This window comes from Actinomadura sp. 21ATH, assembly GCF_041951345.1.
In the GTDB taxonomy this organism is placed as follows: Bacteria; Actinomycetota; Actinomycetes; order Streptosporangiales; family Streptosporangiaceae; genus Spirillospora.
This window is the reverse complement of record NZ_JBGNUR010000005.1, coordinates 333202-389472: the sequence shown is the minus strand read 5'-3', so window position 1 is coordinate 389472 and position 56271 is coordinate 333202. Positions and strand designations below refer to the sequence as shown.

Genomic DNA, 56271 nt, shown 5'->3' with positions numbered 1-56271 from the left:
GTGTTCGACGACTTCATTGATTCTTTCTGGCCGTACACCATCGACGGCCTGGCGCTGGGCGCGATCTACGCGCTGGTGGCGCTGGGGTACACGATGGTCTACGGCGTGCTGAGGCTCATCAACTTCGCCCATGCCGAGATCTGGATGGTCGGGACGTTCGTGGCGCTGGGCAGCGTGCAGCTGCTGGGCGTGTCCAGTGCCGGCGGGGTGGCCCTGATCGGCCTGGTGGCGGTCATGGCGCTGGCGGCGGCGGTGGTGTCGGGCGGTACGGCGATGCTCCTGGAGGTGGCGGCGTACCGGCCGTTGCGCAAGAAGGGCGCGTCGCGGCTGGCCGCTCTGATCTCGGCGATCGGTGCTTCGATCTTCTTGCAGCAGCTGTTCGCGACCGTGGTGATCCCGGTGGTGTTCGGCAAGTCGGAGGCGCAGGGCAAGCTTCCGGTGAACGAGCATTTCGTGGAGCGCACGAATGTGATCGACGTCGGCCCGATCGTGATCAGTAACGACAAGCTGATCGTGTTCCTGGGCGCGGTGCTGATGATGATCGCGCTGGACCAGTTCGTGAACCGCACGAAGCTGGGGCGGGGCATCCGGGCGACGGCGCAGGATCCGCAGGCGGCGGTGCTGATGGGGGTGAACATCGACCGGGTGGTGTCGGCGACGTTCCTGGTCGGTGGCGCGATGGCGGGTGTCGCGGCGGTGCTGTACTTCGTCCGGTTCGAGCAGGCGTGGTATTTCGCCGGGTTCCTGCTGGGCATCAAGGCGTTCACGGCGGCGGTGCTCGGCGGTATCGGCAACATCCGCGGGGCGCTGGTCGGCGGGTTCGCGCTGGGGTTGTTCGAGATGTACGGCTCCAGCATCTTCGGGGCGGAGTGGCGTGACGTGGTGGCGTTCTCGGTCCTGATCCTGGTTCTCATGTTCCGTCCCACCGGCATTCTCGGTGAGTCTCTGCAGCAGGCGCGCGCATGAACGTGACGAAGAATTCCAAGAACGGCCGGGGCGGCTTCGGCGGCGGGCTGGACGCGGTCCGTGACCGCTGGGCGGTGGCGCCGGGCTGGCAGCGCTGGATCGTGTACGTGCTGCTGATCGTCGGTGCGCTGCTGCTGCCGCACGAGTCGATCGGCTCGTTCATGGCGCCGTCGGGGTCGGACTGGCCGACGATGCTGAGCGACCAGATCGGGATCTACGTCCTGCTGGCGCTGGGGCTGAACGTGGTGGTCGGTCTGGCGGGCCTGCTCGACCTGGGGTATGTGGCGTTCTATGCCGTGGGCGGGTACACGATCGGCATCTTCGGCACCAAGTACGGGTGGAGTTTCTGGGAGCTGCTGGTCCTGGCGATCCTGCTGTCGGCGCTGTCGGGGGTGATCCTGGGCGGGCCGACGCTGCGGTTGCGCGGGGACTACTTGGCGATCGTGACGCTGGGGTTCGGTGAGATCGTCCGGCAGGTCGCGCGGAACAGCGACTATGTGAACGGGCCTCGCGGGATCCAGGGCATTCCGCGGCCGCCGGACCTGTCGGACTTCGAGATCTTCGGGGTTCAGCCGTTCACGTACGGGTTCCTGGACGCGCGGCCGTACTACTACCTGCTGGTGCTCTTCATCGTGCTGACGATCATTTTCGTCAAGCGGCTGGAGAGCAGCCGGGTGGGGCGTTCGTGGGCGGCGATCCGGGAGGACGAGGACGCGGCGGAGCTGATGGGCGTGCCGACGTTCCGGTTCAAGCTGGCGGCGTTCGCGATCGGTGCGGCGATCGGCGGCAGCGGCGGTGTGGTGTTCGCGGCGAAGCAGACGTCGATCAATCCGGAGAACTTCGTGTTCCTGGTGTCGGCGCTGATCCTGGCGTCGGTGGTGCTGGGCGGTTCGGGGAACATGCCCGGTGTGATGCTGGGGGCGTTCCTGCTGGCCTGGCTGCCGGAGCGGCTGCGGGTGTCGGAGGACTTCCGGATGCTGCTGTTCGGTGCCGCGCTGGTGATCATGATGGCGTTCCGTCCGGAGGGCCTGTGGCCGTCCCGGCAGCGCAAGGCCGAGCTGGCCGAGGGCACCGGGGGCATGGGCAGTATGGGCGCGGAGGTCGCCGGTCCGGGTACGGCCGGTCCCGGCGCGTCCGGGCACGCCGCTCCCACGGAGGTGAAGAAGTGAGCGAGGGCAAGAGCCCGGCGCCCGTGCTGGAGCTGCGGAACGTGACGATGCGTTTCGGCGGTGTGGTCGCGCTGAACGACGTTCAGCTGACGATCGGCGAGGGTGAGATCTTCGCGCTGATCGGGCCGAACGGCGCGGGGAAGACCACGGTGTTCAACGTGACCACCGGGGTGTACCGGCCGACCGAGGGGCAGGTGCTGTTCCGCGGGAGGCGCATCGATGGGAAGAAGCGGTTCGCGGTCACGAAGCTGGGGGTGGCGCGGACGTTCCAGAACGTGCGGCTCTTCCACAACATGACGGCGCTGGAGAACGTGATGGTGGGCGCGGACGCGCATCACCGGACGGGTTTCGTCGGGGCGAGCCTGGGGTTGCCGTGGCATCGCCGTGAGGAGCGCGACGGCCGTCTGAAGGCGCGGGAGCTGTTGGAGTTCGTGGGGATCCCGCACCGGCTGGAGGAGGCGGCGAAGAACCTGCCGTACGGCGACCAGCGGCGGCTGGAGATCGCGCGGGCGCTGGCGACGGATCCGAAGCTGCTGCTGCTGGACGAGCCGGCGGCGGGGATGAACCCGGCGGAGAAGATCGCGTTGCAGGATCTGATCCGCAAGATCCGTGATTCGGGCCGGACCGTGCTGCTGATCGAGCACGACATGAGCCTGGTGATGGGGATCAGCGACCGGATCGCGGTGCTGGACTTCGGGCAGAAGATCGCCGAGGGCCTGCCCGCGGACATCCAGAACGACCCGCGGGTCATCGAGGCGTACCTGGGGGCTCCCGCCGATGCTTCTTGAGATCAAGGACATCCACGTCCACTACGGCAAGATCGCGGCTCTGAAGGGGGTCACGGTCGAGGTCGGCGAGGGTGAGATCGTCACGCTGATCGGTGCCAACGGCGCCGGGAAGACGACGACGCTCGGCACGATCTCCGGGCTGCGGCCGCTGTCGTCGGGGTCGATCGTGTTCAACGGTGCCGACATCAGCCGGATGCCGGGGCACAAGCGGGTGCTGGCCGGGATCGGGCAGTCGCCGGAGGGCCGCCGGATCTTTCCGGGGATGACGGTGGAGGAGAACCTCCTCATGGGCGCGTACACCCGGAAGGGCGACTTCTCGGGGGAGCTCAAGGAGGTGTACGAGCTGTTCCCGCGGCTGGCCGAGCGCAAGGGCCAGGCGGGCGGGACGATGTCGGGCGGCGAGCAGCAGATGCTGGCGATCGGCCGGGCGCTGATGGCCAAGCCGAAGGTGCTGCTGCTGGACGAGCCGTCGATGGGGCTGGCGCCGATGCTGGTGCAGCAGATCTTCACGATCATCGAGGAGATCAACCGGCGCGGGACGACGGTGCTGCTGGTGGAGCAGAACGCGCAGCAGGCGCTGCAGATCGCGCATCGGGCGTACGTGCTGGAGACGGGCCGGGTGGTGAAGGCGGCGCCGGCCGCCGAGCTGCTGGACGATCCGCAGGTGCGGGCGGCGTATCTGGGCGGCGACCTGGGCGCGGAGCCCGCGGGCGGCGCTTCCGGCGATGCCGCGGGCGGCGCTTCGGGCGGCGCTGCGGAGGACGTCCCGGGCGGCTCCGCGGAGGATGCGCCGGAGCCGTCGGCGGATGCGGCCGCGGACGCGCCGGAGAAGGAAGTGGGCAAGGGCGAGGGCGGCAAGGGCGAGGGCAAGTCGTCCTAGCCGTCCGCCGTCGCGTTCCGCCCCCGGTCCGGCCGCCCGCCGGGCCGGGGGCGGTTTTCGCTCGCGCCCGCGGTCAGGGGAGTTCGATCTCGGCGGGGCGGGGGTCGGAGACGGCGCCGACGGTGGGGGAGCCGACGAGGCGCAGGGCGCGGACGGCGGTCTCGCCGGGCAGGTCGTACCAGAGGTCGAACTCGGCGCGCATGGCGGCGCCGACCGACAGGCGCTCGGGCTGCCGCTTGACCATGGTGGCGTTGACGTCGGGGACGTGGGTGCGGCCGTCGGCGGTGAGGAGCAGCTGCTTCCAGGTGTCGAAGACCTGGATGTCGCGGCCGCGGTTGGCGACCAGCAGCCGGACGCGGACGTAGCGGCCCTTGGGGCGCATTCCGGCGTGGGTGCCGAGGATCTCGCGCATGCCGTCCCGGTAGCCGAGCACGGTGAACTCCAGGTCGCTGCTGCGTCCCGTCCGGCCGCGCAGGACCTGCTCGCCGTCGCGGGGGCGTTCGGCGGGGATCTCGTACGCGGCGGGCCGGTCGTCGCCGCCGTCGCCGGAGCAGGCGGGGGTCAGGGCGGCCAGGCAGAGTGCGAGCGCGGGGGCCGCGAGAGATCGGCGCATGGCATGGAATTATCCGGATCTTCCGGGCAGGAGAAAGCCCAGGACCACCTTTGGGGCCGTGCTGGCCGTCCCCGGACACGCACGTTGTCTACTCGGTGATCCCGGGCCGTTCCGATCCACGCTACCGACCGTTCCCCGTCCATCGCAAAGGAAGTCCGGATCAGGTCGGTGCAAAACCGTACAAAAGTGTGGAACGTTCCTGGTCAGTCGGCGGGCCTGTCGCGCAGCACGCAGGTGAGGCGCGCGGTGCAGACGCGGCGGTCCCGGTCGTCGGTGAGCACGACGTCGTAGGTGGCGAGGGTGCGCCCGGCGTGCGCGCGGGTGGCGGTCCCGGTGATCCAGCCCTCGGTGGCCGAGCGGTGGTGGGTGGCGTTGATCTCGATCCCGACCGCGATCCGGTCCGGGCCGGCGTGCAGCGCCGCCCCGACCGAGCCCAGCGACTCGGCCAGCACGCACGAGGCGCCGCCGTGCAGCAGCCCGTACGGCTGGGTGTTGCCCTTCACCGGCATCCGGCCGACGACCCGTTCCGGCGAGGCTTCCAGGTACTCGACCCCCATGGACCTCGCCAGATCCCCGTAGCCGTCGCCGGCGAACTCCGCCGGCACCACGGCGGGCTCCGGCCGCTCCTCGCTCATCAAGCCTCCCTCGAACTGTCGTACGCGCAGACTAGAGTCCTGGTGTGGCGACCACAGATCCGACCCCTGACAAGCGGCAAGGCACCCGAGAGCGGCTTCTCCTGCTCGACGGGCACTCACTGGCGTACCGGGCGTTCTTCGCGCTCCCGGTGGAGAACTTCTCCACCACCGACGGGCAGCCCACCAACGCGGTGTACGGCTTCACCTCGATGCTCATCAACGTGCTGCGCGACGAGGAGCCCACGCACATCGCGGTGGCCTTCGACCGCTCCGAGCCGACGTTCCGGCACGAGGCGTACGTCGAGTACAAGGCCGGCCGGCAGAAGACCCCCGACGAGTTCCGCAGCCAGGTCAGCCTGATCTTCGAGGTGCTGGACGCGCTGCGGATCCCGCGGCTGTCGGTGGCCGGCTTCGAGGCCGACGACATCATCGCCACGCTGTCGGTGCAGGCGTCCGAGGCCGGGATGCAGACCCTGATCGTGACCGGCGACCGGGACGCGTTCCAGCTGGTCGACGAGGACGTCACGATCCTCTACCCGATCCGCGGGGTGTCCGAGCTGGCCCGGATGGACCCGGCCGCGGTCGAGGCCAAGTACGGCGTGCCGCCCGAGCGCTACCGGGAGCTGGCCGCGCTGGTCGGCGAGACCAGCGACAACCTGCCCGGCGTGCCCGGCGTCGGCCCCAAGACCGCCGCCAAGTGGCTCACCAAGTACGGCGACCTCGACACGCTGGTCGCCCGGGTCGACGAGATCAAGGGCAAGGCGGGCGACAACCTGCGCGAGCACCTGGGCCAGGTGCTGCGCAACCAGCAGATCAACAAGCTGGACTGCAACGTGGGCCTGGACATGCGGCCGCCGCAGCTGTCGATGGGGCAGTGGGACCGCGAGGAGATCCACACGCTGTTCGACTCGCTGCAGTTCCGGGTGCTGCGCGAGCGGCTGTACGCCACGCTGAGCGCCGCCGAGCCCGAGGCCGACGAGGGCTTCGAGGTCGAGCTGGGCGCGCTGGAGCCGGGCGCTCTGGGCGACTGGCTGGAGGAGCACGCGGGCCCGTCCCGCCGCACGGGCGTGGCCGTCACCGGCTCCTGGGGGCGCGGCACCGGGGAGCTGACCGCGATCGCGCTGGCCTCCACCAGGGAACCGGAGGGGGGCGGGGCGACCCCGGCGGTGCACCTGGAGCCGGCGGAGCTGATCGAGGACGACGAGCGGGCGCTGGCGGCCTGGCTCGCCGACCCGTCCCGGCCCAAGGCGCTGCACGAGGCCAAGGGCCCGATGCTGGCCCTGGCCGCCCGCGGCATGGAGCTGGCGGGGCTCTCCAGCGACACCGCCCTGGCCGCCTACCTGGCGCTGCCCGGCCAGCGCACCTTCGACCTGGCCGACCTCGCGCTGCGCTACCTGCACCGCGAGCTGCGCGCCGAGGCCGACGACTCCGGCCAGCTCACCCTCGACGGGTCCGGCGAGCAGGAGGCCGCGCAGGACCTGGCCGTCCGCGCCCGCGCGGTCGCCGAGCTGGCCGACGTCCTGGACAAGGACCTGGAGAAGCGCGGCGCCACCCGGCTGCTGCACGAGGTGGAGCTGCCCCTGGTCGGCGTCCTCGCCGGGATGGAGCGGGCCGGGATCGCCGTGGACGCCGAGCGGCTGGCGTCCCTGGAGGCGACGCTGGGCGGGCAGGAGAAGGAGCAGGAGCAGCTCGCCCACAACGCGGTCGGGCACGAGTTCAAGCTCGGCTCGCCCAAGCAGGTGCAGCAGGTGCTGTTCGACGAGCTGGGGCTGCCCAAGACCAAGCGGACCAAGACCGGCTACACCACCGACTCCGACGCGCTCACCACGCTGCTGGAGAAGGACGGGCACCCGGTCCTGGAGCACATCCTGCGCTGGCGGGAGGTGTCCAAGCTCAAGAGCATCGTCGCCTCGCTGATCCCGATGGCCGACGACGCCGGCCGCATCCACACCACGTTCAACCAGATGGTCGCGGCCACCGGGCGGCTGTCGTCGACCGACCCCAACCTGCAGAACATCCCGATCCGCACCGCCGAGGGCCGGCAGATCCGCGAGGCGTTCGTCGTCGGCCGCGGCTACGAGACGCTGCTCACCGCCGACTACAGCCAGATCGAGCTGCGGATCATGGCGCACCTGTCCGAGGACGAGGCGCTGCTGGAGGCGTTCCGGGAGAAGGCCGACTTCCACACGATCACCGCGTCCCGGGTGTTCGGGCTGCCGCCCGAGCAGATCGACTCCGAGCTGCGCGCCCGCATCAAGGCGATGAACTACGGCCTGGCGTACGGGCTGTCGGCGTACGGGCTGTCGCAGCAGCTGCGGATCTCGCCGGACGAGGCGCGCGGCCTGATGGAGGAGTACTTCCAGCAGTTCGGCGGCGTCCGCGACTTCCTGCGCGACGTCGTCGCCAGGGCCCGCCAGGACGGCTACACCGAGACGATCCTGGGCCGCCGCCGCTACCTGCCCGACCTCACCTCCGACAACCGCCAGCGGCGCGAGATGGCCGAGCGGATGGCGCTGAACGCCCCCGTCCAGGGGTCGGCGGCCGACATCGTCAAGGTCGCGAGCCTGAACGTCGACCGCGCCCTGCGGGAGAACGGCCTGCGCTCCCGGATGCTGCTGCAGGTCCACGACGAGCTGGTCTTCGAGGTCGCCGAGGGCGAGCAGGAGGAGCTGCGGAGGCTCGTGCGCGAGCAGATGACGGCCGCCTACGACCTGCGCGCCCCGCTGGAGGTCAGCATGGGCACCGGCGACACCTGGCAGACCGCCGCCCACTGACCCCCGCGCCCCGGTACCGGCCCTTGCCGCCGGCCCGTACCACGGGCCCATTACACCGGACCGCCCCGCCGTGCGCCGCACGGCGGGGCGGTTTGGTCAACCGCGGGATTCTTCATGGTCATCGGGTGGTTCGGGTGGGCGGCATACGGGGTTGTACGAGATCATGTCCGGGTACGTGGAGGGCTGTCCGCTTAGGGGCGAGGCGCCCGCTGCGCTGACCGAGGAGAAGAGCCGTGCCACTCCTGCACAAGATCGCCGGTGTCGTCGTGGTCCTGGCCGTGGTGCTCGGTCTCTGGCTCCCCGGTGATCCGGGCGGCGGGCGCTCCGCCGATGTGGCCCGCACGGGAGGGAACCGGGCGGCGGGGGAGGAGGCGCCCGGCGACCGCACCGCCGCCGTCGCCGCCGGCAAGCCATCGGCCAAGCCCTCCGCTCCGCCGCCCGCCACCGTCGGCCCGGCCGCGCCGGCCGCGGCCGCCGCCAAGGCCAACGAGCTGGGCCAGATTCCGGTGATCATGTACCACCGGATCGTCGACAGGCCGGACCTGCCGCTGGACCGGACGCCCAAGGAGTTCCGCGAGGAACTGGTCCGGCTGGCCGGGGAGGGGTACGTCCCGATCACCGCCGGGGAGTTCGCGAGCGGGCACATCAACGTCCCGGCCGGCAGGTCCCCGGTGGTGCTGACCTTCGACGACAGCACGCCCAGCCACTTCGCGCTCGACCCCGCGGGCCGGCCGAAGCCGAACACCGCCGTGGCGATCATCCAGGAGGTGGCGCGGCAGCACCCCGGGTTCCGGGCGACCGCGACGTTCTACCTGAACAAGGACCTCTTCCAGCTGGCCGGGCAGGAGGCCGCCGGGCTGCGGTGGCTGATGCGGAACGGGTTCGAGCTCGGCAACCACACCCTTACCCACAAGGATCTCTCGACGCTGCCCAAGGAGGGCGTGCAGAAGGAGATCGGGGACATGGAGAGCAAGATCGTCCAGCTGACCGGGGCGCGCACCGCGACGCTGGCGTACCCGTTCGGGTCGGCGCCCGACAAGAAGGGCTGGGCCGAGAAGAAGGACGGCGTGTACGGCTTCAAGGGCGTCTTCCTGGCCGGGTGGCGGCCGGCGCCGTCCCCGTTCGACACCGACTTCGACCGGCTGGCGATCCCGCGGGTGCGATCCGAGGGCAAGGTCAAGGAGAACGACTGCGAGCAGTTCTGCTCCACGGCGTGGCTGGACCGGCTGAAGGCCGAGCCGGCGACGCGGTACGTCTCCGACGGGGACCCGGGCACGATCACCTTTCCCCGCGCCGAGGAAGATCGCCTGGCCAGGGAGCTGCGCGGCCGGGGCAGGGTGTACTGACCCTCCGATTGACCGCACGCGGATGGTCCCATATGCTGATCGCTGCGCTGTGGGCTTGCGCGGCTTCGGACGGAGCAGGCTCGCGCTCGGTCAGGTCGACATCGGTTTCACCGGCGAGGCATCACGCCACGTCCCTTTTCCGGTCAATCGGCAGGGCGGATAACGGCCCTCCGCGCAGTTCAGGCAACTACGCATGTCCGTATCCGGAGCCAGCCGACACATGACGAGCAGCACCGAGGCAACCTCGACCACCCCGCAGGTAGCGGTCAACGACATCGGGTCCGAGGAAGCCTTCCTCGCCGCGATCGATGAGACCATCAAGTACTTCAACGACGGCGACATTGTCGAAGGCACCGTCGTCAAGGTCGATCGTGACGAGGTCCTCCTCGACATCGGCTACAAGACCGAGGGCGTCATTCCCTCGCGTGAGCTCTCCATCAAGCACGACGTCGACCCCAACGAGGTCGTCGCCGTCGGTGACCACGTCGAGGCCCTCGTCCTCCAGAAGGAGGACAAGGAAGGCCGTCTGATCCTGTCCAAGAAGCGCGCCCAGTACGAGCGCGCCTGGGGCACGATCGAGAAGATCAAGGACGAGGACGGCATCGTCACCGGGACCGTCATCGAGGTCGTCAAGGGCGGCCTCATCCTCGACATCGGCCTGCGCGGCTTCCTGCCCGCATCGCTGGTGGAGATGCGCCGGGTGCGCGACCTGCAGCCGTACGTCGGCCGCGAGCTCGAGGCGAAGATCATCGAGCTGGACAAGAACCGCAACAACGTGGTCCTGTCCCGCCGCGCCTGGCTGGAGCAGACCCAGAGCGAGGTCCGCCAGACCTTCCTCAACACCCTCCAGAAGGGCCAGGTCCGCAAGGGCGTGGTCTCCTCGATCGTCAACTTCGGCGCGTTCGTGGACCTGGGCGGCGTGGACGGCCTGGTGCACGTCTCCGAGCTGTCCTGGAAGCACATCGACCACCCCTCCGAGGTCGTCGAGGTCGGCCAGGAGGTCACGGTCGAGGTCCTGGACGTCGACATGGAGCGCGAGCGCGTCTCCCTGTCGCTCAAGGCGACCCAGGAAGACCCGTGGCAGCAGTTCGCCCGCACCCACCAGATCGGCCAGGTCGTGCCGGGCCGCGTCACCAAGCTGGTGCCGTTCGGCGCGTTCGTCCGGGTCGAGGAGGGCATCGAGGGCCTGGTCCACATCTCCGAGCTGGCCGAGCGCCACGTGGAGATCCCCGAGCAGGTCGTCCAGGTCGGCGACGAGATCTTCGTGAAGATCATCGACATCGACCTCGACCGGCGCCGGATCAGCCTGTCGCTCAAGCAGGCCAACGAGTCCGCCGCGGGCATCGAGGAAGAGGACTTCGACCCGACGCTCTACGGCATGCCGGCCGAGTACGACGAGCAGGGCAACTACAAGTACCCCGAGGGCTTCGACGCCGACACCGGCGAGTGGCTCGAGGGCTACGACCAGCAGCGCGAGACCTGGGAGCGGCAGTACGCCGAGGCCCGGTCCCGCTTCGACGCCCACCGCAAGCAGATCGAGGAGGCCCGCAAGGCCGAGGCGGAGGCCGACACGGCCACCCCGTCCGGCGGCGGCGGCGAGACCTCGTACTCCGGCGGCGGCGACGAGGAGACCTCCGGTGGCGCGCTGGCCACCGACGAGGCGCTGGCCGCCCTGCGGGAGAAGCTGTCCGGCGGGCAGTGACCGGTCCCGGCCGGTGATCGCCACCGGCCCCCGGCCATGATCTTTTGGTGGCCGTGACCTTCCGGGCGAGTCCGCCGGAGTTGCGCGACTCACCGTCGCGGGCGTTCGTGCCACGGCCGGGCGCGCGCGATCATAGGGTTGGGAGGCGCGACCCGCGGCGGCCGCCGAGCCCGCCCCGCCGGTCCCGCCGGTACCCCCGACACCGCCCAGTTCGCTCATCCCCGGGAGCATTCGTTCAATTGGCCAGCACAGACCTTGGAACCAGGACCGGCGAGCCCCCGCAGCCGGCCGGCGCGCCGATCGTGCCGCAGGGGCCGGCGCGGCTGGCGCTGATCGCCGTCACCGTGGCGGTGCTCGCGCAGACCCTGCGCTTCTCGCTGCCGCAGTACGACCACTTCGCCGACTCGGCCGGGCTCCTGGTGACCGGCGCGGTGCTGCTGGCCGTCTACCTCGCCGGCTTCGCGAGCCCGCTGATCCGCCGCGCCGCCGGGCCGCGCGGCCTGCTGCTGGCCGGGGTCGGCGGGCTGCTGCTGGTGCGGCTGCTGGCCCAGATCCTCACCCCGCAGACCTGGCTGGCGTTCGTCGGCACCGCCGTCGGCATGATCGCCGTCGGGGCGCTGTACGAGGGCGCGCGCGGGCTGTCGGGCGTCGGGTTCGCGACCGCGACGGTGGCGGGCATCTCCGCCGACAGCGCCGTCCGGATGGCGCTGGCCACCTGGGACGCGTCCTGGCGGTCGGGGATCGGGCCGTGGATCGCCTGCCTGCTGTTCGTGGGCCTGGGCGCCGCCGCCCTCTACCGCGAGTTCGCGTCGGGCGCGGTCGCCGCGCCCGGGATCTCCTGGCGGGACGCATTCGGCGCCGCCGCGTTCGGGCCGTTCCTGGCGCTGCACGTGCTGGTGCTGTCGAGCCCGGCGTTCGTGGCGTCCTCCGGCTGGAAGTCGCTGACCACCGCGCACATCGTGATCGTCGCCGGGCAGGGGCTGGCGCTGGCGTTCCTGGCCTCCGGCCTGGCCGTGCGGGCGGTGCCCGGCGGCGTGTGCGTGCTCGGCGGGACGCTGCTCGGCGTGGCCGCCGGCGCGGTCGCCGGGACGTACGCGGTCGCCGGCATCGAGGTGATCCCGGTGATCATCCTCGGGCAGGTGCTGTCGGCGTGGCTGCTGGCGGTGGCCTGCCGGGCGCCGCTGCGCCGCGCGGGCGTCGGCGGCCCGGTGTGGCGGGTCGACGTCGGTGCCGCCACCGGCGGCCTGCTGATCGGGCTGATCCTGGTGTCGTACCAGGTCAGCGCGCTGGAGCCGATGCCGTTCCCGAACAACCTGCTGCCCGGCCTGGCCGGCATCCTGCTGGGCGCGCTGGCCGCGATCGCCGCCGCCCGCGGCGGCCCGCTGCCGGCCCGGGCGCCGCTGCGCGCGCTGACCGCCGGCGCCGCCGCGCTGGTGCTGCTGCTCGGCACGGCGATCTTCACGGTGGCGGCGCCGGACGGCACCGCCGGTGCCGCGGCCGCCGACGGCCGGATCCGGGTGCTGAGCTACAACATCCACGACGCCGTCAACCAGAGCGGCGAGCTCGACCCCGAGGGCGTCGCGAAGACGATCGAGGGGCAGCGCGCCGACGTGGTGCTGCTGCAGGAGGCCGGGCGCGGCTCGCTGCTGTCGGGCACCACGGACGTGGGCGTGTGGCTGTCGCGGCGGCTCGGGATGAAGCTGCTGTGGGGGCCGGCCGCCGACGGCCAGTTCGGCAACGCGATCCTGACCTCGCTGCCGGTGGTGCGGTCCGGCACCGGCCGGATGCCCAAGGGCGACTGGTCGCAGATCCGCGGGTACGTGTGGGCCCGGCTGAAGGTCGGCGAGCAGACCATGGACGTCTGGTCGACCCACCTGGAGGGCGGCGCCGACGAGTCCCGCGAGCGGAGCCGTGAGATCGCCGGGCTGCTGCGGGCCTGGGGCGGCGCGCCCCGCACGATCATCGGCGGCGACTTCAACGCCGAGCCCGGCAGCACCGAGATCGCCGCGATGCTGGCCGGCACCGAGCTGCGCAGCGCCGCGGTGGGCGGCGACGCGTCCCCGACGACGGCCGACGGCCGCCGCGTCGACTGGGTCTTCGGCACCGACGACCTGCTGTTCGGTGACTACGACGTGCCGCGGTCGCCGGCGTCCGACCACTATCCCGTCGCGGTGACCGTCCGGATCGCCGGCTGAACCGCCGTGCCGCCCCCGTCCCGCTAGGGTTCGCCCTATGAGCGAACAGGCGGTCGCGATCGAGAGGGCCGGGCCCGGCGACGCGGGCGAGATCCTGACCGTGCAGCGCGCGGCGTACGTCGCCGAGGCCCAGCTCTACGGCGATCCGTTCATCCCGCCGCTGGTCGAGTCGTACGACCAGCTGAGCAAGCTGATCGCCGGGGACGCCGTGGTGCTCGCGGCCCGCCGCGGGAGCCGCCTGGTGGGGGCCGTGCGGGCGCAGTTCAGCGACCACACCTGCCTGGTCGGCCGGCTCGTCGTCGCCCCGGACATGCAGGGCCGGGGCGTCGGGAGCGCGCTGATGGAGGCGCTGGAGGCGGCGGTGGCCGGGCGCGCGGACGCGTGCGTGCTGTTCACCGGCCACCTCAGCGAGGACAACCTGCGCCTGTACCGGCGGCTCGGCTACAGCGAGACGCACCGGGAGCGGATCGCGGCCCACCTGACGCTCGTCCACATGCGCAAGGCCCTCGTGACCGCGGCGACCGGCTGACGCTCTACTGTGGTCCCGTGCTGAAAGTGGGACTCACCGGTGGTATCGGGTCGGGCAAGAGCGCGGTGTCGGCGCTGCTCCGGGAGCGCGGCGCGGTGATCGTCGACGCGGACGGGATCGCGCGCGAGGTGGTCGAGCCGGGCACCCCCGGCCTGGCCGCGGTGGTCGCCGAGTTCGGGGACGGCGTGCTGCTCCCGGACGGGACCCTCGACCGCGAGCGGGTCGGCCGGATCGTGTTCGCCGACCGCGACCGCCTCGCCGCGCTCAACGCCATCGTGCACCCCCTGGTCGGGGCGCGGATGCGGGAGCTGGAGGAGGCCGCCGCGCCGGACGCCGTCGTCGTCCACGACGTCCCGCTGCTCACCGAGAACGGCCTGGCCGCGATGTACGACCTGGTCGTGGTCGTGGACGCCCCGGTCGAGACGCAGCTGGACCGCCTGACGTCCCGGCGCGGCATGACCGAGGAGGACGCCCGCGCCCGCATCGCCAACCAGGCGTCCCGCGAGGACCGCCGCGCCATCGCCGACCACGTGATCGACAACTCCGGCTCCCTGGACGACCTGAAGGCCCGGGTCGACGCGCTCTGGGAGGACCTGGCCCGCCGCGCCGCCTGAGACGCCGCTCCCCGCATCCGGCATGATGGCCCGATGCGGGTGGTGTGGGCGACGGATCAGGGCAGTCCGGACCGGCGGAACGAGGACTTCGTGGCGGCCGCCCCGGGCGCGGCCGTCGTCCTGGACGGCTGCGGCCTCCCGCTGGGCACCGATCTCGGCTGCGTGCACGGCACCGCCTGGTACGCCCGCTCGCTCGGCATGAGGCTGCTCTCACGGCTCGTGGACGGCCTGGGCGAGGCTCCGCAGGCGGCGCCGCCGGTCGGCCCTCCTGAGGGCGCTCACCGCCGCGCGGAGCGTCCCCTGGCCGGCCGCCTGGCCGGCGCCATCGCCGACGTGGCCGCGTCCCACGGTGCCACCTGCGACCTGGCGCGCCGGACGACGCCCGCCGCGACCGTGCTGGCCCTGCGCGTGCGCGGCGACCTCGTCGACTACCTCGTCCAGGCCGACTCGACCCTCCTCCTGGACGGCCCGGACGGCCTCCAGGAGATCACCGGTGGCCCGTACTACGCCGCCGCCGACCCCCGCGCGGCCGAGTACGCGATCACCGGCACCGTCCCCTTGGCGGGCTTGCGCGGCGCCTACCTGCTGACCGACGGCGCCACCCGCCTCGCCGACCTGTTCCACATGACCGGCTGGCGGGGCCTGGCCGACCTGATCGCCCGCGAGGGCCCCGCGGCCCTGATCGCCCGCACCCGCGAGGCCGAGCGCAGCGACCCCCGGGCGGCCCGCTGGCCCCGTTCCAAACCCCACGACGACGCCACCGCCGCCCACGTCTCGTTCCGCTAGGGCGGCGGGCGGTCAGAACTCGGCGTCCAGGGGGATCTGGCGGACGTCGGGGAGGTGGGCGTCGAGCTCGCCCGGCTCGAAGCGGCACATGGCGATCGCGTACCAGAACTCGCCCGTGGTGTCGCCCTCGCGCTTGTAGCGGCCTTCGGGGGAGAGGGCGGCCCAGCCATCCGGGAGGCCCAGGAGGGTGGCGCGGCGGGCGGGGGCGCCCTCGGCGGGGACGTTCCAGACGATCACGGCGCCGTCGTCGCCGGCGCTGGCCAGCAGGGAGCCGTCGGGGCTGAACGCGACCGACCAGACGCGCTGGGTGTGGCCGGTGACCGCGTGCAGGTGGCGGCCGGTGCGCGGGTTCCAGAAGCGGACGGCCAGGTCGTCGCCCGCCGTCGCCAGCAGGGTGCCGTCGGGGCTGAACGCGCACGTCCACAGGCGGCCGGTGTGCCGGGTCAGGACGTGCGTGGCGGTGCCGGCGCGCACGTCCCAGACGCGGGCGGTGCCGTCGTTGCTCGCGCTGGCGAGAAGCCCGCCGGAACGGTCGAACGCCACCCGGTAGACGCGGTCGCCGTGGCCTTCCAGGACGGTGAGGCACTCGCCCGTGCGGGTGTCCCAGACGCGGACGAGGCCGTCGTCGCAGCCGGTGGCGATGGAGTCCCCGTCGGGGCTGAAGTCGATCGAGCGGACGCGGCCCCGGTGGCCGGCGAGGTTCACGGTCTCGCGGCCGGTCGTCCAGTACCAGAGGCGCACGCTGTCGTCGTCGTTGGCGGTGGCGAGGACCTCGCCGTCGGGGCTGAACGCCTGCGCCCACACGTGGTCGGTCTCGACGTTCAGCTCGCGCTCGAACGTGCCGGTGCCCGCCTGCCACAGGTGCACGCCGCCGTCGTTGGTGGCTGTGGCCAGCTGCGTCCCCGCCGGGTTGAACGCGGCGGAGGTGAGGTTGTCGGCGACGCCGTGCAGCTCGCGGACCAGGCGGCCGGTGCGGGGGTCCCAGAGCCGGACGAGGCCGTCGTTGCCGCTGCCGGCCAGGAGGCCGCCGTCCGGGCTGAACGCGACGCCGGTGGTACGGCGGCCGTGGCCGCGCAGGACGGCGCGGCACCGGCCGGTCTCGGCGTCCCAGATCCGGGCGGTGCCGTCGTTGCTGGTGGTGGCCAGCTGGGCGCCGTCCGGGCGGAACGCGAACGGCCACACCGCGCCCCGGTGCCCGGCCAGTTCCAGCCGCTGCCGGCCCGTCTCCGGGTCCCACAGCCGGACGGACCCGGCGCTGTCGGCGGTGGCGAGCCGGCCGCCGTCGGGGCTGAACGTGGTCTGGTAGATCGCCCCGCCGTGGCCGGCCAGCGTCATCCTGTGGCGGCCCCGCTCCCAGAGCCGCACCGAGCCGTCGGTGTCGCCGGTGACCAGGAGGTCGCCGCCGGGGTGGAAGGCGATGGCGTAGACGCGGCCGGTGTGGCCGAGCAGCTCGTCGCGGATCTCGCCGGTGCGGATGTCCCACAGGCGCACGGCGCCGGCCTCGTCGCCCGCCGCGAGGACGGTGCCGTCCGGGTGGAAGACGGCGCGGAAGACCGCGCCCCGGTGGCCGGTGAGGGTGCGCCGCGGCTCGCCCGTGGCCAGGTCCCAGACGCGCAGGGTGCCGCCCGCGTCGCCGGTGACCATGAGGGACGCGGCGGGGTCGAACTCGGCGGTGTAGACGGGCGCGTCGTGGCCGCGGAGCTCGTGCCGCAGGGCGCCGGTGGCGGAGTCCCAGACGCGGATCGTCCCGGCGGCGTCCCCCGCCGCGACCAGCGGGTCGGGTCCGGGGCCGACGACGACGGGCCAGACGCCCTCGGGGTGGACGGTGAGGGTGTGCGCGGCGCGGCCGGTGGCCAGGTCCCAGATCCGGACCGTTCCGTCGGCGGCGCCGGTGACCAGGAGGTTCCCGCCGGAGTCGAACGCGACGGCGTACGCGCGGCCGCGGTGCCCGAGGAGGGTGCGCAGCGGCGCCCCGGTGACGGCGTCGCAGACGATCACGCCGCCGTCCTCGCAGCCGACGGCCAGCACCGAGCCGCCGGGGCTGTAGGCGAGCGGCCGGGGGAGCCGGCTGGTCTTGAAGTGGAACCCGTACGGGACGCCGACCGCCGCCGGCGCGACCTGGATGTCGATCGGTCGGCCGGGCGCGACCGCCGCCTCGCGCAGCTCGGGGGAGCGGGCGATGCGGTCGGGCAGGTCGGCGGCGATGAGCGCGGCGCGCGTCCAGCGGCCGCCGGCGACGTCGGCGTCGCGCAGGTCGGCGCGGGCGAGGCGGGCCCGGGACAGGTCGGCGCCGCGCAGGTCGGCGCCGGTCAGCCGGGCCTCGTCCAGCCGCGCCCCGGCCAGTGAGGCGTCCCGCAGCACGGCCCGCGACAGGTTGGCGCCGACCAGCTGCGCGTCGGTCAGGTCGGCGCCGGTGAGGTCGACCTCCTGCAGGTCGCGGTACGACAGGTCCTCGCCCTGGAGGCGGGCGCCGCGCAGGTCGGTGCGGGCGGGCGTGCGCAGCCGGGTGGTGATCTTGAGGGCGTTGGCGCGGGCGGTGTCGGCGGCGTCCGGGTCGGCGAGCACCCCGGCCGCCCAGTCCTGGCAGGCGCGGGTGTCGGCCAGGTCGCACAGGAAGTCCACGGTGAGCTGCGACAGCGGGCGCAGCGCCAGGGCCGACGGCGCGGCGCCGGCCGCGAACGCCCGGGCGATGTGCCGCGCCACCAGCCATTCCATCACCGACGCGTGGATGAACCCGAACAGGCCCTCCTCGGTACGGACCAGCAGGCTGCCCGCGCCCATCGCGTGGGTCACCTGGTGCGGTGACAGCCGCCCCTCCGCGAGGTCGCTCAGCGTGCCGGCGACGTCGGTCAGGTCGGCCAGCCGCAGGAACTGCTCGTCGCCCTCCCACAGCCGCAGCGCCAGCGTGTCCACGGCCCGCCACATGTCGTCGGCCGCCAGCCCCGAGGGCCCGCCGGTCTGCCGGACCCGCTCGGCCTCGTACGCCAGCCAGGACGACAGGATCTCGTGGTAGAGGTCGGCGGGGCTGACCGTCGAGCGCGCCTGCGCCACCGCCCGCAGCCGGTCCTCGGGCAGCTCGGCGATGAAGCTCAGCATGCGCGGGTTGCCGGTGAGGCTCAGCAGCTCCTCGATCTCGCCGAGCGTGCGCAGCCGCTCCTCCGCGGCGGTCACGTCGCCGTCGTACCGGCCGACGAGGTACGAGCGGACCTGCCCGGGGTCGAACTCCTCCAGCCCGAGGACGCGCCGGTGCGGCAGCACGCCGACCTTCTCGCCGAGCGCGGTCAGCACCTGCGCCTGCGACTTGAAGTGCTGCGTCCGGCTCGCCACGACGATCTTCGCCTTGTCCTGCGCCGCCTGGAGCAGCGTGTCGAGGTGGTCGGCGGCCTGGTCGTAGGTGACCCGGGTGACCAGCTCGTCGAACCCGTCGAACAGCAGCACGATGCGGCCCTGCCGCAGCATGTAGTGGAACGCCTTGAGGTCGATGAGCTCCTCGCCGTGGTTGGCCAGGTGCGCGGCGACCAGGCCGTCCACCGAGTGCGCCTTGTCGAGCGCGCGCAGCTCGATGAGGATCGGGATGACGTGCGGCAGCTCCGCCGGGATGCGGCGGGCCAGCTCGCGCAGCGCGAACGTCTTGCCGCGGCCGAAGTCGCCCAGCAGCAGGAGGAAGCGCCCGTGGTCGGCCGCCAGCAGCCGCAGCATCTCGCCGACGACGTCCTCCTGAACGTCGCCGCCGCCGGCGCGCTCCTCGGCGGAGCGTTCGGGGAGGCGGTCGAGGTCGCGGTAGCGCTGCGGCACGTACAGGGACGGCGGGTAGAGCCCCGCGGACGCGAGCCGCGCGGTCTGGCCCGCCACGTACTCCGACAGGTCCAGCAGGCCCTGGAACTCGGTGAGGCTGCGCACGCGGATGCCGCGCCGCAGCGCGTCCTCGCGCAGGGAGCGCGGCGGCGCCGGCCCCAGGAACACCAGCTCGGAGCCGTAGTCGGCGCCGTCGGCGTGGACGTGCCGGACGAACGCGTCGACGTCGTCCTCGGTCACCTGCCCGACGTGCGCGCCGATGCGGTACTGGCGGACGAAGCCGTCCTCCAGGTGGGAGAGCAGCAGGTGCGGCGGGTCCGCCTGGATGCGGCGGATGGTGGCCTTCTCGAACCGGGTCTCGCACGCTTCGGTGATGCGGTCGAGCAGCCGTTCGGCGGGGTCGGGCGCCGGCTCGGCGGGCCCGCCGCCGTTCTCGGCCGGGGCGCCGTCCGCGGGGGCGAACGGCGGCTCCACGGCGGGACGCTCCGGTTCCCGCTCGCGCGGCGCCGGGAACGTCCCGGCCGCCTTCGCCCACTCCCGGCCGAGCCGCTCGGGGCCGCGCCGGGCCGCGTCCTCGGGGATCCAGCGTTCGAGGCCGTCCCGCCCGACCACGAGGACCTGGTGGCGGCCCGGGCCCAGCGCCGGTACGGACGGCACGCCCGAGCCCGTCAGCGGGATCGCCCCGAACTCGGTCTCGGCGCCCTGGAGGAAGACGTTGACGTGCCCGCCCAGGAGGGAGTCCACCGCCTCCGCGTCGCGCAGCGCGCCCGGCTCGCCGGCGACGGGCGCGTGCTCCACCGCCGCGAGCCGCAGCCAGCCGTCGTCCTCGAAGTGCCGCAGCCGCTCGGTGAACCAGGCGGCCTGCGCCTGCCCCACCTGCCCGTACCGGTCCTCGGGCCGGTGCGACTGCGGCAGCGTGGAGTTCAGGCCGGCCACCACGACCTTGAGGTCGGCGACCGGGAACAGCGTCCACGGCTGGGCGCTGTCGAAGATCAGCGCGTCCAGCCCCTGGTAGAACTCCTTGAACAGCCCCGAGAAATGCCGCCACTTGGGCCAGTACGGCGGCTGCGGGTCGATGTCGTCGGCCTCGCAGCTGGAGAAGTACGCCTGGCAGGCGGCCCGCGTCACGTCGTGCGTGCCGGGGACGATCACCACGCGCTGCGCCTCCAGGCCGAGCAGCGCGCGCAGGCTCGTCAGGAACGACAGCGCCTCGCCGAACTCCTTGCGGCTCCCCGAGTGCGTGAGGTTGCCCGTGACGACGAGCAGCTCGGGGCGCGGGACGCCCATGTCCGCCAGCCGCGTCACGTCGCTGTAGACGCGGTCCTGCAGCTCCGTCGCCGTGGTGGGCTCGCCCGGCTCCGCGAGCGTGCGGCCGAAGCGCGGCCCCGAAACGTGCAGGACGCTCAGGTGCTCGCGCGGTTCCTCGCCCGCGCCGCCCGCCCCGGCGGGGAACGCCGGCGCGACCACGGGAGCGCGCCGGGACGGGCGTTCCCCCGCGGGATCGGGGAGCCGGCCGTGCGCGGCGCCCCCGGGCTCCCGCCCGCCCTCCCGCTCGACGCGGCCCGGCAGGGACGGGCGCCCGGGAGAGGGCGCGTCCCCCCGGTCCCCTCCGGGGAAGCCGGGGCCGTTCACGGGGCGCGCGTGCCCGGCGAGCGCCTCGCCGATCCGCCGCATCAGCAGCCCGCGCGCCTGGTCCGGGTCGTCGACGCCCACCAGGTCCACGTACGTGATCGTGGACAGCAGCCCGTCGATCGGGCACTCCTCGATCCGCACCGTCACCAGCTTGCTCGCCGGGTCGTCCGGGTCGGCCCGCAGCGCCGCCATCCACTCCCACCGGCCGTACCGCGACCGCAGGTAGTTGCGCGACAGCACCGCCACCACGACCCTGGCCTCCGACAGGCCGCGGTCCATGAAGTCGATGAAGTTGGTGCCGGGGACGAAGTCCCACGCCTGCATCATCGTCCGGTACCCGGCCGCCTCCAGCTGCCAGGCGATCCAGGACGCCCACCGCTCGTCGGCCGGCGAGTAGCTGATGAAGAAGTCGGTCGGGCGCTCCTGCCGCGAAGGGTGGCCGGGGGGTGTCATGCGGTCAGTATCGCGCGCGATCGCCGTACCCCGCAGGGCGGCGCGCGGCCTATGGGATCATGGCCCGCGTGGTGACGCCCGGCCCCGCCCTCCGCCGCCTGGTGCGCGGCGCGAGCGCGCTCGACTGGATCCGCGCCGGGCTGCTGGTGCTCGGCCTGGTGTTCGTGGCGACGGGCCTGCTGCCCGCGCGCGAGGCCGAGGCCAGCCTGGAGCGGATCCTGCCCATGCTGGTGTTCCTGTTCGCCGTCGTGGTGCTCGCCGAGCTGACCAAGGAGGCGGGGGTCTTCGACCTCATCGCCGAGCGGGTGGCGCGCGCCGGCCGCGGCGGCTACGGCGCGCTTTTCCTGCTGTGCGTGGCGTTCGCGTCGGTGACGACCGTCTTCCTCAACCTCGACACCACCGCCGTGCTGCTCACGCCCGTCATGCTCGCGCTGGCGGCCCGCACCGGCATCGCCGCGCTGCCGCTGGCCATGACGACCGTGTGGCTGGCCAACACCGCGAGCCTCCTGCTGCCCGTCTCCAACCTCACCAACCTGCTCGCGTCGGACCGGGTCGCGCTGAGCACCCCCGAGTTCGCCGCGCGCATGTGGGCGCCGCAGCTCGCGTCCCTGGCCGTCACCATGGCGCTGCTGTGGGCGTTCTACTGGCGGCGGGGCGCGCGCGGGCAGGACCGCTACGAGGCGCCCGCGCCCACCCCCGTCCGCGACCGGGTGCTGTTCGGCGGGACGGGCCTGGCCTGCATGGCGTTCATCGGCGCCGTCCTGGCCGGCGCCGAGACCGGCTGGGAGATCGCGGCCGCCGCGGGCGTCGCCGCCGTCATCGCCGTCGGAGCCTTCGCCGTACGGGACCGCTCACAGCTGAAGCCCGCCCTCATCCCCTGGCAGCTGCTGGTGTTCGTCACCGGCCTGTTCCTGGTCGTCCCCACCCTGAGCCGGTACGGGCTCGACACGGTCATGCGCGGCCTCATCGGCGAGGACGACGGCCTGGGCGGGGCGGCCCGCGCCGCCTTCTCCGGCGCCGGCCTGTCCAACGCCCTGAACAACCTGCCCGCCTACGTCGCGGGGGAGGGCGTCATCCCCGCCGGCAACCACGACCAGCTGCTCGCGCTCCTCATCGGCACCAACGTCGGCCCGGTCGTCACCCCGTGGGGGTCGCTGGCCACGCTGCTGTGGTTCGAGTGGTGCCGCCGCCGGGGCGTGACCGTACCGATGCGCCGGTTCGTCCTCACGGGGGCGGCCCTGGGCGTGCTGGGATGCGCGGCCGCCACGGGGGCGCTGCTCCTGACCGGCTGAACCGCGGGGAGAGCGGGGTCACCAGGTGACGCGGAACGCGCCGTCCGGCCGGCCCGCGGCGTCGCGGGCCAGGTCCGGCGCCGCGGCCGTCGTCTCCAGCAGGCGGTCCAGCAGCGCGGGCCGGGCCGCGACGAAGCTGAGCTCGTCGGGGGAGCGGCCCAGGCGCGGCTCGTACGGGGAGCCGTCCAGGCCGCGCAGCTCCGCGCCCGCCTCCGCCGCCAGGATCGCCCCCGCGGGCAGGTCCACGAGCTCCGGCCGGTAGCCGACGATGCCGTCGATGTCGCCGCGCGCCAGCATCGTCCACGCCACCAGCGGCGCCCACAGCTGGAGCAGCCGGCCGCAGCGCGCCTCCAGCCGCGCCCTGAGCAGGAACGCCACCGGATCGCGGCGGCCCACCGGATGGCCCTGCGTCCACGCCAGGACGGGGTTCTCGGAACGGCCCGGGCGGCCCGGCCCCTCCAGCAGCAGGGGCCGCCCCGCGGGATCGAGCGTGCCCTCGCCCTTCACGGCCGACCACGTGCGGCCGCTCACCGGGTCGTGCACCACGCCCAGCACGGGGACGGAGTCCGCGCACAGCGCCAGGCCCACCGCGTACACCGGCATGCCGATCGCGACGTTGTTGGTCCCGTCGAGCGGGTCGACCAGCCACACCGGGCCGTTCCCGCCCTCGCCGTCACCGCCGCTCGCCCCGGACTCCTCCGCGACGATCCGGTGCCGGGGGAACGCGGCGCGCAGCCGCTCCAGGATCAGCGCCTCCGCGGCCACGTCCAGCTCGGTCACCACGTCCCCGGCCGCGCCCTTGAGCCGCACGCCCAGCGCCGCGCCGCCGCCCGCGCCGTTCAGCCGCGCGCGCAGCAGCGCCCCCGCGGCCTCCGCGGCGGCCACCGCCACCGAGCGGGCCGCGGCGAGATCCAGCGGCGGCGCGGGGGACGGCGGGGACGGTGTGGTCATCTGGCTCTCCAGTCGCCTCGCGGCCGGTCCGGCCGGACCGGCTCGGAACGTCAGCGGCGGAACCCGCCGGGACCCGGCCGGGCCGCGCTCGGGTACGGCCCGGGCGGATCGCAGCCGGGCGCGGCGCGCCCGCCCGCCGCCCGCGGCCCGGGGACGGCGTCGCCCGGCGCGGCCGGGTACGGGTGGGCCGCCTCGATCCGGCGGGCCGAGCGCAGCGCCGCCCGCACCGTCTCGTCCGGCCCGCACCGCAGCCGGCGCGCCTCGTGCGACCCGCCCTCCAGCGGGCCCAGCGACAGGTCGCCGCGGCCCGGGTCCTGCCGGCCCAGCGCCACCGTCGCGGCGTCCGGGCCGTCCTCGATCACCGTGCTGTGGAACACCCCGGCCGGCAGGCTGTAGACCGCGCCGGTGCCGTGCACCCCGGCGTCGCCCGCCGCGTACCGGACCGTGCGGGCCGTGGCGCGCAGCTCGTCCACCTCGCCCCGGCTCACCACCTCGAACACCCGGTGGGTGGCGCCGTCCGGACCCGCGGCGGGGGCGTCGGCCACGTCCGCGCGCGTGTTGCGCACCGAGCCGTACAACACGAAGCTCACCAGCTCCCAGCTGTGGCAGTGGACGGCGGACGTGGTCGCCCGCGCCGGCGCCACCTCCGGGGACCAGATGTGCAGGCACACCCCGAGGGCGCCGCTGCGCTCCACCGGGATGCACAGGAAGCCGAGCGGGTGCCGCACCGCGCTCGCCGCCGCGCGGCCCGCGCCGATGTCGCCGAGCACGCGCCCCGCCCAGCGCGGCAGCGTCTCCGCCGCCGTCCCGGCGGCGATCTCGCGGCGGATGTCGGAGTAGCGCATCACTCGTACGGGTCCTTGGGCCGCAGCGCCTTCCGGACGATCTCGGCCACGTCCCGGTCGGTGTACCCCGGCGCCAGCTCGATGCCGATCACCTCGAACAGCTTGCGCACCTCCTCGACCGTCGGCTCGTCGTCCAGCGGCGCCAGCCGGGCCTGCTCCACCGGCACCCGGCGGGCCTGGTCGAGGCTGACCTGCAGCTCCGCACTCACCCAGCCGTAGTAGAACTTGCCGCTGTCGACCACCAGCGCCTCCCCGCGCGGGTCGTCGCGGGTGACGACGACCCGGGACGACGACAGGTCGTACCGCAGCGTCGTCATCGTCCGGGACAGGCCGATGTCGATGTCGAGCATCCCGAACCGCTGCTTGTGCCAGCACGCCGCCAGGATCGTCGAGTACGCCTCCTTGCGGGTGCGCTCCAGCGTCCACGGCTCGCCGGTGGCGTCCGGGCCCTCGGCGACCGACCGCCGGTGCCGCGCGTAGTCCTCGCAGACCGCCGTGTCCGACGGGTCGATGATCTCCATCCGGAACAGCAGCGCGCGCCGCTCCCGGCGGGCCGCGGCCACGCACTCCGGCAGCGTCCTGGCGCGGATGTAGGTGCCGGTGCCGCCCTTGAAGAACCACCGGTCGGTGTCGCGCCGGGCCTCCGCCAGCACCTGCGCCACCTGGGCGCCGCTGATCACGCGGACGACCGCGCTCTCGTCCAGCGCCTTCCGGGTGCCGGCCACGACCTCCTCGAACGACTCCAGCCGGTCCAGCTTGCGGTCGAGCCCGTCCAGCGTCGCCGACGACGACCGCAGCGTGTCCCTGATCTCGGCCTCCACCGGCGCCCGGCGGCCGCGGTCGCGCAGGACGGAGGTGGCCAGCAGGCCCACCACCGCCAGCACCGCGCTGTTGGTGATCTCGTCCTCGTTCGGCATGTTCACGCCGAGGCCGAGCACGGCGACGACCACGGCCAAGATCAGCGCGATGAGGGCGTCGGCGTTCTTCCCTAGCCAGGTGGCGAAGCGGGTCATCGTCTGCGGCATCCCCGTCCTTGTCGGCGCCGTCATGGTAACCACCCCGTCCGGCGCCGGGCCACCGCCCGCGGGCCCCGCCCGGCAGGGCCTCCCGGACGGCGGCGCCCCATGCGGGACGGCCGGGCGGCGGCTATAGGCTCCTGCCATGACCTTCCGGGGCTGGTGGACGGGGCTGTGGCCGACGCGCCGCTCGCGCGCCCTGGACATCGCCCTGGCGGTGACCGCCGCGACGTTCGACCCCTCCTGGCTCTGGTTCGCGCCGCAGGACTTCTGGCTGCCGCGGTGGGAGGTCTCGGCCGCCAGCGCCGTCCTCGGGCTCGCGCTGATCGTGCGCCGCCGGCACCCGGCGGCCCTCGCGCTGGGCGGCACGCTGTTCGCCACCGTGACCGGCGGGGGCGGCCTGTCCGCGCTGATCATGATGTACTCGCTGGGCGCCTACACCGCCTGCCGGCGCGCGATCATCGCGATCACGGTCCTCAGCTACGTGCTGTTCCTGATCTTCCCGTCGCCGACCGCCACCACCGACTCGTTCCTCGTCCAGGCGATCTCGGGGTTCGCGTTCACGGCGCCGCCCGTCCTGCTCGGCCTCTACATGGGCACCCGGAAGCAGCTCTTCGCCTCCCTCCAGGAACGCGCCGAACGCCTCGAACGCGAGCAGCACCTCCTGGCCGAACGCGCCCGCGGCGAGGAGCGCACCCGGATCGCCCGGGAGATGCACGACGTCGTCGCCAACCGCGTCAGCGTCATGGTCGTCCACGCCGGCGCCCTCAAGGCCGTCGCCCGCCGCGACCCCGACCAGGCCGCCGAGACCGCCGCCGTCATCGGCGACATGGGCCGGCAGGCGCTGGAGGAGCTCCGGCAGGTGATCGGCGTGCTGCGGCAGGGCGAGGAGGCGCTCCCGCAGACCTCCCCCACCCTCGCCGACGTCCGCGACCTCGTCCACCAGTCCACCGCCGCCGGGCTCACCGTGGAGATGGCCGTGCGCGGCGAGGAGCGCGCCATGCCCGCCGCCGTCGGGCGGACGCTGTACCGGCTCGTCCAGGAGGCCCTGACGAACGTGCACAAGCACGCCGGCGACGCCGACACCGTGGTCGCCGTGGCCCTGGCGCCCGAGGCGGTCGAGGCCGAGATCAGCAACGCCCCGCCCCGCGAGGCGCCCCGGCACGGCCTGCCCAGCGGCGGGAACGGCCTCCTTGGCCTGCGCGAGCGGGTCACCGCCCTCGGCGGCACCCTGGACGCCGGCCCCCGCGACGGCGGCTTCACCGTCCGCGCCCGCATCCCGCTCCCCTCTGACCTGGGGAAATAAACCGCCGTCCCGGATTGTCATCCCCCCTGCATACAGTTGGGGGACGGGTCGTTCAGGGGAAGAGGCGAGGATGCGGCCGATCACGGATTTGCAGCGCACGGTGGCGCCGTTCGAGGTCGTCACGGAGATGACGCCCTCCGGCGACCAGCCGGCGGCCATCGCCGGCCTGGCCGAGCGGGTCGCCCGCGGCGACAAGGACAGCGTGCTGCTGGGCGCCACCGGCACCGGCAAGACCGCCACCATCGCCTGGCTGGTGGAGAAGCTCCAGCGGCCCGTCCTGGTGATGCAGCCCAACAAGACCCTCGCCGCCCAGTTCGCCAACGAGCTGCGCGAGATGCTGCCCAACAACGCCGTCGAGTACTTCGTCTCGTACTACGACTACTACCAGCCCGAGGCGTACATCCCGCAGACCGACACCTACATCGAGAAGGACTCCTCGATCAACGACGAGGTCGACCGGCTGCGGCACTCGGCGACCAACTCGCTGCTCACCCGGCGCGACACCATCGTGGTCGCGTCCGTCTCCTGCATCTACGGCCTGGGCACCCCGCAGGAGTACGTCGACCGCATGATCAGGCTCCGCGTCGGCGACGAGATCGACCGCGACGACCTGCTGCGGCAGCTGGTCGGCAGCCAGTACACCCGCAACGACCTGGCGTTCACGCGCGGCACGTTCCGGGTGCGCGGCGACACCATCGAGATCATCCCGCAGTACGAGGAGCTCGCGGTCCGCGTCGAGATGTTCGGCGACGAGATCGAGAAGCTGGCCACCCTGCACCCGCTGACCGGCGAGGTCCTCAGCGAGGACCAGGAGCTGTACGTCTTCCCCGCCTCCCACTACGTCGCCGGCCCCGAGCGCATGGAGCGCGCGATCGGCGACATCGAGGCCGAGCTGGAGGAGACCCTGGCCCGGATGGAGTCCCAGGGCAAGCTGCTGGAGGCGCAGCGGCTCCGCATGCGCACCACGTACGACATCGAGATGATGCGCCAGGTCGGCACCTGCTCCGGCATCGAGAACTACTCCCGGCACATGGACGGCCGCGGTCCCGGCACCGCCCCCAACACCCTCCTCGACTTCTTCCCCGAGGACTTCCTGCTGGTCGTCGACGAGTCGCACCAGACCGTCCCGCAGATCGGCGCCATGTACGAGGGCGACGCCTCCCGCAAGCGGATGCTCGTCGAGCACGGCTTCCGGCTCCCGTCCGCGATGGACAACCGCCCGCTGAAGTGGGAGGAGTTCCTGGAGCGGATCGGCCAGACCGTCTACCTGTCGGCCACGCCCGGCTCGTACGAGATGAACCGCGTCCAGGGCGATGTCGTCGAGCAGGTCATCCGCCCCACCGGCCTGGTCGACCCCGAGATCGTCGTCAAGTCCACCAAGGGCCAGATCGACGACCTCGTCCACGAGATCCGCGAGCGCACCGAGAAGGACGAGCGCGTCCTGGTCACCACCCTGACCAAGAAGATGGCCGAGGACCTCACCGACTACCTCCTCGAACTCGGCATCCAGGTCCGCTACCTGCACAGCGAGGTCGACACCCTGCGCCGCATCGAGCTGCTGCGCGAGCTGCGCGCCGGCGAGTTCGACGTCCTGGTCGGCATCAACCTGCTGCGCGAGGGCCTCGACCTGCCCGAGGTTTCCCTGGTCGCCATCCTGGACGCCGACAAGGAGGGCTTCCTGCGCTCGGAGACGTCCCTGATCCAGACGATCGGCCGCGCGGCCCGGAACGTGTCCGGCCAGGTGCACATGTACGCCGACACGGTCACGCCCTCGATGGAGCGCGCGATCGACGAGACCAACCGCCGCCGCGCCAAGCAGATCGCCTACAACGAGGAGCACGGCATCGAGCCGACGGCCCTCCGCAAGCGGATCGCCGACATCCTCGACTCCCTCGCCCGCGAGGACGCCGACACCGAGACCCTGATCGGCGGCGCGGGCCGCCAGCAGAGCCGAGGCAAGGCCCCCGTCCCCGGCCTCGCCTCCCGCACCAGGGAGGCCGGCCGCCACGCCGCCGACCTCGTCGGCGAGCGCCCCCGCGAGGAGCTGGAGGGCCTCATCGAGCAGATGACGGCCCAGATGCACCAGGCCGCCACCGACCTCCAGTTCGAACTCGCCGCCCGCCTCCGCGACGAGATCAAGGAACTGAAGCGCGAACTCAGAGAAATGAAGGAAGCCGGCGTCAAGTAACCGTCGCGGGCCGCCCGTGACGAATCAAGGAGCCGGCGTCAAGTAACCGCGCCTTGGAACGTCACGGGCGGGGCAGGGGCAAGAAGGACCGCCAGAGAATCGGCATCAACACCGCCCGCTGTCCGAACCAACTCGCGAAGCACGTCCGCGTGCTCGATGAGCACACCCCGGCACCGCGCCCACTCCGGCCGGTCCTCCCCGGCCTCGCCGCCCAAGATCCGCGGATCGAGCCCGTCCCTCACAGGCTCCGCCAGCCCGGCGACGACCACCAGCCACTCGACCAACTCACGCCGCGTGGCCGCATGCAACTCGTCCGCAAGCCCGAGCACGAACCCCAAGAGCAACGGCGCCGCCTTATTAAGCGTGAAAAGGTCGTCCAACAACACCTTCGCCAGCACACGCACGGCCTCAACCCCGGCCGCCGTGTCCGGCAAACATTCCAACAAAGCCGGAGTCGAGCCCGGGCACGACGACCCCACCCAGCCGACCTCGCCGACACCCCTGAGCGCCGAATGCCCCCGACCCGCATCCCGCGCGGTCGGGTACTCCTCCAGAAGGCCCGCCACGCGAGCCTCCTTCATCTCCAGATCGTGCCCGCACATGGGGTTCCTCCTCCATCGCGACGGCACCATATCCTCAGAACCGTCCAAGCAGGGGGTGGCTATGACGAGCTTCCCGAAGTGGAGCGACGTCCGGGCTGAGGTCGTTGCCGGGGCCGGCGGCGAAGAGCGGGTCGACGAGGCGCGAAAGCGCAACCGGGCGTACATCGGCGCGTACCGGCTGGCAGAACGGCGCCAGAGCCTCGGCCTGTCGCAGAACGATGTCGCCGACCGGATGCAGGTGCCCTAGACGTGGCGACGCCGTCGTCGTCCAGGTGACCAGGGTGCGTGCGTCGTCGGTGACCAGCACGTCCCGGATCCGCGGGCCCGGGACGGGAAAGGCGTGCAGCCTCCTGCGCGTGCCGACGTCCCAGATCGTGAACCGAGGCCCCGGCCTCCTCCTGCCCCGCCAGTGGCGCCGCTGCCAGCCGGGCGCGGCCGGTGATTCGGGAGGCGGTGCGGAAGGGGCGGACGTACGATCGCGGGATGGATCTGGAGCCCCGTACGGCACGTCCGGTCGATCTGCCGCTGCTGGCCGCGATCGAGGAGAGCGCGGACGGGATGTTCGGCCCGCTGGGGATCGCGTTCCCGGCCGGGCCGACGGTGATCGAGACGATGATCGAGAAGGGCGGCGGCGACATCCTGGTGGCGGGCGATCCGCCGCTGGGGTTCGCGGCCGTGCAGGAGCTGGACGGGGCCGTCCACCTGGAGCAGATCGCGGTGCACGCGGACCGGGTGCGGCAGGGGATCGGCGCGCTGCTGCTGCGCGAGGTGCTGGAACGGGCCCGGCGCGCCGGGGCGCCCGGGGTCTCGCTGCTGACCTTCCAGGACGTCCCGTGGAACGCGCCCTGGTACGCCAAGCACGGCTTCGAGGTCCTGCCCGCGGAGCGCTGGGGGCCGGGGCTGCGCGGCCACTGGGACGACGAGGTCGCGGCCGGCCTGCACGAGCTGGGGCCGCGCGTCGTCATGTGGGCGCCGCTCTAGCGCCGTGTCGACTCGTGGCGTGTCCGCCTCTCGCGGCGCGTCCTGGTGAGAGACACGCCACGAGTCAACGCCGGGGGCGGCGGGCCATCCGGGTGGATCTTGGAACTAGAGTTGCTGCGGGGCGGCACGACTGAGTCGTGCGAGGGTGTAGATGGAATGGGTCGCGGAGACCGTCCGGACATTGGGGGAGCTTCCGCTCGCGCCGCTGCTGGCGGTCGCGTGGCTGCTGGCGTTCGCCGAGTCGGGGCTCGGGGTCGGGACGCTTGTCCCCGGCGAGACGGCGGTGCTGGTGCTGGGCGCGTCGGCGGCGGAGCCGGTCCGGTTCGCGGCGATGCTGCTCGCGGTCGGGCTGGGCGTGACGGCGGGCGACCATGTCGGCTACCTGATCGGGCGCCGGTACGGGGAGGCCATGGGCCGGACGCGGATCGTGCGCAAGGCCGGGCAGCGGCACTGGGACCGGGCGATGGCGGTACTGCGCAGGCGCGGCGCCGCCGCGGTGCTGCTCACCCGCCTGGTGCCGGTGGTGCGCACGCTGACCCCGGCCGCGGCGGGGGCGGCAGGCGTGCCGTACGCGCGCTTCCTGCCCGCCTCGCTGGCCGGCGCGCTGGTGTGGGCGGCCGTGTACGTGGGGATCGGCGCGTTCGCGGGCGCGTCGGCGGAGCGCATCGAGGCGCTGGTGGGCCGGGGCGGCCTGGCGGTCTTCGCGGCCGCGGCCTGCGCGGCCGCCGCGGTGGCCGTGGTCCGGAGGAGGCGGCGCCGTTCCGCGGTGCCCGCCGATGAGTGATGCGCCGGACACCCCGCAGCCCACCGGAGGCCGTGGTCAGTGGTTCTTGAGGTTGTGTAGCAACGAGCGCCAAGTGGCCGCGTGGAGGGCGAGGACGGGCCCGTCCGGGTTCTTGGAGTCTCGTACGGCCACGCGGGCGTTCCATTCTGCGACTTCGACGCACTCCGACGTCTGCGCTTGGCTGTGAGTGCTGGTGCGCCAGGCGGCATTGGACAGTTCTGGTCCGCTCATGCGTCCGACATTATTCGCTGGATCAGGTCCCGGGAGCGGGTTTCGCTGAGGGCTGCCATTCGTATTCGGCGGAAGGCGTTCCGGTACCGTTCGACGCTTGTGGAGTCGTCGAGCATCAGGCGTCCCGTGAGATAGGTGATCAGCACCGTGCTCAGCACACTGGGATCTCCGATGTCCAGCAGCCAAAAGGATTCGTTTACGCCGGGGTCGGCGGTCGAGGCGAACGGGAGGACCTGAATGGACAGTCGCTCCCGTTCCGACTCGTTCACCAGCCGTTGGAGCTGCGCCCGCATGACCGCAGGCCCGCCCCGTGCTCGACGCAAGGCGGCCTCATCCAGCACGAGCCGGATCTTGGGTGGGTCGGGCTGGTCAAGTATGCGCTGACGGGCCATCCGGAACGCGACGAACCGGTCCGCGCGTTCGGGCGGGATTTCGGGGACGTGCGCTCGCATGATGGCGAGTGCGTAGTCCTCGATCTGAAGGAGTCCGGGGATGAAGCCGGTCTCGATCGCGTCCAGGGCCGAGGCGTCGCGCTCCAACGAGGCGTAGTCGCAGTCGGAGCGGGATGCGATGTCCTTGAAGGCGCACCACCACCCTGACCGGTGCTCTTGTTCCGCGAGCGTCATCAGGGCTTTGTACAGGTTCGCGTCAACGCCATAGGCATTGAGGATGAACCCGAGGTCGCGGAGGCGCAGTGACTGCAGGCCGTTCTCGATCAGGCTCAGTGAGGAGCCCGAGCGTTCGAGGCGGCGGCCCGCTGCCTGGAGGGTATAGCCCGAGTCTTCGCGTACTTGGCGAAGTGCCCGGCCTATCCGGCGGAGGCGAGCGGATGACGGGGGGTCTTCCGGCATGTGTTCATACTGTCACGCTTAGTAGCTGAAGGAGATGGGATCTGCTGGAGACTCAAAATCCAGTGACTGGACGTCGCGAGGCGTGTCGAATGCCTGGTGGGGGCCGCGCAGTGCGATGAATCTGGGTGCGTGACGGTCCGGTGGAAGGGGATCCGATGGCGCCGAGTGAGATGCGGTATTCGCTCCTGGCGGGGTTGGCGTGGCGGTTGTGGACGGTCTCGCTGAGCTGCCGGCTGGACTTCCCGCAAGGGACGCAGCCGGTGCTGTTCGTACGGTGCGGGAACGCGCGATGGGAGCCGGTCCTCGCCGTCGAGCGCGGCCGGGCATGGCTGCTGGTGTGGCGGCGGGTGGAGTTGAACGCGGCCCGGCTGGACGAGGCGGCGCTGCGGATCGCGGCGGAGGCCGGCTCGTGAGCGCGACGCTCGACGGGGCCCTGTGCGTGACGCTGCCGGGCCTGGAGCGTTCGGCCGTGGAGGCGCGGGGGTTCGTACGGGACGTGCTGGGGGAGGGGCATCCCCTGCTCGATGACGTCCGCACGTGCGTGAACGAGGCGTTCACCAACGCGGTGGAGCACACCGCTTCGGGACGGGGCGGGCTGGTGTCCGTCCGTCTCGCGGTGACGGACGGGGTGCTGGTCGCGGAAGTGGGCGACGACGGGGGCGGGGGCGCGCGGCCCCGGCTGCGGGACGGCCAAATGGCCGAGGACGGGCGAGGCATGCGGATCATCGATGCGCTCGCCTCGGACTGGGGCGTGCGTGCGCAGGGTGGCCGGTGCGTGGTGTGGATGCGTTTCGTCCAGTCGTCCGGCGGGCGGCGGACGTGCGATCGCGCATGAATCTCGAACGGCCGGTGGGCTGCGGTGGCCGTGGTGCGGAGGAGGCGGCGGCGTTCCGGAGTGCCCGCCGATGAGTGATTCGCCGGACGCGGGGGGCGGTCATGCGGTTTGGTGGGACGCCCAGATGATCGATTCCGGGAGGTGTGATGGCGGAGCCCGAGCGGGGTTCCCAGGTGCGGTTGTGGGAGCGGCCCGCCGTCGGATGGCGGCTTGCGGCCCTCGTCCTGGCGGTGTCGCCGCGGATCCTGACCAGCCCGATGCCGTTTCCGCCGCCCCGCCGGGACGCCGAGGGGATCGTGGGGACCGGCGTGCGCGTCGACGAGTCGAGTTCGGCCGACGTGGTGCTGTTCGCCCGCCCGCGCGCGGCGGGGGAGGGGAGCGCGGCGGAGGTGACCGGGGACTGGTTCGACTACCTCTTCGGGTCCGGCCTGTTCGTGCTGCTCTTCGCGGCCGCGCTGATGCTGCCCGGCCGGCTCGGGCGGCGCCTCACGTTCGGTGCGATCTGGGTGCTGGTGCCGGGGGCGGCGCTCGCCGTCTTCGCGGCGGGCGCGGAGGGGAACGGCCGGCTGGTGGCTTACTGCTTCACGTTCCTGGCGGCGGCGGCCGTCCTCGCCGTGGGCGGGATTCGCGCCGCGCTGGCCCGCGGGGTGCCCGGCCCGGAATGAACGGCGGTCAGCCGGGTGCCGCGCGGCGCCTCTTCAGGCGGCGGCGGAGCCGCAGCAGCCGGTACGCGGCGTACGCCAGCATCACCAGCCCGGCCAGCGCGACCAGCGGCGCCAGCACGGCGAGCAGGCTCATGCCGAGGGAGATGGCGTCCTCGGCCGTGCTGACGGCGGGCGCGCCGGCGCCGAGGGTGCCGGCATTGACGACCGGGCGCACGGACGCCTTGGCGAGGTGGAACAGCAGGGCGACCACGATGCCGGCGACCCAGCCGAGCCAGGGCGCCTGCTCCTCCAGGCGGGCGGCGGACTCGGTGGCGGCGAACGCGGCGCCGCCGGCGGCGGGGCGGACCGCGGTCTGGATCACGTCGTTGACGGTGTCGACGACGGGGATCTTGTCCAGGACGATCTCGGCGGCCAGCAGGACGGCGAGCAGGGCCAGCACCCGGCCGTCGGCGAGCCAGCCGGATTCGGCGGGCAGCCGGACGAGGTCGGTGTGGCGGTCGAGGAGGCCGATCACCAGCAGCGGGATGTAGGCGTTCAGCCCGGCCGCGGCCGACAGGCCGAGGCCGGTCAGTGCGGCGAGCATGGCCCTCCCGGACGTAGCGTGTTGCTCCAGGATCCACCACCGGCGGGCCCGCCGGGTACGGATCTAATAATCTACAACGTAAAGGCGGGAACCCGCGGGACGCCGGAGGCGTCTGGTCAGGACGAGGGGAGGCAACGGATGCGCATCGGTGCACGCGGCCGGTCCGTCGCGATCCTGGTCGGGCTGCTCCTGGTCGCGATCACTCCGCTGGTGGCGCTGCCGGCGGTGCGGTGCGAGGTCTTCGGGATCGGCTGCCCCAAGCCGGTCAGGGCGGCGCACGCGGATCCGGCGCGGACGCGGGAGCGGCAGCCGATCAGCCCCATCGAGGCGGCCACCGGGGGAGCGTACGTGGCGCTGGGCGACTCGTACTCGTCCGGGCTGGGCGCCGAGGCGACCGCCGCCGACCACAACCCGCTGGCGCGCTGCCAGCGGACGTCCAAGGCGTACTTCCACCAGGTCGCGAAGGCCTACCCGTTCAAGGCCACGGCGTTCTGGGCGTGCTCGGGCGCGACCACGCGGACGGTGCAGACCGGCAAGTCCGGCGAGCCGTCCCAGCTGTCCCGGATCGACGGGAACACCACGCTGATCACGATCAGCGTGGGCGGCAACGACGTGGGCTTCTCCAAGATCCTCGCGGGCTGCGTGGTGAAGCTGCCGTGGAGCAGGAGCTGCTCGGAGCAGGGCGGGGACGTCGCGCAGCGGATGGCCGAGCTGCGCACCACGCTGCCCGACCTCTACCGGAAGATCGCGGAGCGGGCGCCGAAGGCGCGCCTGATCGTGATGGGGTACCCGCGGGCGTTCTCGGAGACCGACGGCGCGGGCGGCGACAACATCAGCGTGGCCGACCAGCAGTGGCTGAACGCGCGGCACCGGGAGCTCAACGAGCTGATCCGGCAGACGGTGGCCGAGGCGGACCAGCGCGTCGCGGCGACCGGCGGCGCGGGCAGCGTCGAGTTCGTCGACGCCTACAGCGCGTTCGCCGGGCACGAGGTGGGCAGCCCGGACCCGTACATGAACGGCCTGGCGGTGAGCGTGTCGCAGCTGGCGGCCGAGCCGCGCAGCTTCCACCCGACGGTCCGCGGGCACGAGGCGCTGGCCCGCCTGTTCACCGACCAGATCCGCAAGGGCCCGGGCCGCCCCCTGAACCAGTTCTACTGAGCCGCTCTCACCGGGCGATCGTGTTGAGGCGGTCGAGGGCCGCGGCGAACTCCTCGATCATGTCGTAGACGACCTGGCGGGCGGGTTTGACGGTGTTCATCTGGCCGACGACCTGGCCGACGAAGTAGTTGGCGAGCTGCCGGGCGCCCGGGTTGCCGGAGGCGGCGATCTTGTCGATCTGGGCCATGGCGCCGTGCGCGACGATCATCTGGATGGGCATGCCGAGCGGGCCGGGGCTGCCGGGGCCGTCCCACTCGTCGGTCCAGGCGGAGCGGAGCTGGCGGGCGGGCTTGCCGGTGCGGGAGCGGGACCGGACGGTGTCGCGGGAGGTGGCGGCGAGCAGCTTCTCCTTGACGGTGGGCGGCGTCTCGGCCTCCTCGGTGGTGAGCCAGACCGAGCCGCACCAGACGCCGGACGCTCCGAGGGCGAGGGCGGCGGCCATCTGCCGGCCGGTGCCGATGCCGCCGGCGGCGAGCACGGGGATGGGGGCGACGGTGTCGACGACCTCGGGGACCAGGACCATGGTGGAGATCTCGCCGGTGTGGCCGCCGGCCTCGCCGCCCTGGGCGACGATCAGGTCGACGCCGGCGGCGACCTGGCGGCGGGCGTGCTCGGCGGTGCCGACCAGGGCGGCGACGGGGACGCCGGCGGACTTGGCCTTGTCGACCATGAGCGGCGGCGGGGTGCCGAGGGCGCTGGCGATCAGGCGGATCGGGTGCGCGAGCGACACCTCGATCAGTTCGGTGGCGCCCTCCTTGGTGACCTGGGTGCCGCCGCGGGAGTTGCTCTTGCGGGCGCGGTTCAGGTCCGGGGGCGGGACGTCGTACTTCTCGAAGAGGCTCTGGAGGAACGTCCAGTGCTCGGCGGGGACGGAGGCCAGCATGGTGTCGAGGCCGCCCTCGCCGCGGCCGGCGCGCTCGGCCGATTCGTCGATCTTGCCGGGGACCAGGACGTCGACGCCGTACGGGCGGCCGCCGACGTGGTCGTCGATCCAGCGCAGTTCCTCTTCGAGGCGTTCGGGGGAGTAGGCGACGGCGCCGAGGACGCCCATGCCGCCGGCGTTGGTGACGGCGGCGACCACGTCGCGGCAGTGGCTGAACGCCAGCAGCGGGAACTCGATGCCGAACATGTCGCAGATGTCGGTACGCATGGCTTCAGGCTCCCTTGAACAGGACGTAGGACTCGCCCTCGTCAGGGTGGACGAAGGTGGCGCGGAGGGGGAGGCCCTCGCGCAGGTCCGCGGGGTCGAGGCCGTCGAGCCGGGCGTGCAGCCAGGGGCCCTCGGCCAGTTCGACGAGGGCGAGGGTGGCGGGTTCGGTGCCGCGGCCGTGGGCGACGGTCCAGGTGACGAGGGTGGCGGTGCCCTCGGCGTCGGCCCAGGCGAGGTCCTCGCTGCCGCATTCGGGGCAGGCGCCCTGGTCGGGGGCGTACCAGCGGTCGCAGGGTTCGCAGCGGCGGATGACGAGCCGGTCCGCGGCGGTGCCGTCGAAGAACGGGTCGGTGCGGCCGTCGCGGCGCAGGATGCCGATCTCCATGCTCAGGCCCCCTTCGGGTGCGGGCTGACGATCATCGTGGAGTGGTGGTCGAGGATGCCGCCGTTGCCGCTGACGAGGATGACGTCGTTGCGGTCGGCCTGGCGGTCGCCGCCGTCGCCGCGGGCCTGGATGACGGCCTCCGACAGCGGTGTCATGCCCCACATGTAGTACGCGGACAGCTGGCCGCCGCCGGTGTTGGTGGGGAGGGCGCCGCCGGGGCCGAGGGCGCCGGACGCGGCGAACGGGCCGCCCTCGCCCTTGGCGCAGAAGCCGTAGTCCTCCAGCGTCACCAGGACGGTGTAGGTGTAGCAGTCGTAGAGCTGGGCCTGGCTGATGTCGGCGGCGGTGACGCCGGCCATCTTCATGGCGACGGGGCCGGAGGTGAGCGCGCCGGTGGTGAGGCCGAACTCGCTGCCGCGCTCCTTGCGGTGCCCGGGGTGGCCCTGGCCCCAGCCCCACAGGTGGACGGGCGGCCGGGCGAGGTCGCGGGCGCGGTCGGCGGAGGTGATGATGACCGCGATGGCGCCGTTGGAGACGAGGCAGCAGTCGAGCAGGTGGAGGGGTTCGGCGACCCAGCGGGACGCCTGGTGGTCGGCGAGCGTGATGGGGTCGCGCATCTGGGCGAGCGGGTTGCGGGTGGCCCAGTCGCGGGTGCTGACGGCGATGGCGCCGAGCTGCTCGCCGGTGGTGCCGTACCGGTTCATGTGGCGCTGGGCGGCGAGGGCGTAGAACGCGTTGACGCTGCGCAGGCCGAGCGCGGCGGTCATGCCGCCGAATCCGTACCATTCGCGGGCGTCGCGGTGGTACGCCGAGCCGGAGGACTGTTTCGGTTTGAGCGGGGCGTCGGCGAAGACGCAGGCCACGGTGGTGGCGGCGCCGCTGAGGACGGACATCGCGGCGTAGGAGACCATGGCGCCGGCGGTGGCGCCGAAGGAGTTCATCTGGCTGAGCAGGCGCAGGTCGCGCAGGCCGAGGGTGTCGGCGACCTCGATTCCGGGGGAGCCGCCGAGGCCGTGGCTGACCAGCAGCCCGTCCAGGTCACCGAGCGCGAGGCCAGCGTCGGCGGCCGCGAGCCGGACCGCGTCGGCCGCCAGCCGCCGGGGGCTGCGCCCGTACACCTTGCCCAGCTCGGTCATGCCGAGTCCCGCGATGGCCGTGCCGTCAACCATGGGTCACCGCCGTACCTCCTTGGTGTCGTTGCCCACCGCCACCGTACCGAATGACGTTCTATTACACACCGACAGGTGTGAAGTGCCCGTTTGGACATGATGTCCCGGGTGCTGTAGCAACGATCACGTGACATCCAGCGACGGTCCCGCCCCCATGTCCCGCGACGGCCGGCGGGCGGCCCCGGCCGCGCCCGCTTCCGGGCTGGCGGGACGCGACTTCCTGCTCCTGCTGGCGGGCACGCTCGGGATGTTCTCCAACCACGCCGTCCTGCTGTCGGTGGTGCCGCTGTTCTCGGTCGGCGGCGGCGCCGGCCACGGCGGCGCGGGCGCGGCGACCGCGACGTTCATGGCCGCCACCGTCCTCGTCCAGCTCGCGATGGGCCGGCTGACCCGCCGGTTCGGCGCCCGCGCGCTGCTGGTGGCCGGGGCGCTGCTGCTGGGCGTGCCCGCGTTCGGGTACGCCGCGTCCGCCGCGCTGCCGTGGGTGCTGGCCGTGTCGGCGGTGCGCGGCGCGGGCTTCGGGATCGTCACGGTCGCCGGCGCGGCGCTGGTGGCCGCACTCGTCGCGCCCGGCCGCCGCGGCCGCGCCCTCGGCCTGTACGGCCTGACCATCGGCCTGCCGCAGGTGCTGGTGCTCCCGGCGGGCCTGTGGGCGGTCGAGCGGTACGGGTTCGTCCCGGTCTTCGTGGCGGCCGGGATCGTGAGCGTCCTCGCCGTCCCGCTGGCCGTGGCGATGTCCCGCCACCCGGCCCTGGCCCCGGACCGTACGCCGCGCCCGCGCGGGCCCCGGACGGCACCCCTCGCGCGGGACGCGAGGCGGGCGGCGCGCCGGTACGCGGCGCCCTGGACGGCGCTGTTCGTCTCCTCCTGCGCGTTCGGCGGCGTCGCCTCGTTCCTGCCGCTCGCCCTGGACGCCACCACGGCGGCGGCCGCGCTGTTCGCGCTGTCGGCGGCGATCATCGCCGGGCGGTGGACGGCGGGCGTGTGGAGCGACCGCGCCGGCGCGGGGCGGCTGGCCGGGCCCGGCGTCGTTGCGGGCGGGCTGGGGATGGCGGGGCTGGCCGCGGCCGCCGCCGCGGACGGGACCGGCGCGTCCGTCACCGCGGTCGCCGCGGCGACGCTCTACGGCCTCGGGTTCGGCCTGGTCCAGAACGACACGCTGGTGGTGATGTTCCAGCGCTCCGGGCCGGCCGGGCACGGCTCGGCCAGCGCCGCGTGGAACATCGCCTTCGACGCGGGCACCGGCGCCGGCGGGGCGGTCATCGGGCTGCTGTCCGGCGCCCTCGGCATCGCCGTCTCGTTCGCCGTGGCCGCCGCGGGGATGGCCGCGGCGCTCCCGCTGGCGTGGCTGGACGCCCGCCGCCGGCGGGAGGGACCGCCCGCGCCCCGGGGCGACGGAAGCGCGGACGGCCCCATGGCGGCTTCCTAGGAAGCGAGCACCGCCTGGAGGAAGTCCCGCGTACGCTGCTCGGACGGCTCGCCGAAGATCTGCTCCGGCGGGCCCTCCTCGACGATCTGCCCCTGGTCGAACATCAGGACCCGGTCGGAGATGTCCTTCGCGAAGTGCATCTCGTGGGTCACGCACAGGATCGTGAGGTCGCTCTCGCGGGCGATGTCGCGCAGCAGGTCCTGGACGCCGACGACGAGCTCGGGGTCCAGCGCCGAGGTGACCTCGTCCAGCAGCAGGACCCTGGGCTCCATCGCCAGCGCCCGCGCGATCGCCACCCGCTGCTGCTGGCCGCCCGACAGCTGGGTCGGGTGGGCGTTCTCCTTGTCGGCCAGCCCGACCAGGTCCAGCAGTTCCCGGGCCTTCTCGGCGGCCTGGTCCTTGGACCGGCCGAGCACGTGCACGGGCCCCTCGGTGAGGTTGCGCAGCACGTTCATGTTGGGGAACAGGTTGAACTGCTGGAACACCATCCCGACCTGCTTGCGCATCTCGTGCAGGTGCTTCTCGTTGGCCGGGACAAGCCTGCCGCCCTTGTCCATGTGCGACAGCGGCCGGTCGCCGACCCGGATCACCCCGCTGTTGACCCTCTCCAGCGTCATCAGCAGCCGCAGGATCGTGGTCTTGCCCGAGCCGCTGGGCCCGATCAGCGTGACCCGCTCGCCCGGCGCGACCGTGAAGTCCAGCTCGCGCAGGACGACGTTCGACCCGAACTGCTTCACGACCTTCTCGAAGCTGATCCCGGGCGCGGTGCTCTCGCCCTTCTTGAGCGGTACGGCGGAGGACTTCGCCTCGTCCGCCGGCGTCCCCTTGGAGACGGCGACCTCGGGCGAGGAGTCCTCGGGTGTGGTGTCAGTAGGTGGCATAGCGCCTCTCCAGGCGACGGACGATGATCGAGGACACGACGCTGACGACGACGAACAGCAGTCCCACGACCGTGATCGGTTCGAGGAACTTCAGCGTCTGCGCGCCGATCTGGTACGCCGCGCCCAGCATCTCCGCGACGTTGATCGCCAGCAGCAGCGGTGAGTCCTTGAACATGGCGATGAGGTAGTTGCCGAGTGTCGGCACGACCTTGCGGACGGCCTGCGGCAGGATCACGTCCATCCATACCCGGCTCTTGGGCAGGTTGAGCGCGACCGTCGCCTCCCACTGCCCGCGGGGCACGTCGGCGATCCCGGCCCGGTACACCTCCGAGGTGTAGGCCGAGTAGTGCAGGCCCAGCCCGATGATCCCCGCGGTGAGCGGGCCCAGCGTGAGCCCGAACGAGGGGAACACGTAGAAGATGAAGAACAGCTGCACCAGCAGCGGCGTGCTGCGGATGAACTCCACCACCCAGCGGGTGGTCTGGCTGACCACCGTGACGGGAGAGCGCCGCAGCAGCGTCCACACCAGGCCCAGTACCAGCGCCAGCAGGTAGCCGAGCACGGTCGCGATGATCGTGACGCGCAGCCCGTTGAGCAGGTCGGGCAGGATCTCCCCGGTGTAGGTCCAGTCCCAGGTCATCAGCCCGTCACCCCCGCCCCCGTACCCGCCGTGGCCGGAACGGCCTTGGCGCTGGGCCGCCGGCCGAGCATGCGGTCAACGCGCCGCTCGGCGTACCGGACCAGCAGCTGCAGCAGTTGCGCGATCACGAAGTAGATCACCAGGATCGCGACGTAGGTCCACAGCGTCTCCCCGGTCGAGGACTGGATCTGCTTCGCCCGGAACGTCAGGTCGCCGATGGTGATCAGCGAGACGATCGCGCTGCCCTTCATCAGCTCGATCAGCAGGTTGCCGAACGGCGGCAGCATCAGCGCCACCGCCTGCGGCAGCAGCACCCGCCGCATCCGCTGGACCGGGGTGAAGTTGAGCGCGATCGTGGCCTCGTGCTGGGCCTTCGGCACCGCGTTGATCGAACCCCGGACGACCTCGGCGCCGTACGCGCCCACGTTGAGCCCCAGCGCGATCACCGCGGCGGCCATCGGCGTGAAGCGGAGGCCGATCAGCGGCAGCGCGTAGAAGAACCAGTACATCAGCACCAGGGTGGCCGTGCCGCGGAAGAACTCCACGTACACGCGGTTGAGCGCGCGCACGGCGCGGTTCCGCGAGGTCCCGGCCAGGCCGAAGACCAGCGCGAGCACCAGCGCCAGCACGCTCCCGTAGACCGTGAGCTGGATGGTGATCCACGCGCCCTGGAGCAGCTGTTGGTAGCTGTCGAGGACTTCGCCCACGGGTCAGACCGCGCAGAACTTCGCCGCCGTGTCACCGGCGCCCGGCAGCTCGGCCTGGCTGAAGCCGAACGGCTGGATGATCGGCAGCAGCTTGTTCTGCTGCTTGAACTCGGTGAGCTTGTCGTTGAACGCCTTGAGCAGGTCGGCGTCGGCCTTGCGGAACGCGAAGCCGCCCGCGCCGAACTGCTCCTTGCCGTCGATGACCGGGACGAACGCCTCGGTGACCTCGTACGGCTCGCCCTCGTGCTTGGACAGCAGGTCGACCAGCGAGATGCGGGTCAGCGCGATCGCGTCGATCCGCTTCGCCTTGAGGCCCTCGTACGCGCTGGGCTGGTCGGCGAAGGTCTTGATCTGGCCCTTGGGCACGCCGAGCTTCTCGGCGTAGCCGCCCTCCACCGCACCCGTGAGCACGCCGATGTTGGCCTTGGTCTTGGTGACGTCCTCGAACTTGAGGATCTTCTTGGGGTTGCCCTTGGGCACCATGAACGCGGTCTTGGCGACGTAGTCGGGGTCGGAGAACGCGACCTCCGCGCAGCGCTCCTTGTTGATGAACATCCCGGCCGCGATGACGTCGAACCGCTTGGCCTTCAGCCCGCCGATCAGCCCGCCGAAGTCGACCTGGACGCCCTCGACGTTGGCGATCCCGAGTTCCTTGAAGATGGCCCGGGCCAGCTCCGGGGCCTCGCCGGTGAGCTTGCCGGACTTGTCGGTGAAGCCGTACGGGGCCTCGTTGGCGAAGCCAACCTTGATCTTGCCCTCCTGCTTGGCCCTGGCCAGGGTGCCGCCGCCCGCCTTCTCGGCCTCCGGGTCGGTGGTCGAGCAGCCGGCCGCGGCCAGCGGGATCGCCCCCGCGAGCAGGGTCGCGGTACGCAGGAAGTGGCGTCTCGAGGAAGTCATCTTTGATCTCCTGTGTGATGGCGGCGACCGCCGGGGGCCGCGGTGCGGCCCCCGGCGGTCACGCGCCCGATGGGTCGGGGACGCGGGGATCGGGAACGGTCGGAGTCGAATGGCCGGAGTCGGGTCGATCGGGTGTCGATTGAGTTAGGACGGCAGGGTAGACCCCTACGCGCCGACTGGGGTGAAATCGCGCGCACCGATGAACGACGGCCGCGGCGCGGACGCCGAGAACGGCTCGGTGCAGGCGTTGTCGACGCTGTTGAAGACGATGAAGACGTTCGACCGCGGGAACGGCGTGATGTTGCCGTTGGAGCCGTGCATGCAGTTGCAGTCGAACATCGTCGCGGATCCCGCGGCGCCGGTGAACAGCTCGATCCCGTGCTTGTCGGCGAGGATCGAGAGGCTGTTGGGATCGGGCGTGCCGATCTCCTGGTTCTTCAGCGAGGACTTGTAGTGGTCGTCGGGCGTCTCGCCGACGCACGACACGAACGTCTTGTGCGATCCCGGCATGATCATGAGGGCGCCATTGTGCACGAAGTTCTCGGTGAGCGCGATGGAGATGCTCACCGCGCGCATGCGCGGCATGCCGTCCTCCGCGTGCCAGGTCTCGAAGTCCGAGTGCCAGTAGAAGTCCGTACCGGTGAATCCTGGCTTGTAATTCACCCGGCTCTGGTGGACGTAAACCTCAGAGCCGAGAATCTGCCGGGCGCGGCCGACGACGCGGGGGTCGCGGACCAGCTCGGCGAAGACCTCACTGATCTTGTGGACCTCGAAGATGGAGCGGACCTCGTCGGACTCCCGCTCGGTCACGGTGCGCTCGTCGGCGCGTACCGCCGGGTCGGCGGACAGGCGGCGCAGCTCGGCCCGGTAGTCCTCGACCTCTTCGGGCAGCAGCAGCTGGTCGACCGTGAGGAAGCCGTTGGTGTCGAACGAGTCGAGCGTGGCGGCGTCGATCGGCCCGTCGTCGGGGCCGCCGTACACGACGGGGTCCTGCCGGTACAGCAGGGCCGCCTCGCCGCACTTGCGGGTCGGATAGGCGTCGTCGATCGTCGGATGGCTCTCGATGATGCTCATGCGTCCTCCTCAGTGATCAGCGGGTAGACACCGTTCTCGTCGTGCACCTCCCGCCCGGTGACCGGCGGGTTGAACACGCACACGGTGCGGACGTCGGTCTTGGCGTTGAAGGTGTGGCGGTCATGCTCGTTCAGCAGGTACATGACGCCGGGCTCGATACGGTGCTTCTCGCCCGTCTCCCGGTTGACGAGCTCGCCCTCGCCCTCGACGCAGTACACGGCCTCGATGTGGTTGGCGTACCACATGTCGGTGCTGGTGCCGGCGTACAGGATGGTCTCGTGCATCGAGAACCCGACCTTGTCGCCGGCCAGCACGAAGCGGCGGCTGCACCACGTCGGGGCCTGCACGTCGCGCTCGGTGCCGATGATGTCCTTGAGAGAACGGACGATCACTTCTGGTGTTCCTTTCCTCGTGTCGAGCCGGTACGGCCGGCGGTCGCGCTCGCGGCCGAGGCCGCGGTCAGACCGCCACCGTCGCGCGCACGGCGCGGACAGACTCGGCGATGATCTCCAGCCCCGTGGCCAGCTCCTCGGTGGTCGTGGTGAGCGGCGGCAGCAGCTTGACCACCTCGCCCTCCGGACCGGAGGTCTCCATGAGCAGGCCGCGGCCGAACGCCTCGGCGCAGACCCGCGGGGCCAGGTCCGCGTCCCGCATGACCAGGCCCCAGGCCAGGCCGCGGCCGCGGACGGTCTCGACCGCGCCGGCGTGCTCCAGCGCGATCTCGTTCAGGGCGCGCTCCACCTGCTCGCCCTTGGCGAGGGTCTGCTTCTCCAGGCCCTCGCCGGTCCAGTAGTCCTCCAGCGCGGCGGTGGCGGTGACGAACGCCGGGTTGAAGCCGCGGAAGGTGCCGTTGTGCTCGCCGGGCTCCCACACGTCCAGCTCGCGGCGCATGAGCGTGATCGCGAACGGCAGGCCGTAGCCGCTGAGCGACTTGGACAGGCAGACGATGTCGGGCTTGATCCCGGCCTCTTCGAAGCTGAAGAACGCGCCGGTGCGGCCGCAGCCCATCTGCACGTCGTCGACGATCAGCAGGATGTCGTGCCGCTTGCACAGGTCGGAGAGGCCGCGCAGCCACTCGGCGGTGGCGACGTTGATGCCGCCCTCGCCCTGCACGGTCTCGACGATCACGGCGGCGGGCACGTCCAGGCCGCTGCCGCTGTCGTCGAGCATCGTCTCCAGCAGCAGGAAGTCGGGGGTGCGGCCGTCGAGGTAGTTGTCGTACGGCATCGCGACGCCGTGGCCCAGCGGGACGCCGGCGCCGCCGCGCTTCATCGAGTTGCCGGTGACCGCCAGCGCGCCGAGGGTCATGCCGTGGAAGGCGTTGGTGAAGCTGATGACGCTCTCCCGGCCGGTGTATTTCCGGGCGAGTTTGAGCGCCGCCTCGACCGAATGGTTTCCGGCCGGGCCGGGGAACTGGACCTTGTAGTCCAGCCCGCGCGGCTTCAGCACGATCTCCTCGAACGTCTCCAGGAACCGGCGTTTCGCGACCGTGTACATGTCGAGGCTGTGCACGACGCCGTCGCTCATGAAGTGGTCCATGAGGCGCTGTTTCAGCTGCGGGTTGTTATGGCCGTAGTTGAGCGTCCCGGCGCCGGCGAAGAAGTCGAGGTAGGTCTTGCCGTTCTCGTCGGTCATGGTGCTGCCGCGGGCGGTGTCGAACACGGTCGGCCAGCCCCTGCAGTAGCCGCGGACTTCGGATTCGAGGTGAGCGAAAACATCCATTTTCTGCCTCCCGGGCAGGTGTGGTGGATGGGCGGGTGTGGTGTGACGGGCGGGCATGCCGTGGGCACGGCGGGCGGTACGGCCGCGTGGCGCGGGGACACGGGCGTGCCGGCCGCCTGCCGGGTCAGATCGCCGGCCGCAGGGGGCCGATGCGGAAGAGGACCTCGGGTTCGTGGCCCTCGGGGAAGTGCTCGCGGCCGAACAGCGGGGTCCGCTCCAGCGCGCAGCCGCGGTTGCGGGCGAAGGACTCGAACATCCTGGTGGAGGGGGTGTTGTCGGGCGTGACCGTGGCCTCCACGTACCCGCCGCCGCGGGCGGCGACCCGGTCTCCGAGGTCGTCGAGCATGCGGCGGGCCAGGCCCTGGCCGCGGAAGGCGTCGTCGACGGCGACCTGCCAGACGAAGAGCGTGTCCGGTGCCGCCGGGCGGGTGAAGCCGGTGATGAAACCGCACGGCCGGCCCGTTCCGGTGTCCCGGGCCACCACGGAGGTGCCGGCGAAATCCCGGCACCACAGCACATAGCTGTAGGGCGAGTTCACGTCCAGAACCCGCGAGTCCCGTGCGAGCCGCCACAACTCCGGCCCGTCCTCTAGATGCGGTTCCTCCAGCCGTATGGCCGAGTTGTGTCCGGATCGGTCAGGGGGCGTTTGCAGGGGTTGCGCTGCCATGTCCAGGTAAGTTACCCAAGTTCGGGCCCTGATCGCTACGGAATGTTATATGCGGGATGTTTAGAGTTTTCCGCAGCGGGTATAACAATACGCTTGTTATTTTCCGGGTCATTTTCGGCGCGGCGGGGCGCGATCGGCGGGCGCCATTCCCTGCGTTACGCAGGGGTAACCGGGGGGGCGGGCAGGTGGGCGCGCGGAGGGGCCGTCGCGGGTCACTCTAATGATTTGTTACGGCGAGATGACGAAATCTTTGTCTCATTTTTGTGACGTGAATCACATGGCACTTGTGTCAACGTGCTCCGTGAGGTCGGCGTCACGTTGCGTCGATCGAGGTGGGAGGCGCGCAGCGGGCCCCGTGCGCCGCACGGGGCCCGCGGGAGCGCGGCTCCGGCCCGGGGACCGTTTGTCAGGTTTCCGTCAGGCCGGAGCGTCAGATGGTGTAAGAGGGCGGCGCTCAGCCCGTCCCGGCGGCGGCGAAGCGGTCGGTGGCCTCGATCAGCCGGTGCAGGATCCCCGGCTCGGTGTACGCGTGCCCCGCGTCGCCGACGATGTGGAAGTCGGCCTCGGGCCAGGCCCGGTGCAGGTCCCACGCCGTCGCGGCGGGCGTGCACACGTCGTACCGGCCCTGGACGATCACCGCGGGGATGTGCCGGATCCGGTCGACGTCCCGCAGCAGCTGCTCCTCCTCGAAGAACCCCTCGTTGACGAAGTAGTGGTTCTCGATCCGGGCGAACGAGACCGCGTAGTCCGGCTCGCCGAACCGGTCGGCCCGCTCCGGGTCGGGCAGCAGCGAGACCGTGCGGCCCTCCCACTGCGACCACGCCCGCGCCGCGGCGACCCGCACCTCGCGGTCGGGGGAGTGCAGCCGCTCGGCGTACGCGGCGATGAGGTCGTCCCGCTCGTCCTCGGGGATCGGCGCCAGGAAGTCCTCCCACAGGTCGGGGAACAGCAGCGACGCGCCCTCCTGGTAGAACCAGTACAGCTCGAACGGCCGCAGCATGAAGATGCCGCGCAGCACCAGCTCCGAGGTCCGGTCCGGGTGGGTCTGCGCGTACGCCAGCGACAGCGCGCTGCCCCACGAGCCGCCGAACACCAGCCACCTGTCGATGCCCAGGTGCTCGCGCAGCTTCTCCATGTCGGCCACCAGGTTCCAGGTGGTGTTGTTCTCCAGCGACACCGCCGGGTCCCCGGCGTGGGGGAGGCTGCGGCCGCAGTTGCGCTGGTCGAACAGCACGATCCGGTACGCCGCGGGGTCGAACTGCCGCCGGTGCTCCGGGGAGCACCCGCCGCCCGGCCCGCCGTGCACCATCACCGCCGGCTTCCCGTCAGGGTTGCCGCTGACCTCCCAGTAGATCTGGTCGCCGTCGCCGACGTCGAGCAGCCCGGAATCGTACGGCTCGATCGGCGGATACAGGGTCCGAAACTCCATGACCGGTGATTGTCCCATCGGGGTGAGGTCGGGGCCGGGAACGCCCGTACGCTGGGAGTCGCGGCGTTCTATGCGCGCGAATACACCGCGCGGATCAAGAAACTAAACCCCAAACTGGGCAAACGCCTTGCTGGTCGGCACTAGAGTGCCTTGGGTGAGCGAAGCGACGAGCCGCCGGGCGGACGTGGGCCGCCGGGCGAGGAGTGCGGCGAACACCATGAGTACGGCGACGGGTACGGCGATGTGTACGCCGATGTGTACCAGGGCCCCGCGAACGCGGCACCGCGCCGCCAGGCGAGGAGACACGTGAGCGAGCTGAACGGATCGGGGTCGCGCCCCGTCCAGAACACCGGCACGCCCTGGCCCGCCACGGCCCGGGACGCGGCCGCGCAGCCGATCAAGGCGGCCGGGCAGCGGCCCGGCGACGCGGCCCGCACCGAGCCCGAGCGGCAGGAGGCGCAGCCCTGGGACATCGTCGAGCGGCTGCGCCAGATGGCCGACCTCATCGGCGACGCCCTGTCGGCGGGCGAGCGCAAGGTCAGCGAGGCGCAGACCGACGCGCAGAACCAGATCTCCGCGATCCAGGCGGAGAAGGAGTCGGCGCAGCGGGACGCGGCGGCGGCGTGGGGTGAGGTGCAGCGGGCGCGGGGGCAGGCCGAGCAGGCCGACCGGCGCGCGGTGGAGGCCGAGCGCCGCGTCACCGAGGCGCAGGCCGAGGCGTCCACCCAGATCTCCGCGATCCAGGCGGAGAAGGAGTCGGCGCAGCGGGACGCGGCGGCGGCGTGGGGTGAGGTGCAGCGGGCGCGGGGGCAGGCCGAGCAGGCCGACCGGCGCGCGGTGGAGGCCGAGCGCCGCGTCACCGAGGCGCAGGCCGAGGCGTCCACCCAGATCTCCGCGATCCAGGCGGAGAAGGAGCAGGCGCAGCGCGACGCCGCCGCGGCCTGGAACCAGGCCCAGCAGGGCCGCGCCCAGGCCGACCAGGCCCGCGGCCAGGCCGAGCAGGCCCGGGTGCAGGCCGACCAGGCGCGCGCCCAGGCCGAGCAGGCCCGCTCCCAGATGGAGCAGGCGCAGGCCGGGATGGAGCAGGCCGACCGGCGCGCCGCCGAGGCCGAGCGCCGCGCGGGCGAGGCGGAGCGGCGCGTCGCCGAGGCCGAGGCGACCGTCCGGCAGGCGATCACCCAGCGCGACGCGATGAGCGAGGCTCGCGACGACGCGCTGCGCGCCGTCGAGGACGCCGTCGCCGCCCGGCGGACCGCCGAGGGCGAGCGCGACCGGATGGCCGAGCAGGCGTCCGAGCTGTCGCGGGCGCTGGAGGCGGCGCACGGCGAGATGTCGGGCCTGCGCGCCAAGATCGCCGACGCCGAGGTGAAGATCCAGAACCTCCAGCACGCCGTGGCCGGCGCCGCGAAGGAGGCCGAGGACGCCCGCCGCCGGCTGCAGGCCGCCGAGTCCGAGCGCGAGCAGGCCCTCGACACCGCCGCCCAGTCGCTGGAGGCGGCCAAGAAGGCCGAGCGCGAGCGGGACGCCGCCGCCCAGGCCCGGGAGGCCGCCGAGCGCGGCCGCGAGGCGGCCGTCCAGGCGCAGGCCCGCGCCGAGTCGGAGGCCACCCTGGCCCGCGGCCAGGTCGACCAGGCCGGCCGGGAGCGCGACAACGCGGTCACCGGGATGCGGCAGATGGCCGCCGAGCGCGACGCGATCGCCGAGAAGCTCAAGGAACGCGACCAGTGGGTGGACCAGCTCGCCCAGGCCGTGACCGAGCAGCGCGCCGCGATCGCCGAGCTGTCGCAGGAGCGCGACGCCGCCCGGCAGGCCGCCGACCAGGCCCGCTCGCTGATCGACGAGCTCACCCGCCAGCTCCGGACGATCATGCCGACCGCGGCGCCGCGGATCTGAGCCGCCGGCGGCGCGCGACCGCCGCCGGAACGCGCCGGGCCGCGCGTGGGACGCCCCGGGACGCCGCCCGCTTCGACGCGGGCGGCGTCCCTTCGTTTTCACGGTGTGCGGCCCGCTCCCGCGCCCGATTCGGCCATCCGGCCCCGCGCGGGGCCGCTGACCAGGGGCCCCGCGCGCCCGTCCGGGCACGACCCGGACGGCGCATGCCGCCGTGCCTGTTATTCTGGTGGCCCGTGGACAGTGCGGTACCGTCCGCCTCGCAACGACCACGGGAGCGCCTTCTTGCCTTCGGCAGCCACTGGTAGATCACGTCCTACCAAGCATCTCTTCGTCACCGGCGGTGTCGCCTCCAGCCTCGGCAAGGGACTGACGGCGTCCAGCCTCGGCCGCTTGCTGGCCCTGCGCGGCCTTCGGGTCACGATGCAGAAACTCGACCCGTACCTCAACGTGGACCCCGGGACGATGAACCCGTTCCAGCACGGTGAGGTCTTCGTGACCGACGACGGGGCCGAGACCGACCTCGACATCGGCCACTACGAGCGGTTCCTGGACACCCGCCTGCACGGGTCCGCCAACGTCACCACCGGCCAGGTCTACTCCAACGTGATCGCCAGGGAGCGGCGCGGCGAGTACCTGGGGGACACCGTCCAGGTGATCCCGCACATCACCAACGAGATCAAGGACCGGATCCGCGGCATGGCCGCCGATCCCGGCGACGACGTCGACATCGTGATCACCGAGGTCGGCGGCACGGTCGGCGACATCGAGTCGCAGCCGTTCCTGGAGTCGGTCCGGCAGATCCGGCACGAGATCGGCCGCGACAACTGCTTCTTCCTGCACGTGTCGCTGCTGCCCTACATCGGGCCGTCGGGCGAGCTGAAGACCAAGCCGACCCAGCACTCGGTGGCCGCGCTGCGCTCCATCGGCATCCAGCCCGACGCGATCGTGTGCCGCTCGGACCGGCCGATCACCGACGGGCTGAAGAACAAGATCAGCATGATGTGCGACGTGGACCGCGAGGCCGTGGTCTCGGCCGTCGACGCCGCGAGCATCTACGACATCCCCAAGGTGCTGCACGCCGAGGGCCTGGACGCCTACGTCGTCCGCCGGCTCGGGCTGCCGTTCCGGGACGTCGACTGGGGCGCCTGGGACGAGCTGCTGCGCCGGGTCCACCGCCCGGCCCGCGAGGTCACGATCGCGCTGGTCGGCAAGTACATCGACCTGCCCGACGCGTACCTGTCGGTCACCGAGGCGCTGCGGCACGGCGGGTTCGGCAACGACGCCAAGGTCAGCATCCGCTGGGTCAAGAGCGACGAGTGCGAGACGCCCGAGGGCGCCCGGCGCGAGCTGGACGGCGTCGACGGCGTGCTGATCCCCGGCGGTTTCGGGGTGCGCGGCATCGAGGGCAAGCTCGGCGCGATCCGGCACGCCCGGGAGAACCGCGTCCCGCTGCTGGGCATCTGCCTCGGCCTCCAGTGCATGGTGATCGAGTCGGCCCGCGCCAACGGCGGGCTGCCCGACGCCGGCAGCGCCGAGTTCGACCCGGCCACCCCGCACCCGGTGGTGGCCACGATGGCCGACCAGGTCGACGTGGTCGCCGGCGAGCGCGACATGGGCGGCACCATGCGGCTCGGCCTCTACCCGGCCGACCTGGCCGAGGGCTCGATCGTCCGGGAGCTGTACGGCGAGGCCAAGGCGTCCGAGCGGCACCGGCACCGCTACGAGGTCAACAACTCCTACCGCGAGCAGCTGGAGAAGGCCGGGCTGGTCTTCAGCGGGCTGTCGCCCGACGGCCGGCTGGTCGAGTACGTCGAGCTGCCGCGCGAGGCGCACCCGTTCTTCGTCGGCACCCAGGCGCACCCGGAGTTCCTGTCCCGCCCGACCCGCCCGCACCCGCTGTTCGCCGGGCTCATCGCCGCGGCGCTCGACTACGCGGAGCTGCGCGGCGGCGCCGGCGCGGTGTCCACTCCGTGAGCGACCGCGACGCGCGGGGAGAGCCGGACGGCGTGCGGGACGCCCCCGCGAAGTGGGAGGTCACCGGGTCGGACCGCGCGTTCGAGGGCCGGATCTTCGCCGTCCGGCGGGACGCGGTCCGGATGCCGAACGGCGCCACGACCGAGATCGTCCACCGGGACGTGATCGAGCATCCCGGCTCGGTGGGGATCGTGGCCGTGGACGCGGCCGACCGCGTCCTGCTGCTGCGCCAGTACCGGCACGCCGCCGGGCGCATGCTGTGGGAGGCGCCCGCCGGGCTCCGCGACGTGCGCGGCGAGCCGCTGCACGAGCTGGCCGCGCGGGAGCTGCTGGAGGAGGCCGGCCACCGGGCGGCTCGCTGGGACGTCCTCGCGGACGTGCTCACCTCGCCCGGCATGTCGGACGAGCGGGTCCGGATCTTCCTGGCCCGCGACCTCACCGAGGTGCCCGCCGACCAGATCGACTTCGAGCGGGTGCACGAGGAGGCCGACATGCCGGTGGTGTGGGTGCCGCTGGACGAGGCCGTCCGCAAGGTGCTGGCCGGCGAGCTGCACAACGCGATCGCCGTCACCGGGATCCTGGCGGCGCACGCCGCCCGGGCGGCCGGGTACCGCGGGCTGCGGCCGGTGGAGGCGCCCGAAGGCTGACATGATGGGCGCGTCCCACTCGGCCGCCCCGCCCCGGGAAGAGGTGCCGCAACTGACCCCGAGCACGACCGGCCGGAGCCTCGCGCGGCCCGGCGCCGACGAGACGTGGCCCGGCACCGCACTGGGCGCGGCGGTGCGCACCTACCTCGGCCACCTGGCCGTCGAGCGGGGCCTGGCCGCCAACACGCTCAGCTCGTACCGGCGCGACCTGCGGCGGTACGTGACCGTGCTGGAGGAGCGCGGCCGCACCGCGATCGACCAGGTCACCGAGGACGACGTGCGCGCGTTCCTGGTCGGCCTGCGCGAGGGCGGCGGCGGGCACCCGCCGCTGTCGGCGGGCTCGGCCGCCCGCGCGGTGGTCGCCGTCCGCGGGCTGCACCGCTTCGCGCTGCGGGAGGGACTGGCCGCCGCGGACCCGGCCCGCGACGTCAAGCCGCCGACGCCGCCCCGCCGGCTGCCCAAGGCGATCTCCATCGAGGACGTCGAGCGGCTGCTGGCGGCGGCCGGGACGGGCGCCGAGGGCGGCGGCGACGCCGACACCGCCCGCGCCCTGCGCGACCGGGCGCTGCTGGAGTTGCTGTACGGGTCCGGCGCCCGCATCTCCGAGGCCGTCGGCCTGGACGTCGACGACCTCGACCTCGGCGAGGGCTTCGCGCGCATCGCCGGCAAGGGCGGCAAGACCCGCGTCGTCCCGGTCGGCGGGTACGCGGCCCGCGCGATCGACGCCTACCTCGTCCGGGCCCGGCCGGTGCTGAGCGGGGCGGGACGGGGCCGGGGCGGGCCCGCGCTGTTCCTCAACGCGCGCGGCGGGCGGCTGTCGCGGCAGGGCGCCTGGATGGTGCTGCGCGCCGCCGCGGAACGGGCGAGGCTGTCGGACGTGTCCCCGCACACGCTGCGGCACTCGTTCGCCACGCACCTGCTCGACGGCGGCGCGGACGTGCGGGTCGTGCAGGAATTGCTCGGACACGCCTCGGTGACGACGACGCAGGTCTACACTCTGGTGACGGTGCAGCTGCTGCGCGAGGTCTACGCCACCTCCCATCCCCGCGCACGGGGCTGACCGTTCCTTTTTCACGCCCGGGACCGCCCGTCCCTGGCCGGCGCAAATCGCGACCAAGGGCGCGCGTCGGCTTGTGACCGCTGGTGTCAAGCCTTAGAGTCCCGGTTCTGGATGGCATTTTCGGCCACCGGGGAGGATTCTGTTGACGAGCACGCAGGCCACGGGAGGGGTCCTCTCCTCCGCCACCATCGAGACCGATCCGAGCCGCGCGCTCGGGCCGACGCAGCGTCCCGTGCCCAATTTCCCGGACCCTGAGCCGCTGGCCGAGCACGGCCCCGCCCGGATCGTGTCGATCTGCAACCAGAAGGGCGGCGTCGGCAAGACCACCACCACGATCAACCTGGGCGCCGCGCTCGCCGAGTACGGCCGCCGGGTGCTGCTGGTGGACTTCGACCCGCAGGGCGCCCTGTCGGTCGGGCTGGGCAAGGGCGACCCGCGCCAGCTCGACATGACGATCCACAACCTCCTGCTGGAGTCGGACACCGACTGGGAGGACGTCGTCATCGACACCGGTGTCGACGGCATGGACCTGCTGCCCAGCAACATCGACCTGTCGGGCGCCGAGGTCCAGCTCGTCCACGAGGTGGGCCGCGAGTACATCCTCGCGCACACGCTGAAGTCGGCGGTGCCGCACTACGACTACATCCTGATCGACTGCCAGCCGTCGCTGGGCCTGCTCACCGTGAACGCGCTGGCCGCCAGCGCGGGCGTGCTGATCCCGCTGGAGTGCGAGTACTTCGCGATGCGCGGCGTGGCGCTGCTGATGGAGACCATCGACAAGGTGCAGGGCCGGATCAATCCCGACCTGGTGATCGACGGCGTGCTCGGCACGATGTACGACTCCCGCACCCTGCACACCCGCGAGGTCCTCGGCCGCATCGTCGAGGCGTTCGGCGACAAGGTCTTCCACACGGTGATCAACCGGACCGTGCGGTTCCCGGACGCGACCGTCGCCGGCGAGCCGATCACCTACTTCGACCCCAACTCGATGGGCGCCAACGCCTACCGCGGGCTGGCCCGCGAGGTCCTTCAGCGCTGGAACGCCGACGACGACGAGGACTGAGCCGCCGGCCGGTCCGGTCGCCTCCGCGGCCGTGGGACGATGGTCCCTTGCAGCGGCGCGTGACGAGAGGGACACCTGGTGGGCTCGGCTACCGTGAGCGGCGTGGACGAGACGCCCCCGGAGCAGGGCACCGAGGGCGCGGTGGAGGCTGAGGGCGCTGATGGCACAGACGGCGCGGAGGGTGCCGAGAGCGTCGAGGGTGCCGGGGACACCGGCCAGGCGCGCGGGTTCCAGGTCCATCTGGACAACTTCGAGGGCCCGTTCGACCTGCTGCTCGGGCTGATCTCCAAGCACAAGCTGGACATCACCGAGGTCTCGCTGCACAAGGTCACCGACGACTTCATCGCGCACATCCGCTCGCACGGCAAGGAGTGGGACCTCGACCAGGCCAGCCACTTCCTGCTGGTCGCGGCCACCCTGCTCGACCTCAAGGCGGCCCGGCTGCTGCCCTCGGGCGAGGTCGACGACGAGGAGGACCTGGCGCTGCTGGAGGCCCGCGACCTGCTGTTCGCGCGGCTGCTGCAGTACCGCGCGTACAAGGAGGTCGCCAAGGTCTTCACCGCGAAGATCGCCGACCAGGGCCGCCGCTACCCGCGCATGGTGCCGATGGAGCCGCGGTTCGCCAACCTGCTGCCGGAGGTGCTGCTCGGGCTGGGGCCGGCCGAGTTCGCGCGGCTGGCCGCCAAGGCGCTGGCGCCGAAGGCGCCGCCGTCGGTGTCGGTCGAGCACATCTACCAGGCGCAGACCAGCGTCAAGGAGCAGGCCGCGATCGTCGTCGAGCGGCTGCGGGAGCTGCGCGCGACGACGTTCCGGGTGCTGACCGACGACTGCGCCGGCACGTTCGAGATCGTGGCGCGGTTCCTGGCGCTGCTGGAGCTGTACCGCGAGCAGGCGGTCGCGTTCGAGCAGCCCGAGCCGCTCGGTGAGCTGCACATCACCTGGACCGGCACCGACGAGGGCGAGGTCCGGGTGGGCGACGCGTACGAGGGCGCCCGGGAGCCCGGGAAGCCAGGGAAGCCCGGTGACGCGGAGCCCCGGAAGAACGAGCCCGGAGAAGGACGAGACCGATGACCGAACCACCCGGCGAGGACGCGCCCGGCGGCGCCCCTCGCGATCCGGCGCTGCCCGCCGAGCCCACCGACGCCGCCGAGCCGGCCGAGTCGGGTGACGGCGAGTTCCCCGGACTGCGGGCCTCCGTGGAGGCGATCCTGCTGGTCGTGGACGAGCCGGTCGCCGAGATCACGCTGGCCCAGCTGCTGGAGCGGCCCACCCACGAGATCACCGCCGTGCTGCGCGAGCTGTCGGCGGAATACACCGCGCAGGGCCGCGGGTTCGATCTCAGGGAGGTCGCCGGCGGCTGGCGCTACTACACCCGGGACGTGTGCGCCCCGGTCGTGGAGCGCTTCGTCACCGACGGCCAGCAGGCCCGCCTGACGCAGGCGGCGCTGGAGACGCTGGCGGTGGTGGCGTACCGGCAGCCGGTCAGCCGGGCCCGCGTGTCGGCGATCCGCGGCGTCAACAGCGACGGCGTCATCCGTACCCTGACGCTGCGCGGCCTCATCGAGGACGCCGGCCAGGATCCCGAGACGCAGGCGCACCTCTACCGCACGACCGGGTACTTCCTGGAACGGCTGGGGCTGCGCGACCTGGAGGAGCTGCCCGAGCTGGCCCCCTTCCTGCCCGACGACCTGCCAGAAGAGATCATCGAGGACAAGTGACTGAAAACGAGGGCGTACGCCTGCAGAAGGTTCTGGCCGAGGCCGGGATCGGCAGCCGGCGCCACTGCGAGGAACTGATCGGCGAGGGCCGGGTCAAGGTCAACGGCAACAAGATCTTCCGGTTCGGCGAGCGGGTCGACCCGAGCCGGGACGTGATCCATGTCGACGGCCGGCGGGTCGAGACCCGCGCCGAGATGCGCTACTACATGATCAACAAGCCGCGCGGCGTGGTGAGCACGATGTCGGACGAGCGGGGCCGCAAGTCGCTGGCCGACTACGTGGAGGTGCCCGAGCGGCTGTTCCACGTGGGCCGGCTCGACACCGACACCGAGGGCCTGATCCTGCTCACCAACGACGGCGAGCTGTCGCACCGGCTCACCCACCCCAGCTGGGGCGTCCAGAAGACGTACCTGGCCGAGATCCACGGCCCGATCCCGCGCGACCTGGGCAAGCGGCTGCGCGCCGGGGTCACGCTGGAGGACGGCCCGGCCAAGGCCGACAAGTTCCGGATCTTCGACCAGGTCGGCAAGCGGGTGCTGGTGGAGATCACCCTGCACGAGGGCCGCAAGCACATCGTCCGCCGCCTGCTGAAGGAGGTCGG

The 56271-nt window shown here is 72.6% G+C and carries 51 protein-coding genes and 1 pseudogene (1 of these 52 only partly in view); 30 read left to right on the top strand and 22 right to left on the bottom strand.

Annotation, left to right across the window (positions count from 1 at the left end):
- The 4 genes and pseudogenes from ACA361_RS19045 to ACA361_RS19030 form a co-directional block, all read left to right on the top strand.
- Complete coding sequence (locus ACA361_RS19045; protein ID WP_375013411.1) at positions 1–966, top strand: branched-chain amino acid ABC transporter permease; 966 nt, start codon at positions 1–3, stop codon at positions 964–966.
- The gene (locus tag ACA361_RS19040) at positions 963–2135 is read left to right on the top strand and encodes a branched-chain amino acid ABC transporter permease (RefSeq protein ID WP_375013408.1); all 1173 of its coding nucleotides are present in this window, start codon (positions 963–965) and stop codon (positions 2133–2135) included. Before ACA361_RS19045 ends, ACA361_RS19040 begins: the two co-directional genes overlap by 4 nt.
- Positions 2136–2182: 47 nt before the next feature.
- Positions 2183–2923, top strand: a complete 741-nt coding sequence (locus ACA361_RS19035; RefSeq protein ID WP_375013576.1) for an ABC transporter ATP-binding protein — start codon at positions 2183–2185, stop codon at positions 2921–2923.
- Positions 2913–3611: pseudogene (locus ACA361_RS19030) on the top strand (ABC transporter ATP-binding protein); the annotation flags it as partial. The gene ACA361_RS19035 and the pseudogene ACA361_RS19030, both read left to right, overlap by 11 nt.
- Before the next feature lie 265 nt (positions 3612–3876).
- Here the strand turns inward: ACA361_RS19030 and ACA361_RS19025 are convergent.
- Entirely contained in the window at positions 3877–4416 is a 540-nt protein-coding gene (locus tag ACA361_RS19025) for a DUF4352 domain-containing protein (protein WP_375013406.1), read from the bottom strand.
- Between the two features lie 203 nt (positions 4417–4619).
- Complete coding sequence (locus ACA361_RS19020; RefSeq protein WP_375013404.1) at positions 4620–5051, bottom strand: PaaI family thioesterase; 432 nt, start codon at positions 5049–5051, stop codon at positions 4620–4622.
- Positions 5052–5095: 44 nt separating this feature from the next.
- Between ACA361_RS19020 and polA the strand changes: the two genes are divergently transcribed.
- The 7 genes from polA (at position 5096) to ACA361_RS18985 (ending at position 14997) form a co-directional block, all read left to right on the top strand.
- A complete protein-coding gene (gene polA, locus ACA361_RS19015; protein ID WP_375013403.1) occupies positions 5096–7825 on the top strand; it encodes a DNA polymerase I in 2730 nt (909 codons plus the stop codon).
- A gap of 233 nt (positions 7826–8058) precedes the next feature.
- Positions 8059–9171 carry a polysaccharide deacetylase family protein gene (locus ACA361_RS19010; RefSeq protein ID WP_375013401.1) on the top strand — a complete coding sequence of 371 codons (1113 nt, stop codon included), beginning with the start codon at positions 8059–8061 and terminating at the stop codon, positions 9169–9171.
- A gap of 220 nt (positions 9172–9391) precedes the next feature.
- On the top strand, positions 9392–10873 hold the full coding sequence (gene rpsA, locus ACA361_RS19005) for a 30S ribosomal protein S1 (RefSeq protein WP_375013399.1): 1482 nt from the start codon (positions 9392–9394) through the stop codon (positions 10871–10873).
- Positions 10874–11112: 239 nt separating this feature from the next.
- On the top strand, positions 11113–13068 hold the full coding sequence (locus tag ACA361_RS19000) for an endonuclease/exonuclease/phosphatase family protein (protein WP_375013397.1): 1956 nt from the start codon (positions 11113–11115) through the stop codon (positions 13066–13068).
- 37 nt (positions 13069–13105) lie between these two features.
- Positions 13106–13597, top strand: a complete 492-nt coding sequence (locus tag ACA361_RS18995) for a GNAT family N-acetyltransferase (protein ID WP_375013395.1) — start codon at positions 13106–13108, stop codon at positions 13595–13597.
- Positions 13598–13614: 17 nt separating this feature from the next.
- Positions 13615–14211 carry a dephospho-CoA kinase gene (gene coaE, locus ACA361_RS18990; RefSeq protein ID WP_375013393.1) on the top strand — a complete coding sequence of 199 codons (597 nt, stop codon included), beginning with the start codon at positions 13615–13617 and terminating at the stop codon, positions 14209–14211.
- A 33-nt stretch (positions 14212–14244) separates the two neighbouring features.
- On the top strand, positions 14245–14997 hold the full coding sequence (locus ACA361_RS18985) for a hypothetical protein (protein ID WP_375013391.1): 753 nt from the start codon (positions 14245–14247) through the stop codon (positions 14995–14997).
- Positions 14998–15009: 12 nt separating this feature from the next.
- On the opposite strand, the gene ACA361_RS18980 is transcribed toward ACA361_RS18985, so the two are convergent.
- On the bottom strand, positions 15010–20877 hold the full coding sequence (locus ACA361_RS18980) for a TIR domain-containing protein (RefSeq protein WP_375013389.1): 5868 nt from the start codon (positions 20875–20877) through the stop codon (positions 15010–15012).
- 59 nt (positions 20878–20936) lie between these two features.
- Between ACA361_RS18980 and ACA361_RS18975 the strand changes: the two genes are divergently transcribed.
- Positions 20937–22169 carry an SLC13 family permease gene (locus ACA361_RS18975; protein ID WP_375013387.1) on the top strand — a complete coding sequence of 411 codons (1233 nt, stop codon included), beginning with the start codon at positions 20937–20939 and terminating at the stop codon, positions 22167–22169.
- 18 nt (positions 22170–22187) lie between these two features.
- Here the strand turns inward: ACA361_RS18975 and ACA361_RS18970 are convergent, their stop codons facing one another.
- From ACA361_RS18970 to ACA361_RS18960, 3 genes are read right to left on the bottom strand one after another with little or no spacing between them, the layout of a single operon-like run.
- Positions 22188–23120 (bottom strand): inositol monophosphatase family protein, encoded by a 933-nt coding sequence (locus ACA361_RS18970; RefSeq protein WP_375013385.1) that lies wholly within the window; start codon positions 23118–23120, stop codon positions 22188–22190.
- 50 nt (positions 23121–23170) lie between these two features.
- Entirely contained in the window at positions 23171–23965 is a 795-nt protein-coding gene (locus ACA361_RS18965) for a hypothetical protein (protein WP_375013383.1), read from the bottom strand.
- Positions 23965–24990, bottom strand: a complete 1026-nt coding sequence (locus tag ACA361_RS18960; RefSeq protein ID WP_375013382.1) for a hypothetical protein — start codon at positions 24988–24990, stop codon at positions 23965–23967. The genes ACA361_RS18965 and ACA361_RS18960 overlap by 1 nt, the downstream gene beginning before the upstream one ends.
- 136 nt (positions 24991–25126) lie before the next feature.
- Between ACA361_RS18960 and ACA361_RS18955 the strand changes: the two genes are divergently transcribed.
- Complete coding sequence (locus ACA361_RS18955) at positions 25127–26287, top strand: sensor histidine kinase (RefSeq protein ID WP_375013380.1); 1161 nt, start codon at positions 25127–25129, stop codon at positions 26285–26287.
- A 70-nt stretch (positions 26288–26357) separates the two neighbouring features.
- On the top strand, positions 26358–28475 hold the full coding sequence (gene uvrB, locus ACA361_RS18950; protein WP_375013377.1) for an excinuclease ABC subunit UvrB: 2118 nt from the start codon (positions 26358–26360) through the stop codon (positions 28473–28475).
- Between the two features lie 38 nt (positions 28476–28513).
- Here uvrB and ACA361_RS18945 read toward each other — a convergent pair whose 3' ends face one another.
- On the bottom strand, positions 28514–29077 hold the full coding sequence (locus ACA361_RS18945; RefSeq protein ID WP_375013375.1) for a hypothetical protein: 564 nt from the start codon (positions 29075–29077) through the stop codon (positions 28514–28516).
- A 61-nt stretch (positions 29078–29138) separates the two neighbouring features.
- Here ACA361_RS18945 and ACA361_RS18940 point away from each other — a divergent pair, with 61 nt between their 5' ends.
- The 3 genes from ACA361_RS18940 to ACA361_RS18930 all read left to right on the top strand — a co-directional run bounded on the left by ACA361_RS18940 (position 29139) and on the right by ACA361_RS18930 (position 30842).
- Positions 29139–29324 (top strand): hypothetical protein, encoded by a 186-nt coding sequence (locus ACA361_RS18940; RefSeq protein WP_375013373.1) that lies wholly within the window; start codon positions 29139–29141, stop codon positions 29322–29324.
- A 236-nt stretch (positions 29325–29560) separates the two neighbouring features.
- Entirely contained in the window at positions 29561–30058 is a 498-nt protein-coding gene (locus ACA361_RS18935) for a GNAT family N-acetyltransferase (RefSeq protein ID WP_375013371.1), read from the top strand.
- 151 nt (positions 30059–30209) lie between these two features.
- Positions 30210–30842 (top strand): DedA family protein, encoded by a 633-nt coding sequence (locus ACA361_RS18930; RefSeq protein WP_375013369.1) that lies wholly within the window; start codon positions 30210–30212, stop codon positions 30840–30842.
- 36 nt (positions 30843–30878) lie between these two features.
- Here ACA361_RS18930 and ACA361_RS18925 read toward each other — a convergent pair whose 3' ends face one another.
- The gene (locus tag ACA361_RS18925) at positions 30879–31073 is read right to left on the bottom strand and encodes a DUF397 domain-containing protein (RefSeq protein ID WP_375013367.1); all 195 of its coding nucleotides are present in this window, start codon (positions 31071–31073) and stop codon (positions 30879–30881) included.
- Positions 31070–31924 carry a helix-turn-helix domain-containing protein gene (locus ACA361_RS18920; RefSeq protein ID WP_375013365.1) on the bottom strand — a complete coding sequence of 285 codons (855 nt, stop codon included), beginning with the start codon at positions 31922–31924 and terminating at the stop codon, positions 31070–31072. Before ACA361_RS18920 ends, ACA361_RS18925 begins: the two co-directional genes overlap by 4 nt.
- Positions 31925–32079: 155 nt before the next feature.
- Between ACA361_RS18920 and ACA361_RS18915 the strand changes: the two genes are divergently transcribed.
- From ACA361_RS18915 to ACA361_RS18905, 3 genes are all read left to right on the top strand, one after another.
- A complete protein-coding gene (locus tag ACA361_RS18915) occupies positions 32080–32337 on the top strand; it encodes a hypothetical protein (protein ID WP_375013363.1) in 258 nt (85 codons plus the stop codon).
- Entirely contained in the window at positions 32334–32759 is a 426-nt protein-coding gene (locus ACA361_RS18910) for an ATP-binding protein (RefSeq protein WP_375013361.1), read from the top strand. Before ACA361_RS18915 ends, ACA361_RS18910 begins: the two co-directional genes overlap by 4 nt.
- 146 nt (positions 32760–32905) lie before the next feature.
- Entirely contained in the window at positions 32906–33424 is a 519-nt protein-coding gene (locus ACA361_RS18905; RefSeq protein WP_375013359.1) for a hypothetical protein, read from the top strand.
- A 7-nt stretch (positions 33425–33431) separates the two neighbouring features.
- Here ACA361_RS18905 and ACA361_RS18900 read toward each other — a convergent pair whose 3' ends face one another.
- Entirely contained in the window at positions 33432–34007 is a 576-nt protein-coding gene (locus ACA361_RS18900; protein WP_375013358.1) for a DUF4126 domain-containing protein, read from the bottom strand.
- Positions 34008–34145: 138 nt separating this feature from the next.
- Here ACA361_RS18900 and ACA361_RS18895 point away from each other — a divergent pair, with 138 nt between their 5' ends.
- Complete coding sequence (locus tag ACA361_RS18895; RefSeq protein ID WP_375013356.1) at positions 34146–35165, top strand: SGNH/GDSL hydrolase family protein; 1020 nt, start codon at positions 34146–34148, stop codon at positions 35163–35165.
- A gap of 7 nt (positions 35166–35172) precedes the next feature.
- Here ACA361_RS18895 and ACA361_RS18890 read toward each other — a convergent pair whose 3' ends face one another.
- From ACA361_RS18890 to ACA361_RS18880, 3 genes are read right to left on the bottom strand one after another with little or no spacing between them, the layout of a single operon-like run.
- Positions 35173–36315: an NAD(P)H-dependent flavin oxidoreductase gene (locus ACA361_RS18890; RefSeq protein ID WP_375013354.1), complete on the bottom strand. Its 1143-nt coding sequence runs from the start codon at positions 36313–36315 to the stop codon at positions 35173–35175.
- Positions 36316–36319: 4 nt separating this feature from the next.
- Positions 36320–36700, bottom strand: a complete 381-nt coding sequence (locus ACA361_RS18885) for a Zn-ribbon domain-containing OB-fold protein (protein WP_375013353.1) — start codon at positions 36698–36700, stop codon at positions 36320–36322.
- Between the two features lie 2 nt (positions 36701–36702).
- Positions 36703–37869, bottom strand: a complete 1167-nt coding sequence (locus ACA361_RS18880; protein ID WP_375013351.1) for a thiolase family protein — start codon at positions 37867–37869, stop codon at positions 36703–36705.
- A gap of 127 nt (positions 37870–37996) precedes the next feature.
- Here ACA361_RS18880 and ACA361_RS18875 point away from each other — a divergent pair, with 127 nt between their 5' ends.
- Positions 37997–39298, top strand: coding sequence for an MFS transporter (locus tag ACA361_RS18875; RefSeq protein WP_375013350.1), 1302 nt, complete (start codon positions 37997–37999; stop codon positions 39296–39298).
- On the opposite strand, the gene ehuA is transcribed toward ACA361_RS18875, so the two are convergent.
- The 9 genes from ehuA to pip all read right to left on the bottom strand — a co-directional run bounded on the left by ehuA (position 39295) and on the right by pip (position 47315).
- Positions 39295–40179, bottom strand: coding sequence for an ectoine/hydroxyectoine ABC transporter ATP-binding protein EhuA (gene ehuA / locus ACA361_RS18870; protein ID WP_375013348.1), 885 nt, complete (start codon positions 40177–40179; stop codon positions 39295–39297). The two genes, ACA361_RS18875 and ehuA, sit on opposite strands and share 4 nt — an antisense overlap.
- Positions 40166–40819, bottom strand: a complete 654-nt coding sequence (gene ehuD, locus ACA361_RS18865; RefSeq protein ID WP_375013346.1) for an ectoine/hydroxyectoine ABC transporter permease subunit EhuD — start codon at positions 40817–40819, stop codon at positions 40166–40168. The genes ehuA and ehuD overlap by 14 nt, the downstream gene beginning before the upstream one ends.
- Positions 40819–41526 carry an ectoine/hydroxyectoine ABC transporter permease subunit EhuC gene (ehuC, locus tag ACA361_RS18860; RefSeq protein WP_375013344.1) on the bottom strand — a complete coding sequence of 236 codons (708 nt, stop codon included), beginning with the start codon at positions 41524–41526 and terminating at the stop codon, positions 40819–40821. Before ehuC ends, ehuD begins: the two co-directional genes overlap by 1 nt.
- 3 nt (positions 41527–41529) lie before the next feature.
- Positions 41530–42423, bottom strand: coding sequence for an ectoine/hydroxyectoine ABC transporter substrate-binding protein EhuB (gene ehuB, locus ACA361_RS18855; RefSeq protein WP_375013342.1), 894 nt, complete (start codon positions 42421–42423; stop codon positions 41530–41532).
- A gap of 165 nt (positions 42424–42588) precedes the next feature.
- Entirely contained in the window at positions 42589–43497 is a 909-nt protein-coding gene (thpD, locus tag ACA361_RS18850) for an ectoine hydroxylase (protein ID WP_375013341.1), read from the bottom strand.
- A complete protein-coding gene (locus tag ACA361_RS18845; protein ID WP_366617383.1) occupies positions 43494–43889 on the bottom strand; it encodes an ectoine synthase in 396 nt (131 codons plus the stop codon). The genes thpD and ACA361_RS18845 overlap by 4 nt, the downstream gene beginning before the upstream one ends.
- Positions 43890–43956: 67 nt before the next feature.
- Positions 43957–45219: a diaminobutyrate--2-oxoglutarate transaminase gene (ectB, locus tag ACA361_RS18840; protein WP_375013338.1), complete on the bottom strand. Its 1263-nt coding sequence runs from the start codon at positions 45217–45219 to the stop codon at positions 43957–43959.
- A 124-nt stretch (positions 45220–45343) separates the two neighbouring features.
- On the bottom strand, positions 45344–45886 hold the full coding sequence (gene ectA / locus ACA361_RS18835; protein ID WP_375013337.1) for a diaminobutyrate acetyltransferase: 543 nt from the start codon (positions 45884–45886) through the stop codon (positions 45344–45346).
- 454 nt (positions 45887–46340) lie between these two features.
- Positions 46341–47315, bottom strand: coding sequence for a prolyl aminopeptidase (pip, locus tag ACA361_RS18830; RefSeq protein ID WP_375013335.1), 975 nt, complete (start codon positions 47313–47315; stop codon positions 46341–46343).
- A 306-nt stretch (positions 47316–47621) separates the two neighbouring features.
- Between pip and ACA361_RS18825 the strand changes: the two genes are divergently transcribed.
- From ACA361_RS18825 to ACA361_RS18790, 8 genes are all read left to right on the top strand, one after another.
- Positions 47622–49208 carry a hypothetical protein gene (locus ACA361_RS18825; protein WP_375013333.1) on the top strand — a complete coding sequence of 529 codons (1587 nt, stop codon included), beginning with the start codon at positions 47622–47624 and terminating at the stop codon, positions 49206–49208.
- A 282-nt stretch (positions 49209–49490) separates the two neighbouring features.
- The gene (locus ACA361_RS18820) at positions 49491–51182 is read left to right on the top strand and encodes a CTP synthase (protein WP_375013331.1); all 1692 of its coding nucleotides are present in this window, start codon (positions 49491–49493) and stop codon (positions 51180–51182) included.
- Positions 51179–51829 carry an NUDIX domain-containing protein gene (locus tag ACA361_RS18815; protein ID WP_375013329.1) on the top strand — a complete coding sequence of 217 codons (651 nt, stop codon included), beginning with the start codon at positions 51179–51181 and terminating at the stop codon, positions 51827–51829. Before ACA361_RS18820 ends, ACA361_RS18815 begins: the two co-directional genes overlap by 4 nt.
- Before the next feature lie 121 nt (positions 51830–51950).
- Complete coding sequence (locus tag ACA361_RS18810) at positions 51951–52889, top strand: site-specific tyrosine recombinase XerD (RefSeq protein ID WP_375013574.1); 939 nt, start codon at positions 51951–51953, stop codon at positions 52887–52889.
- A 187-nt stretch (positions 52890–53076) separates the two neighbouring features.
- On the top strand, positions 53077–53952 hold the full coding sequence (locus ACA361_RS18805) for a ParA family protein (RefSeq protein WP_375013572.1): 876 nt from the start codon (positions 53077–53079) through the stop codon (positions 53950–53952).
- A gap of 141 nt (positions 53953–54093) precedes the next feature.
- Entirely contained in the window at positions 54094–55023 is a 930-nt protein-coding gene (locus ACA361_RS18800; protein WP_375013570.1) for a segregation and condensation protein A, read from the top strand.
- The gene (gene scpB / locus ACA361_RS18795; RefSeq protein ID WP_375013327.1) at positions 55020–55670 is read left to right on the top strand and encodes an SMC-Scp complex subunit ScpB; all 651 of its coding nucleotides are present in this window, start codon (positions 55020–55022) and stop codon (positions 55668–55670) included. Before ACA361_RS18800 ends, scpB begins: the two co-directional genes overlap by 4 nt.
- Positions 55667–56271 carry the 5' portion of a pseudouridine synthase gene (locus ACA361_RS18790; protein WP_366617368.1) on the top strand. The gene runs 127 nt beyond the window's last position, so the window shows 605 of its 732 coding nt (coding positions 1–605); its start codon is at positions 55667–55669; the stop codon falls past the right edge of the window. Before scpB ends, ACA361_RS18790 begins: the two co-directional genes overlap by 4 nt.

What these genes read in the sequence shown, in the direction of transcription:
- ectA (WP_375013337.1), bottom strand. Translation starts at nt 45,886, where the DNA reads ATGGCAGCGCAACCCCTGCAAACGCCCCCTGACCGATCCGGACACAAC.
- ACA361_RS18900 (WP_375013358.1), bottom strand. Translation starts at nt 34,007, where the DNA reads ATGCTCGCCGCACTGACCGGCCTCGGCCTGTCGGCCGCGGCCGGGCTG.
- ACA361_RS18930 (WP_375013369.1), top strand. Translation starts at nt 30,210, where the DNA reads ATGGAATGGGTCGCGGAGACCGTCCGGACATTGGGGGAGCTTCCGCTC.
- ACA361_RS19035 (WP_375013576.1), top strand. Translation starts at nt 2,183, where the DNA reads ATGCGTTTCGGCGGTGTGGTCGCGCTGAACGACGTTCAGCTGACGATC.
- thpD (WP_375013341.1), bottom strand. Translation starts at nt 43,497, where the DNA reads ATGAGCATCATCGAGAGCCATCCGACGATCGACGACGCCTATCCGACC.
- ACA361_RS18905 (WP_375013359.1), top strand. Translation starts at nt 32,906, where the DNA reads ATGGCGGAGCCCGAGCGGGGTTCCCAGGTGCGGTTGTGGGAGCGGCCC.
- ACA361_RS18955 (WP_375013380.1), top strand. Translation starts at nt 25,127, where the DNA reads ATGACCTTCCGGGGCTGGTGGACGGGGCTGTGGCCGACGCGCCGCTCG.
- ehuA (WP_375013348.1), bottom strand. Translation starts at nt 40,179, where the DNA reads ATGCCACCTACTGACACCACACCCGAGGACTCCTCGCCCGAGGTCGCC.
- ACA361_RS18925 (WP_375013367.1), bottom strand. Translation starts at nt 31,073, where the DNA reads ATGAGCGGACCAGAACTGTCCAATGCCGCCTGGCGCACCAGCACTCAC.
- ACA361_RS18885 (WP_375013353.1), bottom strand. Translation starts at nt 36,700, where the DNA reads ATGGAGATCGGCATCCTGCGCCGCGACGGCCGCACCGACCCGTTCTTC.
- ACA361_RS19040 (WP_375013408.1), top strand. Translation starts at nt 963, where the DNA reads ATGAACGTGACGAAGAATTCCAAGAACGGCCGGGGCGGCTTCGGCGGC.
- ACA361_RS18970 (WP_375013385.1), bottom strand. Translation starts at nt 23,120, where the DNA reads ATGACCACACCGTCCCCGCCGTCCCCCGCGCCGCCGCTGGATCTCGCC.
- ACA361_RS18940 (WP_375013373.1), top strand. Translation starts at nt 29,139, where the DNA reads ATGACGAGCTTCCCGAAGTGGAGCGACGTCCGGGCTGAGGTCGTTGCC.
- ACA361_RS18960 (WP_375013382.1), bottom strand. Translation starts at nt 24,990, where the DNA reads ATGCCGCAGACGATGACCCGCTTCGCCACCTGGCTAGGGAAGAACGCC.
- ACA361_RS18890 (WP_375013354.1), bottom strand. Translation starts at nt 36,315, where the DNA reads ATGCGTACCGACATCTGCGACATGTTCGGCATCGAGTTCCCGCTGCTG.
- scpB (WP_375013327.1), top strand. Translation starts at nt 55,020, where the DNA reads ATGACCGAACCACCCGGCGAGGACGCGCCCGGCGGCGCCCCTCGCGAT.
- ACA361_RS18985 (WP_375013391.1), top strand. Translation starts at nt 14,245, where the DNA reads ATGCGGGTGGTGTGGGCGACGGATCAGGGCAGTCCGGACCGGCGGAAC.
- ehuB (WP_375013342.1), bottom strand. Translation starts at nt 42,423, where the DNA reads ATGACTTCCTCGAGACGCCACTTCCTGCGTACCGCGACCCTGCTCGCG.
- ACA361_RS18915 (WP_375013363.1), top strand. Translation starts at nt 32,080, where the DNA reads ATGGCGCCGAGTGAGATGCGGTATTCGCTCCTGGCGGGGTTGGCGTGG.
- ehuD (WP_375013346.1), bottom strand. Translation starts at nt 40,819, where the DNA reads ATGACCTGGGACTGGACCTACACCGGGGAGATCCTGCCCGACCTGCTC.
- ACA361_RS18920 (WP_375013365.1), bottom strand. Translation starts at nt 31,924, where the DNA reads ATGCCGGAAGACCCCCCGTCATCCGCTCGCCTCCGCCGGATAGGCCGG.
- ACA361_RS18895 (WP_375013356.1), top strand. Translation starts at nt 34,146, where the DNA reads ATGCGCATCGGTGCACGCGGCCGGTCCGTCGCGATCCTGGTCGGGCTG.
- ACA361_RS18995 (WP_375013395.1), top strand. Translation starts at nt 13,106, where the DNA reads ATGAGCGAACAGGCGGTCGCGATCGAGAGGGCCGGGCCCGGCGACGCG.
- ACA361_RS18945 (WP_375013375.1), bottom strand. Translation starts at nt 29,077, where the DNA reads ATGTGCGGGCACGATCTGGAGATGAAGGAGGCTCGCGTGGCGGGCCTT.
- ACA361_RS19020 (WP_375013404.1), bottom strand. Translation starts at nt 5,051, where the DNA reads ATGAGCGAGGAGCGGCCGGAGCCCGCCGTGGTGCCGGCGGAGTTCGCC.
- ectB (WP_375013338.1), bottom strand. Translation starts at nt 45,219, where the DNA reads ATGGATGTTTTCGCTCACCTCGAATCCGAAGTCCGCGGCTACTGCAGG.
- ACA361_RS18975 (WP_375013387.1), top strand. Translation starts at nt 20,937, where the DNA reads ATGGCCCGCGTGGTGACGCCCGGCCCCGCCCTCCGCCGCCTGGTGCGC.
- ACA361_RS18980 (WP_375013389.1), bottom strand. Translation starts at nt 20,877, where the DNA reads ATGACACCCCCCGGCCACCCTTCGCGGCAGGAGCGCCCGACCGACTTC.
- ACA361_RS18880 (WP_375013351.1), bottom strand. Translation starts at nt 37,869, where the DNA reads ATGGTTGACGGCACGGCCATCGCGGGACTCGGCATGACCGAGCTGGGC.
- ACA361_RS18965 (WP_375013383.1), bottom strand. Translation starts at nt 23,965, where the DNA reads ATGCGCTACTCCGACATCCGCCGCGAGATCGCCGCCGGGACGGCGGCG.
- uvrB (WP_375013377.1), top strand. Translation starts at nt 26,358, where the DNA reads ATGCGGCCGATCACGGATTTGCAGCGCACGGTGGCGCCGTTCGAGGTC.
- rpsA (WP_375013399.1), top strand. Translation starts at nt 9,392, where the DNA reads ATGACGAGCAGCACCGAGGCAACCTCGACCACCCCGCAGGTAGCGGTC.
- pip (WP_375013335.1), bottom strand. Translation starts at nt 47,315, where the DNA reads ATGGAGTTTCGGACCCTGTATCCGCCGATCGAGCCGTACGATTCCGGG.
- ACA361_RS18935 (WP_375013371.1), top strand. Translation starts at nt 29,561, where the DNA reads ATGGATCTGGAGCCCCGTACGGCACGTCCGGTCGATCTGCCGCTGCTG.
- ACA361_RS19025 (WP_375013406.1), bottom strand. Translation starts at nt 4,416, where the DNA reads ATGCGCCGATCTCTCGCGGCCCCCGCGCTCGCACTCTGCCTGGCCGCC.